This window comes from Streptomyces sp. NPDC027962, from assembly GCF_055566095.1.
Genome location: NZ_JBVHTA010000053.1, coordinates 1 through 56,772, shown reverse-complemented (window position 1 = coordinate 56,772; position 56,772 = coordinate 1). Strand labels below are relative to the sequence as shown.

Below are 56,772 nucleotides of genomic sequence, written 5' to 3'. Positions count from 1 at the left end.
CGACACCCACCCCATACGACAACGTCGGCTCCCAAGACCACAACCAGGTCTTGGGAGCCGACGTCACGCACGGGCCCGAATTAACCAACAGCGTCTGCTCAGCACTCCGGGCCCTTCTCCGACAGTGGGCGACCGCTAGACGGTCTGATGTGCCAGCAGGGCCACCGCAGCCACCAGGACCACCAACAGGGCCAGCAGGGCAGCCGGGCTCAGCCCGGCAAAGGGACCTTCCTGCTGGAGCCGCTGACGATTTGCACGGCACACCGGGCAACGGCCTTCGGCCACGGGGGCCGCGCAGCTGGCGCACACCAATCGGTCGTAGGTCATGCGCTCTCCTCCTCCCGCTCCCGCGCGCCGGGGCCGCAGGCGCGGACCGCAAGCACATTTCTCTCCCGACAACGCCCAGGGAAACGCGACTGTTCCCCTACCACTGTGCCAGCTCGCGCGCTTTTCGGCGCGGCCCGCCGGATTACACCCGATCCGCGAACGGACAAAACGTGCAACTCAGGACGTCGACTGCGCGGCCGCGGCGCAGTCGCGTAAGGTCACGCACACCTACTCCCGGCCGACCGTGGTGCACCCGTGATCCGATTCGACAACGTCTCCAAGACCTATCCCAGGCAGAACCGACCTGCCCTGCGCGATGTCTCCCTCGAAATCGAGAAGGGCGAGTTCGTCTTCCTCGTGGGCTCGTCCGGTTCCGGCAAGTCGACGTTCCTGCGGCTGGTCCTGCGCGAGGAGCGCGCCAGTCAGGGCATGGTCCATGTCCTCGGCAAGGATCTGGCCCGGCTGTCCAACTGGAAGGTGCCGCAGATGCGCCGCCAGCTGGGCACCGTGTTCCAGGACTTCCGCCTGCTGCCCAACAAGACCGTCGCGGAGAACGTGGCGTTCGCCCAGGAGGTCATCGGCAAGCCGCGCGGTGAGATCCGCAAGGCCGTGCCTCAGGTGCTCGACCTCGTGGGCCTCGGTGGCAAGGAGGACCGGATGCCTGGCGAGTTGTCCGGCGGTGAGCAGCAGCGTGTGGCCATCGCCCGTGCCTTCGTCAACCGGCCGATGCTGCTGATCGCGGACGAGCCGACGGGAAACCTCGACCCGCAGACGTCCGTCGGCATCATGAAGCTGCTCGACCGGATCAACCGGACAGGCACCACCGTGATCATGGCGACTCACGACCAGAACATCGTCGACCAGATGCGCAAGCGCGTCATCGAGCTCGAGAAGGGCCGTCTCGTACGCGACCAGGCACGCGGCGTCTACGGCTACCAGCACTGAGCCCGGACAGGAAAGGCTGAAAGCACGCCATGCGCGCCCAGTTCGTCATGTCGGAGATCGGCGTCGGTCTCCGCCGCAATCTCACGATGACCTTCGCGGTCATCGTCTCCGTCGCCCTCTCGCTCGCCCTGTTCGGCGGTGCGCTGCTCATGCGTGAGCAGGTCAGCACGATGAAGGACTTCTGGTACGACAAGGTCAACGTCTCGATCTTCCTCTGCAACAAGAACGACGCGGCGACGTCGCCCCAGTGCTCCAAGGGCGCCGTCACCACGGCCCAGAAGGAGCAGATCGAGTCCGACCTCAATGGCATGGACGTCGTCGACACGGTCCATCACGAGTCGGCCGAACAGGCTTACAAGCACTACCGCGAGCAGTACGGCGACACCCCCATCGCGTCCACGATCACCCCGGACCAGATGCAGGAGTCGTTCCGGGTGAAGCTGGACGACCCGGAGAAGTACAAGGTGGTGGCGACGGCCTTCGCCGGCCGGGACGGGGTCCAGTCGGTCCAGGACCAGCGCAACATCCTGGAGAACCTCTTCTCCTTGATGAACGGCATGAACGTGGCCGCGATCTTCGTGATGGGCCTGATGCTGATCATCGCGTTGATGCTGATCGTCAACACCGTGCGTGTTTCGGCGTTCAGCCGTAGGCGTGAGACGGGGATCATGCGGCTCGTCGGCGCCTCGAGCTTCTACATCCAGATGCCGTTCATCATGGAGGCCGCGTTCGCGGGCCTGTTGGGCGGTGTGGTCGCCTCCGTGATGCTGCTGGCGGGCCGTTACTTCCTGATCGACAACGGCCTGGCGCTCTCGGAGAAGATGCAGCTCGTCAACTTCATCGGCTGGGACGCGGTGATCTCCGTGCTGCCTCTGGTGCTGGTCATCGGTCTGTTGATGCCCGCTGTGGCCGCTTTCATCGCATTGCGCAAGTACCTGAAGGTGTGACAAGCGCCCCGGGCGCCGCGCGCTCAACCTCCGTACGGCGCCGTTTGCTTGTCCTAGACTCAACGCCATGTCGGGCCCCGAGTTCAGTCCCCGGCCCCACGGCATCCGCCGTGGGGCAGCCCTGACTTTGGTCTTCGGAGTCGTTGTCGCCGCCGCCGCGGCCACCAACTGCCTGCCGCACGAAGAGCACAGCTCGCCCCGCCCCCTCTCCGCCCGCGCCGCTGCCGCGACCGTCGACCGCGGGGACGTGGAACGCGCCGCCGCGGAGGCGGCGGCCGAGGGCAAGTCCGGCGCGAAGGCGGCCGAGGAGGTCGTCAGCCGCAGCGGTGACCGCTGGGGCGCGGTGTACGACAAGCAGGAGTACGAGGAGTTCCGCAAGGCCCTCGACGGCGAGTACACCGGCGTCGGCCTCGGCGCCCGACGTGCGGGCGACGGCCGTGTCGAGGTCGCCAGGGTGCAGCCCGGCAGCCCCGCGGCGCGAGCCGGGATCAGGGCCGGCGACCGGCTCCTGACGATCGACGGGCAGAAGGTCACCGGACGGCCGGTCACCGAGGTCGTGACCCTGCTGCGCGGCGGCAACGGCACCGGCGTGGCCCTGGGCCTCGAGCGCGACGGGCACCGCTGGACAGAGACCCTGATCCGGGCCGTGCTGACCACCGAGACGGTCACCGTCGAGCAGCTTCCGCACGGGGCCGTCCTGATCAAGGTCACCTCGTTCACCAAGGGCTCCGGCAAGCGGGTGCGGGACGCGGTGCGCGGCGCCCCCGCGGACGCCGGCGTCCTGCTCGACCTGCGCGGCAACGAAGGCGGCCTGGTCTCGGAAGCCGTCACTGCCGCGTCGGCGTTTCTCGACGGCGGCCTGGTCGCCACGTACGACGTGCGCGGCGAGCAGCGCGCGCTCTACGCGGAACGGGGCGGTGACACCGACCGGCCCGTGGTGACGCTCGTCGACGCCGGCACGATGAGCGCCGCGGAGATAGTCACCGGGGCGCTCAAGGACCGGGGCCGCGCCGTCACGGTCGGTACACGCACCTTCGGCAAGGGCTCGGTGCAGATGCCCAGCCGCCTGCCCGACGGCTCCGTCGCGGAGCTCACCGTCGGCCACTACCGCACTCCGTCGGGTCACGGCGTCGACGACAAGGGCATCACTCCCGACCTGGTGACGGGCGAGGGAGCGGAGAAGCGGGCCCAGACAGTATTGAGTGGCCTCGGGGGCGGGTCGTAGTGCGAAAATGGCCGCACTATGGCAAAGGAAACAGGGCGCAAACTGATCGCGCAGAACAAGAAGGCGCGGCACGACTACCACATCCTCGACACCTACGAGTGCGGTCTCGTGCTGATGGGCACCGAGGTGAAGTCGCTGCGTCAGGGGCGGGCCTCGCTCGCGGACGGCTTCGTCCAGATCGACGGCAACGAGGCCTGGCTGCACAACGTCCACGTGCCCGAGTACAGCCAGGGCACCTGGACCAACCACAGCGCCCGCCGCAAGCGGAAGCTGCTGATGCACCGCGAGGAGATCGACAAGCTCGAGTCGAAGTCGCAGGAGACGGGCCACACCATCGTGCCGCTGGCGCTGTACTTCAAGGACGGCCGGGCGAAGGTCGAGATCGCGCTCGCCAAGGGCAAGAAGGAGTACGACAAGCGTCAGACGCTGCGTGAGAAGCAGGACCGCCGCGAGGCGGACCGCGCGATGTCGGCGGTCCGGCGCAAGCAGCGGTCGTAGGGCCTGATCCGAACGACAGGCCGTGGCCGCGCGGAATACGCTGGCACCTTCGTGCGTTGGTCACGTACGATGGCACCTGCCCCTCAAGGGGGGCGCACCCCTCACGGGGTTTGAAAAAACAACATGGGGATGATCGGTTTCGACAGCGGATGTCGAAGCAGGGGAAGCGTGTCGAGGAAGCGGCAATGATCTCGTAAACCATATGTCGCAACCAATAATCGCCAACACCAAGCGCGATTCCTTCGCCCTCGCTGCCTAAGTAGCGACTTGCGAAGTGTCAGCCCGGGGCTGTTCCCGACCCGGATCCTGGCATCAGCCAGGGAACTAAACCTCTAAGCCCGGTCACGGGGAGTAGAGGGAAATCAAACAGTGGCTGAGCCCGTCGGAGACTTGTCCGCGTGATCTCCGGGGCCGAGAAAAGCGCAGCGGACTGCACACGGAGAAGCCCTGATTCTGCACCGTTGGACGCGGGTTCGATTCCCGCCATCTCCACCGATGGAGCCTCGGGGGCGCAAAGCCCTCGAAGCTCCGTGTCCCATGTACGACTGGGCCCGACAGCTACGGCTGCCGGGCCCTTGTCGTACCCGCGGCCAGTACGAGAGCGAGCGCCGCCGCGCCCGGTGCGGTGGCGGCGAGGCCGGTCGCGGTGACCACCCCGGCGAGGACGTAGGAGCCACGCGCCCCGGCGATCATGGTGACCGCGAACATCCCCATGGGGAGCCGCGCGACGAGATTGCCCGCGGTGAAGGCGCGCGCGCCGGGCGCTGCGAACAACCGGCTGTAAGGCCCGGGCGGCCTGCGCGGCGCCCTCGGCCCGTCGCGCGGTGCGAGCACCAGTGAGTCGGACGTGAGCGCGAGCAGCGGCGGGTGAGCGGTCTCCTCGGACCGGGCGGGATGCGGCATGCGTCCAGCCTCTGCGCCGCCCCCGGGGCCGGTCCAACACCTGCGCGGTGGCCATTCACGCACCGGTGTTGTTGAATGCGCTGTGCCCCAGGACCTGCAACCACGGCTGCTCCGCGCCTTTGCCGCCGTCGCCGACGAGCTGCACTTCACCCGCGCCGCCGCCCGTCTCTACGTCGCCCAGCAGGCCCTGAGCCGTGACGTACGGCGGCTGGAGCGGGAGTTGGGGGCCGAGCTGTTCGTCCGCACGACCCGGCAGGTGACGCTCACGGCCGACGGCGAACGGCTGCTGCCGTACGCGCGCAGGGTTCTCGAGGCGCACGACGAGCTGCTCGCCGCGGCCTCCGGGGTCGCGCGTCCGCTGCTCGTCGACCTCAACAGCGCGGGCATGACCTCGGGCCGGGTCCTGGAGCGCGCCCGTGAACTCGCCCCCGACTGCGAGCTGATGGCCCGGTTCGAGAGCGGTCTGACCGGCGCCGCCGGCGAGATCGCCGCCGGACGGCTCGATGTCTCCTTCGGTCGCTTCGCGGGCCTGGACCCGGCCCTGGGGGCGTTGCTGTCCCAGCAGCCAGTGCGGTACGAGCCGATGGCCGTGCTGCTGCCCGAGGACCATCCACTGGCGGAACTGGACGGTGTACCGCTGAACGCGCTCGCGGGCGAGACCGTATATGCGGGTGCGGGCAATCCGCGGACGCTGGAGTGGACGGAGCTGGCGCGCCTGCTCTTCGCGGGGCGCGGCATCGCCGTCGCGCCGCCGGCGCCCATGGCGGTGGGAGTCGAGGAGTTCCGGCGGGTGATGGCGAAGACCCGCAATCCGGTCCTCGCGGTCGTCGACTTTCCGGCCATGCCGGGTACGGTGTTGCGGCCGATAATCGACCCCGTTCCGCTGTCGCCGCTGTCGATGGTCTGGCGTGCCGGGTTGAGGCATCCAGGTCTGGACGCGCTGCGTGCGGCGGCGGCCGAACTGGCAGGCCGCGAAGGGTGGCTGAAAAGGGCCGCCGAAGAATGGTTGCCGGAACGTGATATGTCGCTGATGTGTGACAACACCTGACCATGGCGCACGGGCCCCTTCCGGTTGCGCTACATTCAGGGACCGGGTGAGTGAGTGGGTTGGAGCGCTCGGACAGGGTGGGGACCCGAGTCCGGATGCGGCCGAGGAGCCGTGCGCACACCCCGATTCCAGTCAGTGGGGGGATGTGCCACCAGCCATGGAAAAATGGCAAGAAAACGTCGGTACCGGTCACACGCACGAGCCGCACGAGGTGACGATTCAGCTCGACGGCATAGGACGGAAACTGCGGGACCTGCCGGTCGAACCGATCGCCGCGACGGACAGCTCCGAGGGGCCGGTCTTCGTCGACGAAAGCGGTCGGCGCAGCAAGAAGCTGCGCCTCATCGGCTGGGTGCTGGCCGCCGCGTGCGCCTGCTACGCGATCACGCTCGTGGCCGCTCTCGCCGGCGGCAACTCCACCGCCCCCTGGCTCCCCGGCCTCGGACAGGCGGGGGAGGGCCAACCCGAGCACGTCGAGATACAGCCGGCCCCCACCGACCACGACTCCTCGGTGGTCACACCGCACGCGTCCCCGGGTGTGCCCGCCCCCGGCGCGTCCGCCGACGAGGTCCTGCCGCAGCCCTCGGGCAACGCGGACGGCAGCAGCCCGCAGCCCTCCGCGCACCCACCCGGCAAGAGCTCCCCCGCCGCCACCCAGCGGCCGGCCGGCGGGCCCTCCAAGGGCCCCGCGACGAGCTCCGCCACCCCCGACGACAGCGCCCCCGAGCCCGACACCGGCAATCCTTCCGACGCCGGCCCCTCGGAGCCCGCCCCCGTCAGCGGATCCCCCGAACCACCCGTGCAAGAGAGCGCAGCGTAGTAGATGACCCTCCCCACCCCAGGGGCTCCGCAGCGGCGGAGCCCCAAGCGCGTCGTACGCCGCAGACTGCCGATGCGCTATCTGCTGCCCGTCCTCTTCCTCGTCGCGCTGCTCGCGATGCTGATGCTGCGCGGCTATGTGCACAGCGAGATCCTCGCCGACCACCGCGTACGCCCCCCGGCCCCCACCGACCAGGTCCCCGAGCACATACTGGCGGGCGGCCCCGTCATCGACGCCCGCGACAAGAAGAACCCGAGGGCGCTGAGCGTCCCCGACCGGCGGCTGGTGCTGACCTTCGACGACGGCCCCGACCCCGTCTGGACCCCGAAGGTCCTCGACAGGCTGAAGCAGTACGACGCGCACGCCGTCTTCTTCGTCACCGGCACGATGGCCTCCCGCCACCCCGAGCTGGTGGAACGGATGGTGCGCGAGGGCCACGAGGTCGGCCTGCACACGTTCAACCACCCCGATCTGTCCTTCCAGTCGACCAGCCGCATCGACTGGGAGCTGTCGCAGAACCAGTTGGCGCTCGCCGGCGCCGCCGGTATCCGCAGCTCCCTGTTCCGGCCGCCGTACTCGTCCTTCTCCGACGCCCTCGACAACGAGGCCTGGCCCGTCACCCAGTACATAGGCACCCGCGGCTACATCACCGCCTTCAACAACACCGACTCGGAGGACTGGAAGCGCCCCGGCGTCGACGCGATCATCAAGCGCGCGACCCCCAAGGGCACCCAGGGCTCCATCGTGCTGATGCACGACTCCGGCGGCGACCGCTCCCAGACGGTCGCGGCACTGGACCGCTTCCTGCCCGACATGAAGGAGCGCGGTTACCGGTTCACCAACCTCACGGAGGCACTGGGCGCACCCAGCGCCCACACCAAGGTCACCGGGCCCGAACTGTGGAAGGGCAAAGCGTTCGTCGGGGCCGTCGCCGTCTCCGAGAACACCACCGAGATCCTTGTCGTGTGCCTGGCGGTCATCGGTGTGCTGGTCTTCGCCCGCTTCGGGCTGATGCTGATCCTCTCCTTCGCGCACGCCCGCAAGGTACGCCGGAAGAACTTCAGCTGGGGACCGCCGATCACCCGCCCGGTGTCCGTGCTGGTCCCCGCCTACAACGAACGCGAGTGCATCGCCAACACGGTCCGCTCGCTGATGGCGAGCGACCACCCCCTCGAAGTCATCGTCATCGACGACGGCTCCAGCGACGGCACCGCCGACATCGTCGAGGCGATGCAGCTGCGCGGCGTCCGCGTCGTGCGACAGCCCAATTCGGGCAAGCCCGCCGCGCTCAACAACGGCATCCGGCACGCCCGGTACGAGATCGTCGTGATGATGGACGGGGACACGGTCTTCGAGCCGTCCACCGTCCGTGAACTCGTCCAGCCCTTCGGTGACCCGCGCGTCGGCGCGGTCGCCGGCAACGCGAAGGTGGGCAACCGCGACACACTCATCGGGGCCTGGCAGCACATCGAGTACGTGATGGGCTTCAACCTCGACCGCCGGATGTACGACCTGCTCGGCTGCATGCCCACCATCCCCGGCGCGATCGGCGCCTTCCGCCGCAGCGCGCTGGAGCAGGTCGGCGGCATGAGCGAGGACACCCTCGCCGAGGACACCGACATCACCATGGCCATGCACCGCGAGGGCTGGCGGGTCGTCTACGCGGAGAAGGCCCGCGCCTGGACCGAGGCCCCCGAGTCCGTGCAGCAGCTGTGGTCGCAGCGCTACCGCTGGAGCTACGGCACCATGCAGGCGATCTGGAAGCACCGCCGGGCGCTCGTCGAACGCGGGCCCTCCGGCCGCTTCGGCCGCGTCGGCCTGCCGCTGGTCTCTCTGTTCATGGTCCTCGCGCCGCTGCTCGCCCCGTTGATCGACGTCTTCCTGCTGTACGGGCTGGTCTTCGGGCCCACGCAGAAGACGATCGCCGCATGGCTCGGCGTTCTCGCCGTCCAGGCCGTCTGCGCCGCCTATGCCTTCCGGCTCGACAAGGAACGCATGGTCCACCTCGTGTCGCTGCCGCTCCAGCAGATCCTGTACCGCCAGCTGATGTACGTGGTGCTCCTGCAGTCCTGGATCACCGCCCTGACCGGCGGCCGGCTGCGCTGGCAGAAACTGCGGCGCACCGGCGCGGTGGAGGCTGCCCCCGGGGCGGTCCAGGGCGCCCGGGAGGCTGCCGGAGACCGGAGGCCCGTCGCATGACCCCGTACACGCCGCAGACGGTCCAGCTGCCGGCTCAGGTCGGCACCGCCCCGGCGTCTGCGGGCACCAGGGACCGCTATTTCGACCTGCTGCGGGCGCTCGCCCTCTTCCGGGTCGTGCTCTACCACCTGGTCGGCTGGGCCTGGCTCCCGCTCGTCTTCCCGTCCATGGGCGTGATGTTCGCGCTCGCGGGCTCCCTGATGGTGCGTTCCCTCGCCCGCCCCGCGCTGCAGGTGATCCGCAGCCGGGTGCGGCGGCTGCTGCCCCCGCTGTGGGTGCTGGGGGCCGTGGCGGTGACCGCCATGCTGATCGACGGGTGGCGCCCCGGTCTTTCCGCGGTCTTCTGGATCCTGCCGCTGAGCGATCCGCCGTTCCTCGCCGCCGAATGGGCCGGCGACATGGCGGAGCCGCTCTGGTACCTGCGCGCCTATCTGTGGTTCGTGCTCCTGTCGCCGATGCTGCTGCGCTGCCTGCGCAAGCTGCCGTGGGCGACCCTCGCGGCACCGGTCGCCCTCTCCTTCGGGCTCGCTGCCGGCTACCTCTCGATGCCCGAGCGGATCGACTCGGCGCTCACCGACTTCAGCACCTTCGGCGCGTGCTGGATCCTCGGCATGGCCCGTCAGGAAGGCGTCCTCGAGCGCCTGCCGCGGTACGTCGTGCCCTCCGTCGCCCCGTTCGTGATGCTCGCCGGGCTGTGGTGGGCCGGGCGCCACGGATTCGGCGGAGGCGGTGAACTGGACGGCATTCCGCCGGCCGACGCCCTGTGGTCGCTGGGCGCGGTCATGCTCCTGCTCCACTTCAGTCCCTCCTGGGAGGTGTGGCCGCCGAAGCTGCGCCAGTGGGACAGCGTGATCACCCTCCTCAACGCACGGGCCGTGACCGTCTACCTGTGGCACAACGTGTGCATCCTTCTCGCCGCCCTCCTGTGGGACCGCATGTGGGACATCGACCTGCTCGCCGAGCGCACCCCCTGGCTGCTGGACAGCTGGGTCCCGGTGCTGCTGGTCGCCTGGGCGCTGATCGCCGTGTGCATCGCGCTCTTCGGCTGGGCCGAGGACCTGGCGGCCCGCCGCCGCCCGCGCCTGTGGCCGAACGGGCGTCCGGCTCCCGCCGCCCGCACCCGGGGCTGAAAGGGCCGTCCGGCCCCCGCCGCTCACACGACGCCTGACGGACAGGTGAGAGCAAGGTTTCGCGCCGGTCACCTGTAGCCACCGGGGTCGAAACGAGCCGTTCCTAACGTCGCCTTCACGAACCGAGGACCGTGGAGGCGCGTGATGGCTGGCCGATGGATCGAGCAGTGGGACCCCGAGGATGAGGTGTTCTGGGAGGCGGAGGGCAAGCAGATCGCCAGGCGGAATCTCGTCTACTCGGTGATCTCCGAGCACATCGGGTTCTCCGTGTGGAGCATGTTCTCGGTGCTGGCGCTCTTCATGAGCCCGGCTTACGGGATCGACCCGGCAGGAAAGTTCTTCCTCGTGGCGGTGGCGTCGATGGTCGGTGCCGCGCTGCGCGTGCCCTACGGCTTCGCCGTCGCCCGCTTCGGCGGCCGCAACTGGACGATCTTCAGCGCGGGCATGCTGCTCGTACCGACCGTCGCCCTGCTGATCGTGATGGAGCCCGGCACCTCCTACTCCACGTTCATGCTGGTGGCGATCCTCACCGGGATCGGCGGAGCGAACTTCGCCTCCTCGATGACCAACATCAACAGCTTCTATCCGCTCCGCCTCAAGGGCTGGGCGCTCGGCATGAACGCCGGCGGCGGCAACATCGGTGTCGCCGTGGTCCAGCTGCTGGGTCTGCTGATCATCGCGGTGGCCGGGGCGGCGCAGCCGCGGTTGCTGCTGGCCATCTACATCCCGCTCATCGTCCTGGCCACGGTCCTGAGCGCGCGCTACATGAACAACCTCGGACCGGTGCGCAACGACGCCGGTGCCGCACGCGAGGCGGCGAAGGACCGGCACACCTGGATCATGTCCTTCCTCTACGTGGGCACCTTCGGCTCCTTCATCGGCTACAGCTTCGCCTTCGGCCTGGTGCTCCAGAACCAGTTCGGCCGCACCCCGCTGCAGGCCGCCTCGCTCACCTTCATCGGCCCGCTGCTCGGCTCGCTGATCCGGCCCGTCGGCGGACGGCTCGCCGACCGGCTCGGCGGCGGCCGGGTGACCTTGTGGAACTTCGCCCTGATGGCGCTCGCGGCCGGCGTGATCGTCGCGGCCTCCGTTCAGGAGTCGCTGGGCCTGTTCATCGCCGGGTTCATCGTCCTGTTCGTGCTCACGGGAATCGGGAACGGTTCCACCTACAAGATGATCCCCGGCATCTTCCGCGCCAAGGCGCAGGCCGAGGGCATGGAGGGGGAGACGGCGGCGGCGTACGCGCGCCGGCTGTCCGGTGCTTCCATGTCCCTGATCGGCGCCGTGGGAGCGTTCGGAGGGCTGGGGATCAACCTTTCCCTCCGGCAGTCGTTCATCAGCTCCGGCACGGGGACGGGCGCGTTCGTGGCCTTCCTGGGCTACTACGTCGTGTGCTTCGCGGTCTGCTGGTTCGTATACCTGCGCAGGACGGCGAAGGTGACTGTGACCGGGACCACCACGGTCGCCGAGCCGAAGGCCCAGCTCAGCTACGCAGAGGTGTGACCGGTCCGGCCGGGAGGTCCCGTTTACGGCAGCGAAATATTGGCGAACCGAGCCTGTCACGCAGTATTGGCAGGCTCGGTTGACCATTCACCGTTTCAATGGCACCCGGCCAGCAGGGCACTCCAGTGGGGACGACCGAGATGCACGACCAAGGCCAACCGCACGGCCCCCTCGCGGGCTTCACCGTAGGCGTGACCGCCGCACGGCGCGCCGACGAACTCGGCGCGCTCCTCCAGCGGCGCGGCGCCGCGGTCCTGCACGCCCCCGCACTGCGCATCGTTCCGCTCGCGGACGACACGGAGCTCCTCGCCGCCACCAAGGGACTCATCGACCACGCGCCCGACGTGGCCGTGGCCACCACCGCCATCGGCTTCCGCGGCTGGGTCGAGGCCGCCGACGGCTGGGGGCTCGGCGAGCAGCTGCTGGACCGGCTGCGCGGCACGGAGCTGCTGGCGCGCGGGCCCAAGGTCAAGGGTGCCATCCGCGCGGCGGGACTCAACGAGGAGTGGTCCCCGGCGTCCGAGTCCATGGCGGAGGTACTCGACCGGCTCCTTGCCCAGGGTGTCGCGGGCCGCCGGGTCGCCCTCCAGTTGCACGGTGAGCCGCTGCCGGGGTTCGTGGAGGCACTGCGGGCGGGGGGTGCCGAGGTCGTCCTCGTGCCCGTCTACCGGTGGATGCCGCCGGAGGACGTCGCCCCGCTCGACCGGCTGCTGGACGCGACGGTCTCCCGCTCGCTGGACGCCGTCAGCTTCACCAGCGCCCCGGCCGCCGTGTCGCTCATGTCCCGGGCGGAGGAACGCGGGCTGCTGCCGGACCTGTTGGCCGCCCTCGACCACGACGTGCTCGCCGCTTGTGTGGGCCCGGTCACCGCGGTGCCGCTGCAGGCCGCGGGCGTCACCACGGTCCAGCCGGAGCGTTTCAGGCTGGGCCCGCTCGTCCAGTTGCTCGGCGTCGAACTGCCCGCCCGCGCCCGCACGTTCCCCGTCGCGGGCCGCCGTGTCGAGATCCGCGGCCATGCCGTCCTCGTCGACGACGAACTGCGCCCGGTGCCGCCTGCCGGGATGGCCCTGCTGCGCGCCCTGTCCGAGCGGCCCGGCTGGGTCGTCGCCCGCTCCGACCTTCTTCGTGCCCTGCCCGGCGCCGGCAGGGACGAGCACGCCGTGGAGACGGCCATGGCGCGGCTGCGTACGGCGCTCGGAGCGCCCAAGCTGATCCAGACCGTCGTCAAACGGGGCTACCGGCTGGCCCTCGACCCGGCGTCCGACGCCAAGTACGCCGACGCCTGACCACCCGTCGCGTGTCGCGCCGCGCGCAGGAGCGACGTGGCGCGCCACAGGCAGACCAGAGCCGCCGTGGTAAGCACCGCCCGCACGATGTTCCAGAGCACCCACGGGTCCTCGAAGCTCTCCCGTACGGCGCCCGGATCGGCGATCTCGTCCGGGGCGCCCGCGGCGGCGAGCTCGTTGTTGAGCGGCACGTTCGCCGCGGACGTGACCAGGAACACCAGGACGTACAGGACCAGCGCGGCCGTCACCCACCGGCCCGTCGGTGTGCGGCGCTGCTGCCAGGCCGAGACGGCTGTGAGGATGAGCGCGCCGAAGAAGCCCGCGAAGAACACGGGGTTCTCGATGACCTCGTTGATGTTCTGCATGACCTCGACATAGGTCCGGTCCTCGCTGCGGCTGAGCGCGGGCATCACCGCGCAGGCGAACGCGTACCAGACGCCCGCGACCAGCCCGGTCGCCACGGTGGCCGACGCGAGAACGGCTCCTGCACCCCTCTTTTGTGTCATGCGCCCAGTCAACAGGCCTGCCCTCGTGCGGAACATGGGCGAGCGTCGCAATCGCATGTCCGTGCGTCCAAGGCTCGATGCGGGCTTCCGGCCGCACCCGCAGGCGGGCACTCTGGTGGGAACACCCGACGGTGATCCCGAGGCGGTGACAGGCGCATGACAGCGGCGGCGGGCATGGGCTCGTACCAGTGGCGGTTCGACTCCGGGCGCATCTGCCTGGACCTGGTGGCGACGGCACCGGACGCCGACGGCCATGCCGACGGCCCCGAACCCCTCGCCGAACCACGGCGGTTGGCGCACTGGCTTGTTGCCGCCGGACTCGTACCCGCCGATTCCCACCTTGCCCGCGTCGACGGCACCTGGGTGGCCGGCTTCGTCGAACTGCGCGACTGCATCGACCGCTTGGTGCGGGGCGGACCAGAGGACGCCCGCGCCGAGCGCGCCCTCGCGATCGTCAACGCCCGCGCGCAGGGCGCCCCGCCGGGCATCAGGGCGGTACGCGACGAGGGCGGCGGGCTCATACGGGCCCTGTGCTCGGCGCCGGAGTGCTCGGCGCTTCTCGCGGTCGTCGCGCGGGACGCCGTGGAACTCCTCACCGATCCCGTCGCGCACTCGCGGCTGCGGCAGTGCGAGGGCGACAACTGCCGCCGCGTCTACCTGGACACCTCCCGGGGCAGGCGCAGACGCTGGTGTTCCAGCGAGGTGTGCGGCAACCGCGAGCGAGTGGCGAGACACCGCCGGAAGACCTCTGTAAAAGATCTTGAAGTTTCCTCGGCCGGCGTTGAATGAATCCTCCGCTGCACCCGTAGTGAAGGGGGACGACAGCCAGCCGACGACAACAGGGTCTCGACCAGGAGGTTCAGGTGCGCAAGGATGCCGCCGTGGCCGATGACCGTCCGCAACGGGCCCGCCATCGAAGCGAGAAGCCACGCGTCGACACCTCCGTCCCCGACGAGGAGTTGATGCGTGCCCTCTACCGTGAACATGCAGGGCCGTTGCTTGCCTATGTACTGCGTCTCGTTGCCGGCGATCGCCAACGCGCCGAGGACGTCGTTCAGGAGACGCTCATCCGTGCCTGGAAGAACGCCGGCCAGCTCAACCGTGCTACCGGCTCTGTCCGACCCTGGCTGGTGACGGTCGCACGGCGCATCGTCATCGACGGTCACCGCAGCCGGCAGGCCCGGCCGCAGGAGGTCGATCCGTCGCCGCTGGAGGTCATGCCCGCGGAGGACGAGATCGACAAGGCGTTGTGGCTGATGACGCTCTCAGATGCACTCGATGATTTGACGCCCGCCCACAGGGAAGTTCTTGTCGAGACGTATTTCAAGGGGCGTACGGTCAATGAAGCGGCCGAAACGCTCGGCATACCCAGCGGGACTGTCCGGTCCCGCGTGTTCTACGCGCTCCGATCCATGAAGCTCGCTCTTGAGGAGAGGGGGGTCTCGGCATGACCATGTACGAGCAAGAGTCCGTACACGACGCCGTCGGTGCGTACGTGCTCGGCGTGCTCGACGAAGCGGACGCCTCCGTCTTCGAGGCGCATCTGGCGGGATGCAACATCTGTGCCGCCCGTCTCGACGAGTTCTCGGGAATGGAGCCGCTGCTGGCGATGCTCGCGCAGGCGCCCGCCCAGGCACCGCCGCAGAGCAACGTCTACAGCCTGCCCGGAATGCCGGGAGAGGCGGATTTCCCTCCGCCCCGACCGGTCCCCGTGGTGCCCACCTCACCGAGCCCCAAGGTGCTCGACGGCCTGCTGAGCGAGGTCGCCGTCAAACGCGCCCACAAGCGCAGGCGCGGCATGTACCTGCTCGCGGCGGCCGCAGCGCTGATCATCGGCGGGCCGGCGGTCGCGGTCGTCGTGACCGCCGACGACACAGGCAGCAACGTGGCGGGCGCAGAGCCGCACCCCACCAGTCCCGCCGAGGATGCCTTCTTCAACCACATGGAGGAGAAGGTGCAGGCCACGGACGCGACCACCAAGGTCAGCGCCGTCGTCGGCATGGAGAAGAAGGGCTGGGGCACCCACGCCGTCCTGGAACTGAAGAACGTCAAGGGCCCCCTGAAGTGCAACCTCATCGCCGTCTCCAAGACCGGCGAGGAGGAGGTCGTGACGTCGTGGGCCGTGCCCAAGTGGGGCTACGGAATCCCCGACAGCCCCAACACGGCCGCCAAGAGCCCGCTGTACGTGCACGGCGGCTCGGCCATGGACCCGGGCGACATCGACCACTTCGAGGTCCGTACGTTCGACGGCCGGCGGCTCGTGGAGGTCGACGCGTAGCGGGCCGAAGCCTTCCGGCCGGGGTGCTGTACGGCCCCCGGCCGCACCGCCATGTCTGCGGGCCCCCGGCCCCCGGCCCCACCGCCATGTCCGCTGGCTCCCGGGCCGGCGGCCCGGACAGGTGCAATAACCTCCCCCCGTGGCGTACGGTTGACGGCTGCCCAGTGCACGTCAGAAGGGGGCCCGGTGGCCGCGCAGGATGCCGCTGTCGAATCCGTGGTCGGCTCCGCCGCCGACTCGGTGCGAGACCGTGAGATCGGTGTCGAACAGGAACACCTGGACCAGGTGTACCGCCGCCTCGAGGAGAAGATCCACGAGGCCGAGTTCCTGATGAACGACGCCGCCAAGAGGGGCCAGGTCGGCACGCCCGGCGCGCTCGCCGAGCGGGACGCCCAGGTCTTCCGCGCGGGCGTCCACCTCAACCGGCTCAACAACGAGTTCGAGGATTTCCTCTTCGGCCGGATCGACCTGCTGTACGGCAAGGACGGCAAGAAGGGCCCGGACGGCGCCTACACCTCCGTCGAGCCCGCCGACGACGCCGTACGCCCCGACAACACGGCCGACATCGGGGAAACCCTGCACATCGGCCGCATCGGCGTCCTCGACTCCGACTACGCACCGCTGGTCATCGACTGGCGCGCCCCCGCCGCCGCACCCTTCTACCGGTCCACTCCCGTCGACCCCGGCCGCGTGGTGCGCCGGCGCGTCATCCGCTCCAAGGGCCGCAAGGTCCTCGGCGTCGAGGACGACCTGATGCGTCCCGAGCTGACCGCCACCCTCGACGGGGAGCCGCTCCCCGTCATCGGTGACGGCGCGCTGATGGCCGCCCTCGGACAGGCCCGCAGCCACACCATGCGGGACATCGTCGCCTCCATCCAGGCCGAACAGGACCTGGTGATCCGCGCCCCCGCTGCCTCCGTCACCTACGTGGAGGGCGGCCCCGGCACCGGCAAGACGGCGGTGGCCCTGCACCGCGCCGCCTACCTGCTCTACCAGGACCGGCGCCGCTACGCGGGCGGCATCCTGATCGTCTCCCCGACCCCCCTGCTCGTCGCCTACACCGAGGGCGTGCTGCCGTCCCTGGGCGAGGAGGGCCAGGTCGCGATCCGTGCCGTCGGCTCGCTGGTGGACGGCGCGGAGGCGACGGTCTACGACGAACCCGCCGTGGCCCGCGTCAAGGGCTCCTCACGGATGCTCAAGGTGCTGCGCAAGGCCGCACGCGGCGCACTGGAGATGCCGGCACAGGCCCCCGCCGAGGGCACGGACGAGCAGCTCGCCTTCGGTGAGGAGCCGGCCGCCCCCGCGGGCACGCCCACCCGCCTGCGCGTCGTCGCCTTCGGGCGGCGGCTCGAGCTGGAGGCCGACGAACTGCAGCGCATCCGGAGCGACGTGCTCGGCGGCACCGCCCCCGTGAACCTCCTGCGCCCGCGGGCCCGGCGGCTGCTGCTCGACGCCCTGTACGCCAAGTCGGGCGCCGCGGGCCGTCACCCCGGCGATCCCGAACTCGCCGCCGAACTCCGCTCCTCTTTCGACGAGGACGTCACGGGCGAGGACAGCTTCACCGCATTCCTGGAGGCCTGGTGGCCCGAGCTGACCCCGCGAGCCGTGCTGGCCGCCATGGCGGACGAGCGGCGCCTCGGCCGCTGGGCGCGCCGCGTGCTCAACCCGGGGGAGGTGCGCAGGCTGGCCCGCTCGCTGCGCCGGGACGGTCTCTCCGTGCACGACGTGGCGCTGCTCGACGAGCTCCACACGCTGCTCGGCACCCCGGCCCGTCCCCGCAGACGGCGCGAGCTCGACCCGCTGGACCAGCTGACCGGGCTCGAGGAGCTGATGCCGCAGCGCGAGGAGTCGCAGCGCGAACGGGCCGAACGGCTGGCGGCGGAGCGCACCGAGTACGCGCACGTCATCGTCGACGAGGCACAGGACCTCACGCCCATGCAGTGGCGGATGGTGGGCCGTCGCGGCAGGCACGCCACATGGACGGTCGTCGGCGACCCGGCCCAGTCGTCCTGGTCCTCGCCGGACGAGGCGGCCGAGGCCCGCGACGAGGCCCTCGGCACCCGTCCGCGCCGCCGCTTCGAGCTGACCGTCAACTACCGCAACCCGGCGGAGATCGCCGAGCTGGCGGCCAAGGTGCTCAGACTCGCCATGCCGGGCATGAAGTCCCCGTCCGCGGTCCGCTCCACGGGAGTGCGCCCGCGGTACGCGGTCCTTCCGGACGGCGCGGACCTGGCCGCCGCCGTACGTACGGAGGCGAAGCGGCTGCTGGAGCAGGTGGACGGCACCGTCGGCGTCGTCGTCGCCATGAACCGTCGAGAACAGGCCGCGCGCTGGCTGGCGGGGCTCGGCGAGAGGGTCGTCGCGCTCGGCTCGCTGGAGGCGAAGGGACTGGAGTACGACGCGACCGTCGTCGTCTCGCCGGCGGAGATCGCCGACGAGTCGCCGGCGGGTCTGCGGGTGCTCTACGTGGCACTGACGAGGGCGACCCAGCAGCTCACGGTGGTCTCCGGCCGCCGGGACCAGCCGGACACGGACGGCGTCCCGGACCTGCTGCGGGACTGAGCGGGCGACCGCCCGAGAAGTCAACACCCGATGGGGGAATCACTTGTCGGAGTGGTGCGTTAGCCTGGTTACGGCACCGGCTCGATCCAAGCCCCCGGGCCCAACCTTCGTCCCTCAGAGGGACCACTTGCCGCGAGGCGAGCATGGCGGGTCGGTGCCACTGAATTCTGCGGAGAGGCCCGCGTCACCTGGTCAGGTGACGCGGGCCTCTTCTGTTCGAGACCGGTTTCTCGTATGGTGGAAAACTGTTTCCGAAAACAATATGACCGCATTACCTGCTACTGGCAGGTAGGTGTCACCATCTTCACAGCGCTGCCGGGCTCAGGCGCGGCGCCGCATGGGAAAGAAGCTAGGGAAAGCAGAGGAACCCGGTCATGGCAACGGCGCCCAGCGTCTCGTACTCGATGACGGTCCGGCTGGAGGTGCCCGCGAGCGGAACCGCGGTCTCCCAGCTCACCACGGCCGTGGAGTCCTCCGGGGGCTCCGTGACCGGCCTGGACGTGACCGCCTCCGGCCACGAGAAGCTGCAGATGGATGTCACGATCGCCGCCAGCTCGACGGCCCACGCGGACGAGATCGTCGAAGAGCTGCGGAAGATCGAGGGCGTCGTCCTCGGCAAGGTCTCGGACCGTACGTTCCTGATGCACCTCGGCGGCAAGATCGAGATGGCGTCCAAGCATCCCATCCGCAACCGTGACGACCTGTCGATGATCTACACCCCGGGCGTTGCCCGTGTGTGCATGGCGATCGCGGAGAACCCGGAGGACGCCCGCCGCCTCACCATCAAGCGCAACTCCGTTGCAGTGGTGACCGACGGCTCCGCCGTGCTCGGCCTCGGCAACATCGGCCCCAAGGCCGCCCTGCCGGTCATGGAGGGCAAGGCCGCGCTCTTCAAGCGCTTCGCCGGTATCGACGCGTGGCCCATCTGCCTGGACACCCAGGACGCCGACGCCATCGTCGAAATCGTCAAGGCCATCGCCCCCGGCTTCGCCGGCATCAATCTCGAGGACATCTCCGCGCCCCGCTGCTTCGAGATCGAGGCACGGCTGCGGGAGGCCCTCGACATCCCCGTCTTCCATGACGACCAGCACGGCACCGCGATCGTCGTCCTCGCCTCGCTGACCAACGCACTGCGCGTGGTGGGCAAGGACATCAGTGACGTACGGGTCGTCATGTCCGGCGCCGGCGCGGCCGGTACGGCCATCCTCAAGCTCCTCATCGCGGCGGGCGTCAAGCACGCCGTCGTCGCAGACATCCACGGCGTCGTGCACGCGGGCCGTGAGGACCTGGTGTCCGCCGCGCCCGAGTCGCCGCTGCGCTGGATCGCCGACAACACCAACCCCGAAGGCGTCACCGGCACGCTCAAGGAAGCCGTCGCCGGTGCGGACGTCTTCATCGGCGTCTCCGCCCCGAACGTGATCGGCGCGGACGATGTCGCGGCAATGGCGGAGGGCGCGATCGTGTTCGCTCTCGCGAATCCCGACCCCGAGATCGACCCGGCAATCGCTCGTCGGACGGCGGCGGTTGTGGCCACCGGCCGCTCCGACTTCCCCAACCAGATCAACAATGTGCTGGTCTTCCCGGGCGTCTTCCGCGGTCTGCTGGACGCTCAGTCCCGCACCGTCAACACCGAGATGATGCTCGCGGCCGCGGCGGCGCTCGCGAACGTCGTCACGGAGGACGAGCTCAACCCGAACTACATCATCCCCTCGGTCTTCAACGACAAGGTCGCCGGAGCCGTCGCGGGAGCGGTCCGCGACGCGGCAAGGGCGGCGGTCGCGGCTGTGACAGGCCCCACGTCCGCCTGACATACGGCGCGTCGCGGGTCGCGGGGCCGCAAACCCCTTTTAGGGTGGCGGACCAGGGAGCACGCGGCCCGGCCCGCCCGCTCCGACGAGTCTCGAGAGAGTCGACGGAACGTCACCACGATGAGGCAGTGGGGGATTCCGTGCGGCTCCGGTGTGACTCCGGAGGGTGCCGGATTGGCTTTCCCGCCGCTGGTGGGGGCAGGATGCTTTCCCGAGGACCTGCGTCCTGGGGGAAGCCCCGAGGGCGCGGAGGGGTCTGACAGCAGACCCGGGTCCGGGGACTGTCCGAGGGCCCTGGCAGCATCGGCTTCGATCCACGCCTCACAGGCAAGAAGAACACGGGAGTAACAAAATGAACCGCAGTGAGCTGGTGGCCGCGCTGGCCGACCGCGCCGAGGTGACCCGCAAGGACGCCGACGCCGTTCTGGCCGCTCTCGCCGAGACCGTCGGCGAGGTCGTCGCCAAGGGCGACGAGAAGGTCACCATCCCCGGCTTCCTGACCTTCGAGCGCACCCACCGTGCCGCTCGCACCGCGCGCAACCCGCAGACCGGCGACCCGATCCAGATCCCGGCCGGCTACAGCGTGAAGGTCTCCGCGGGCTCGAAGCTCAAGGAAGCCGCCAAGGGCAAGTAAGGCCTAGGCAGCGAGAAGGGCGGTCACCCGGTCCGGGCGACCGCCCTTTGGCGTGCGTGGGGCCGCGCGGGCGTTACGGGGCGCCGCCCCGCGCGCCCTGCGCCTCGAGCGCCGGCGAGGCCGGATGTGGCCTCCCGTGGCCACGGCGTCGGCGGGGCGTGGCGCCCCGCGCCTCACGGGTGCTGGGCGTGCCCGTGCGGGCGGGAGGCGCCCGGTGGGGCGTGCCGGCCTCGCCGGGGCGTCGGCGGGCTGGATGTGCCCCTGTGGCCGTGGCCAGGGCGCAGGCAGGGCGTGGCGCCCTGCGCCCCGAGCGCTGGCGGGGGCCGGAGAGGCCCCCGCGTCCTGAGCGGCGAGGGGCCGCTGTGCCTCGGGCGGCGGCTGAGGGGGCCGGGGCGGAGCCGGGCCGGGCAGCGCGATGGCCCCCGCAGTGCATCCCGCGAGGGCCATCCGCACGGCGCAAAACGCGTCGTCAGACGATCGGGCCGCCCGGCAGTTCGACCTTCGCGCCGAGCTTCTCCAGCTTCTCCATGAAGTTCTCGTAGCCCCGGTTGATCAGGTCGATCCCGTGCACCCGGGACGTGCCCTGCGCAGCCAGCGCCGCGATCAGGTACGAGAAGCCGCCGCGCAGGTCCGGGATGACCAGGTCCGCGCCCTGGAGCTTCGTGGGGCCCGAGACCACCGCGGAGTGCAGGAAGTTGCGCTGGCCGAAGCGGCAGTGGGAGCCGCCCAGGCACTCGCGGTACAGCTGGATGTGCGCGCCCATCTGGTTCAGCGCCGACGTGAAGCCGAGCCGCGATTCGTACACCGTCTCGTGGACGATGGACAGGCCGGTCGCCTGGGTCAGGGCCACCACCAGCGGCTGCTGCCAGTCCGTCTGGAAGCCGGGGTGCACGTCCGTCTCCAGTGCGATGGACTTCAGCCGCCCGCCCGGGTGCCAGAAGCGGATGCCCTCGTCGTCGATCTCGAACGCGCCGCCGACCTTCCGGTACGTGTTCAGGAACGTCATCATCGAGCGCTGCTGCGCGCCCCGAACATAGATGTTGCCCTCGGTCGCCAGCGCCGCGGACGCCCAGGAGGCCGCCTCGAGGCGGTCGGGCAGCGCACGGTGGGTGTAGCCGCCGAGTTTGTCGACACCCGTGATCCGGATGGTCCGGTCGGTGTCCATGGAGATGATCGCGCCCATCTTCTGCAGTACGCAGATGAGGTCCTCGATCTCCGGCTCCACCGCCGCGTTGGTCAGCTCGGTGACGCCCTCGGCGAGCACGGCCGTCAGCAGCACCTGCTCGGTCGAGCCGACCGACGGGTACGGCAGGCGGATCTTGGTGCCGCGCAGCCGCTGCGGGGCCTCCAGGTACTGGCCGTCCGCGCGCTTCTCGATCGTCGCGCCGAACTGGCGCAGCACGTCGAAGTGGAAGTCGATGGGCCGGCCGCCGATGTCGCAGCCGCCGAGGCCGGGAATGAAGGCGTGGCCGAGCCGGTGCAGCAGCGGGCCGCAGAAGAGGATCGGGATGCGCGACGAGCCCGCATGGGCATCGATGTCGGCGACGTTCGCGCTCTCGACGTGGGTGGGGTCGAGGACCAGCTCGCCGGGCTCCTCGCCGGGGCGGACCGTCACCCCGTGCAGCTGCAGCAGTCCGCGTACGACTCTCACGTCACGGATGTCCGGCACGTTGCGCAGCCGGCTCGGGCCACTGCCGAGCAGGGCGGCGACCATCGCCTTGGGCACGAGGTTCTTCGCGCCGCGGACGCGGATCTCGCCCTCGAGCGGGGTTCCGCCGTGGACAAGCAGTACATCGTCTGTGCCGGTCATGAATCTCGCGTTCCGGAGGGCTCCCCCCGTCGAGCGAGGGAAGGACGGTCGGGTGGCCAGAGAAAAGGGTAAGGGGGCGGAGCACTGATTCCGTAAGGGTGAGGACCCTTCTCCGACGTAATGAATTGGGCACAACACGCTGTGTCCGCCGGGCCTCGCGCACCGTCACCGTCTCGCCCCTCGGACGCGGACGCGACGCCTCCGCATCCGCCCCGCACGCGGCCCGCTCTGAGCTGCGCCCATCGCGCGTCTGCCCGCGGATGCGGTGGTGCACTCCTGCGCTCGGGCCCCGCGGAGGCCGAAGATGCGGGATCATGTCGGCATGACCGAGGTGTCCTCGCTCACAGGCAGGCTGCTTGTCGCCGCGCCCGCCCTGGCGGACCCGAACTTCGACCGGGCGGTGGTCCTGCTGCTCGATCACGACGACGAGGGCTCCCTCGGGGTGATCCTGAACAGGCCCACCCCGGTGGTCGTGGAGGACATTCTCGAGTCCTGGGCGGCGCTGGCCGGTGAACCCGGCGTCGTGTTCCAGGGCGGCCCCGTCTCCCTCGACTCGGCGCTCGGCGTCGCGGTGATCCCCGGCGACGAGGGCCCGCTCGGCTGGCGGCGGGTGTACAGGGCGATCGGCCTCGTCGATCTGGAGGCCCCGCCGGAGCTGCTCGGAGGGGCGCTCGGCTCCCTGCGGATCTTCGCCGGTTACGCGGGCTGGGGCCCCGGCCAGCTGGAGGACGAGCTCCAGGACGGCGCGTGGTACGTCGTCGAGTCGGAGCCGGGGGACGTGTCCTCGCCCCACCCGGAGAACCTGTGGCGCTCAGTGCTGCGGCGCCAGCGCAACGAGCTGGCCATGTTCGCGACGTATCCGGAGGACCCGAGCCTGAACTGACCGCTGCGACGCTCCTCCGGCGCCGGTTCCCGCATGCGGGCGGGCCCTTGCTCCCGCAGCGGCCGTCTCGTGAGTACCCTTGGAGCCCATGAGCACTCTTGAGCCCGAGCGCGGGACAGGCACGGGGACCCTCGTAGAGCCGACACCCCAGGTGTCGCACGGCGACGGCGACCACGAGCGCTTCGCGCATTACGTCCAGAAGGACAAGATCATGGCGAGTGCCCTCGACGGCACTCCCGTCGTGGCACTGTGCGGGAAGGTCTGGGTGCCGGGGCGCGACCCCAAGAAGTACCCGGTCTGCCCCATGTGCAAGGAGATCTACGAGTCCATGGGCGCGGGTGGCGACAAGGACAAGGGCAAGGGCGGGAAGGACAAGAAGTAACCGCTCCGACCGGTCGGCAACGGCCCCCGGGACGCGCCTTTGCGCTCCCGGGGGCCGTTTGCGTTCCGTCGCGCGGCGGCCGGCGTTGCACGGAGTGCTTCACCCGGTCACAGAGTGGTAGAGACCTCTTGTCCGGCCGTGGGTCCGGCTCTAGCCTCCTGCGTGTTGTGCAGTGCGAAACTCCCGTTGCGTATGCTGCAACGCCAATTCGTAGGGGTCCACGCATGAAGCTCATCTCCCGAACAGCCGCCCCGGTCGCAGCACTTGTGCTGGCGGGGATCACCGCCACCGCCTGCGCCCCCCAGACCTCCGACAACAGCGCACAGCAGGACGACAAGAGCGGCACGCTGCGGGTCTGGCTGTTCCAGGAGGTCAACAACAAGCCCAAGGAGCGGGTCGTCGACGCCGCCGTCGCCGCCTTCGAGAAAGCGAACCAGGGCGCGAAGGTCGAGGTCGAGTACATACCGGTCGAGACGCGCGCCCAGAAGATGAAGGCGGCGTTCAACGACCCGAAGAGCGCGCCCGACGTCATCGAGTACGGGAACACCGACACCGCCGGCTACGTCAAGGACGGCGGGCTCGCCGACGTCAGTGCGGAGTTCAACGCCTGGGGCGAGGCCAAGGACACCGACCCCACGGCCGAGCAGTCCGTCACCGTCGACGGCAGGACCTACGGCGCTCCGCTCTTCGTCGGCGTTCGGGCGCTCTACTACCGCACCGACGTCTTCGAGGACCTGGGCATCGAGGCGCCCAAGACGCAGGACGAGCTCATCGCCACTGCCAAGAAGATCCACAAGCAGAAGCCGGACCTGTACGGACTGGCCGTCGGCGGTGCCTACACCTATGGCGCCATGCCCTTCGTCTGGGCCCACGGCGGCGAACTGGCCGAGGAGAGCAACGGCTCCTACACCTCCGCCATCGACAGCCCCGCCGCGCAGCAGGGCATCAAGGCCTACACCTCCCTCTTCGGCGAGGACAACTGCCCGCCCGGCACGTGCGCGTCCATGGGCGGCAATGCCACCGTCACCGCGTTCGCCTCCGGCAAGGCGGCCATGGCGATCGGCGGCGACTTCAGCCACCAGGCCGTCGAGGCCGGCTCGGTCAGGGGCAAGTACGCGGTCGTGCCGCTGCCTGGCCTGAAGGCCGGCGAGATCGCCCCCGCGTTCGCGGGCGGCAACAACGTCGGTGTGCTCAGGAGCAGTTCGCACCGCACACTGGCGGTCGACCTGATGAAGCAGCTCGCCGGCAAGGAGACGCAGCGCAAGCTCTTCGACGCGATGGGCTTCCTGCCGACGTACACCGACGTGCGCGCCGAAGCGGCGAAGAAGCAGCCGTTCGTCGAGCCCTTCATCGAGACGCTCGGTGCCGGGGCCAAGTTCGTCCCCGCCTCACCCGCCTGGGGGCAGATCGACGCCTCGCTCGTCCTGCCGACGATGTTCCAGGAGATCGTCAGCGGCAAGAAGGACATAGCCACGGCCTCCAAGGACGCTGCCGAGAAGATGGACGCCGCGTTCACCGACGCGGGCTGAGTCCATGGCGTACAAGACATCTGCCGCGGAGCCGGCCGTGGTCCCTGCGGGGACCGCGGCCCCCCGGCCGAGCCCGACCGCCACCAGGACCCGCCGTCGCCAAGGCGCCTGGACACCCTGGCTCTACCTCGCACCCGCCCTCGTGGTGCTTGCCGCGCTGCTGGTCTACCCCATCTACCAGCTCGGCCTGATCTCCTTGCTCGAATACACCCAGGCGCAGGTCAGCGGCGGCGAACCGACCACCTTCCAGGGGCTCGGCAACTACCGGGCGCTGTTCGACGACAGTCAGTTCTGGCAGGTGCTGTGCGCAACGCTGCTCTTCGCCGCGGCGTGCGTGGTCACCACCCTCGCCGTCGGCTGCGCACTGGCCGTCCTGCTGACCCGCGTGCGCGCCCTGCCGCGGCTCGCCCTGATGCTGGCCGCACTTGGCGCCTGGGCGACCCCGGCGATCACCGGCTCCACCGTCTGGGTCTTCCTCTTCGACCCCGACTACGGCCCCGTCAACCGGCTGCTGGGACTGGGCGACTTCTCCTGGACGTACGGCCGCTACAGCGCCTTCGCGCTCGTGATGTGCGAGGTCGTGTGGTGCTCGTTCCCGTTCGTGATGGTGACCGTGTACGCGGGCATCAAGGCGATCCCGGGGGAGGTGCTGGAGGCGGCGTCGCTGGACGGGGCCTCGCAGTGGCGGATCTGGCGGTCCGTCATGGCACCGGTGCTGCGGCCCATCCTGGTGGTCGTCACCATCCAGTCGATCATCTGGGACTTCAAGATCTTCACCCAGATCTATGTGATGACGAACGGCGGAGGCATCGCCGGACAGAATCTGGTGCTCAATGTGTATGCCTATCAGAAGGCCTTCGCGTCATCGAAGTACAGCCTGGGCTCCGCGATCGGCGTCGTCATGTTGCTGATCCTGCTGGCGGTCACGCTCGTCCATCTGCGGCTTCTGCGACGCCAGGGAGAAGAGATATGAGCCTCGAATCGCGCGGCCTTCGCACTTCCCCGCCCGGCCTTCGCACTTCCCCGCGCGCCGGTCGTACGTCCCTGCGCGTCCGGCGCCCCTGGCGGCTCGCAGCGGAGGCATCGGCGCTCGTCATCGCGGTCACCGTCGCCTTTCCGCTGTACTGGATGGTGCTCTCCGCCCTCAAACCGGCCGGTGAGATCCAGTCCACGGATGCGAAGCCGTGGACCCTCGCCCCGTCGCTGGACTCGTTCCGCCGGGTCTTCCAACAGGAGGAATTCGGGGGCTATTTCGTCAACAGCCTGATCGTCGCCGGGACGGTCGTCCTCGCCTCGGCCCTGATCGCGTTCCTGGCGGCCACCGCGGTCACGCGCTTCCGTTTCACGTTCCGTACGACGCTGCTGATCATGTTCCTGGTGGCGCAGATGGTGCCGGTCGAGGCGCTCACCATTCCGCTCTTCTTCCTGATGCGTGACTTCGGGCAGCTGAACACCCTCGGCTCGCTGATCCTGCCGCACATCGCCTTCTCGCTGCCGTTCGCGATCTGGATGCTGCGGGGCTTCGTCAAAGCGGTCCCCGAAGCCCTGGAGGAGGCCGCGTACATCGACGGCGCGAGCCGGACCCGCTTCCTGTGGCAGATCCTCTTCCCGCTGGTCTTCCCCGGGCTCGTGGCGACGAGCGTCTTCTCGTTCATCTCGGCGTGGAACGATTTCCTGTTCGCCAAGTCGTTCATCATCAGCGACACCTCGCAGTCGACCCTGCCGATGGCGCTGCTGGTCTTCTTCAAGCCCGACGAGAACGACTGGGGCGGGATCATGGCGGCCTCCACCGTGATGACCGTGCCGGTGCTCATCTTCTTCGTACTCGTACAGCGACGCCTGGTCTCCGGCCTGGGCGGTGCGGTGAAGGACTGAAAGGCTGACGGCATGACAGACCACGTGACGGACCTGATCCCGGCGCCGGGCAGGGTCGCATGGGCGGCGTCCGCGCCCGCCCTGTGTGTACTGAACGAGCAGACGCAGATCGACGCCCGCCCCGGCACGGAAGGAACGGCGCAGTGGCTGCGCGCCACCCTCGGGGCGGCCACCGGGCTGCCGCTCCACGCCGGCGCCGGCGACCACAGTCCTGAGACCAGCGGCATCGTGCTGGCCCTCGACACCGCCCTCGCCGACGAGGGCTACCGTCTCGTGGCGGACGGCCCCGTGATCCGGATCGACGGTGGCAGCGCCGCAGGGGTGTTCTGGGGCGCGCAGACCCTGCGGCAGCTCCTCGGGCCGGCGGCCCACCGGCGGGCACCGCTGGCGAAGGGCGGGAAGTGGGAGCTGCCCGCGGTCGTGATCGAGGACGCGCCCCGGTTCTCCTGGCGCGGCATGATGCTCGACGTCTCACGGCACTTCATGCCCAAGGACGGTGTCCTGCGCTACCTGGACCTGCTTGCCGCCCACAAGCTCAACGTCTTCCACTTCCACCTCACCGACGACCAGGGCTGGCGCATCGAGATCAAGCGCCACCCCCGGCTCACCGAGGCCGGCGCATGGCGGGCGCGCACCAAATACGGGCACCGGGCCTCACCCCTGTGGGACGACAAGCCCCACGGCGGCTACTACACGCAGGACGACATCCGCGAGATCGTCGCCTACGCCGCCGAGCGGCATATCACCGTCGTCCCCGAGATCGACATCCCCGGGCACTCGCAGGCCGCCATCGCCGCATATCCGGAACTGGGCAACTCCGACGTCATCGACACAACCTCCCTGACGGTCTGGGACAACTGGGGCGTGAGTCCCAACGTACTCGCCCCCACCGACAACACCCTCCGCTTCTACGAGGGCGTGCTCGAGGAGGTCCTCGAACTCTTCCCGTCCACGTTCGTGCACATCGGCGGCGACGAGTGCGCCAAGGACCAGTGGAAGGCCTCCGCGGCCGCGCAGGCGCGCATCAAGGAGCTGGGCCTGGCCGACGAGGACGAACTGCAGTCGTGGTTCATCCGGCACTTCGACCGCTGGCTGACCGACCGGGGCCGTCGGCTCATCGGCTGGGACGAGATCCTCGAAGGAGGCCTCGCCCCCGGCGCGGCCGTCTCCTCATGGCGCGGATACCGGGGCGGCATCGCCGCCGCGGAGGCCGGCCACGACGTCGTCATGTGCCCCGAGCAGCAGGTGTACTTGGACCACCGGCAGGCCGACGGCGACGAACCGATGCCGATCGGCTTCGTACGCACCCTCGAGGACGTCTACCGCTTCGAGCCCGTGCCGCCGGCGCTCCCCCCTGAGGCCGCCGCGCACGTGCTGGGTACGCAGGCGAACGTCTGGACCGAGGTCATGCAGGACAGCGCTCGCGTCGACTACCAGGTCTTCCCGCGCCTCGCCGCCTTCGCCGAGGTCGCCTGGTCCCGGCTGCCCGATCCCGCCGAGCGTGACTTCACGGACTTCGAGCGCCGAATGACCGCCCACTACAGCCGCCTTGACGCGCTCGGTGTCGACTACCGGCCGCCCGGGGGTCCGTTGCCGTGGCAGCGACGCCCCGGTGTCCTCGGACGCCCGATCGAAGGCGTCCCACCGAACGTGTGAGCCCCGGCTCCGGGGGCGGTCCGGCGCCGTACCGGAGGCGATGCGGGCCTGCGACGCCGAAGCACTGGTGTGGCCAGGCGCTTCACAGAGAAGGCGGCAAACCGGACTAATGTGGCGAGCCCCAACTTGTGGGGCGCATGCGCCCTTCGCGGACCCTCTCGTCGGTCGGCCCGGAAGATGTGCCAGAGTTGCCACGTCCGGTCTGTGAGCACGTACGGTACGGCAACACGGGCGGGACAGCCGGGACACCGGAAAGGGGCAGCTGGGTGACCACGCACGCACCGCAGGCGGCACAGTCGGTGACGTTGCCGGCCTCGCTCGACGAGGCCGTGGCGGCGCTCGGTGCCATGCCCGCCGCCGTTCCCGTCGCGGGCGGCACCGACCTCATGGCGGCGGTCAACAAGGGCCAGCTGCGTCCCGCGGGGCTGGTCGGCCTCGGCCGCATCAGCGAGATCCGCGGCTGGCGCTACCAGGACGGTCACGCCCTGCTCGGCGCCGGCCTCACCCACGCCCGGATGGGCCGCCCCGACTTCGCGGCCCTCATCCCCGCGCTCGCGGCGTCCGCGCGTGCGGCCGGCCCGCCCCAGATCCGCAACGCGGGCACGCTCGGCGGCAACATCGCCGGCGCCGCCCCCACCGGCGACACCCTGCCCGTGCTGGCGGCCCTCGAGGCCGACCTGGTGATCGCGGGACCCGGCGGCGCCCGCCGCGAGATCCCCGTCTCCCACCTGCTGGCCGGCCGGGAGATGCTCGGCCCGGCCGAACTGATCGGCTTCGTACGGGTGCCCCTCCTGCACGCCCCGCAGGTTTTCCTGAAGGCCACCGGCCGCACCGGCCCCGGCCGCGCCACCGCCTCGGTGGCCGTCGTCCTCGACCCGGCCCGGCGCGGCGTGCGCTGCGCGGTGGGCGCCATCGCGCCGACGCCGCTGCGGCCTCTGGAGGCCGAGCGGTGGATCGCCTCGCTGATCGACTGGGACGGCGAGCGCGGCCTGGCGGGCGAGGCGCTCGCCGCGTTCGGCGAGTACGTCGCCGCCGCCTGCATCCCCGACCCGGCACCGGTGCCGGCGGGCGAGGAGCAACCGGTACTGTCTCCGGCCGTACTGCATCTGCGGCGCACGGTCGCCGCGCTGGCCCGACGAGCACTGGGGAGGGCGCTGTCGTGAGCAACGAGGACAACCCGCAAGGCCTTCCGCCGGAGCTCCGGGAGCTCCCGGAGGGCTACGAGCCCGAGCGCGGCGGGGAGCACTACGACCAGTACAGCTCCTACGGTTCCTACGGCACGCACGAGACGCATGACGCGCAGGATGCCTACGAATCGCAGGGCGACCACAGCGGCTGGCAGCCCACGCCCCAGGGCGGCGAGTACGACGGCGAGGCCACGGCCTTCTTCCAGCTTCCGCCCGAGTTCACGGCGGACGCCGCACCGCTCGAGGCACCTGGGCACGGCTACGTACCACCGGTGATCACTCCGCTGACGCCCGCGGCGACGGCAGACCCGGCGGCGACGGGCAACTGGGCGCCGCAGTGGCCGGAACCGGCCGCTCAGGAGGCGCACGAGGCACACGAGGCCGCGGAGCAGAGCGGCACAGGCCAGTGGACCTTCCACGAGGCGGAGCCGAGTGCAACACCGCAGCCCGGATCCGCGTCCGCATCCGCGTCCGGGTACGACCTGCGCCCGGACACGCTGCCGGCGCCCGCAGCCGACGCCGAGAGCGACGTGGACCTCGATTCCGACTCGGGCGAGTTCCCGCTGCCGTCGGGGGCCACCGCGCCCTGGGGCGTCACCACTCCGCCCGCGACGCTGCCCGGAGGCGCGCCTGCGCCGTGGGCGACGCTGCCGGGGGGAGCGCCTGCGCCGTGGGCTGAGCAGGCGCATCAGGAACCGGCCTCGGAGGGGCAGGAGGAGCGCGAGCAGGCCGCGGAGCCGGCCGCGGCAGAGGCACCCGAACCGGCGGCGGCAGCGGCAGCGGAGCCGGTGCCCCAGGACGCGGGCACCATCCCGACCGATCCCGCCTACGCCACCGCCGCGGACACGACCGGGACCGCCCCCGAGGAGCCCGCGGCCCCGGCGGCCCCCGAGGCCGTGGACCCGCTCCCGACCGGGAACGAGGAGCACCCGCCGACGTCCTACGTACTGCGGGTCAACGGCACCGACCGCCCCGTCGGCGACGCCTGGATCGGCGAGTCCCTGCTCTACGTGCTGCGCGAGCGCCTCGGCCTCGCCGGCGCCAAGGACGGCTGCTCCCAGGGCGAGTGCGGCGCCTGCAACGTGCAGGTCGACGGCCGGCTCGTCGCCTCCTGCCTGGTTCCCGCGGCGACCGCCGCGGGCTCCGAAGTCCGTACGGTCGAGGGACTGGCCACCGACGGCGAACCCTCCGACGTCCAGCGGGCGCTGGCCGCCTGCGGCGCGGTCCAGTGCGGCTTCTGCATCCCCGGTATGGCCATGACCGTCCACGACCTCCTCGAGGGCAACCACGCCCCCACGGAACTGGAGACCCGCCAGGCCCTGTGCGGCAACCTCTGCCGCTGCTCCGGCTACCGGGGGGTCCTCGACGCCGTACGCGACGTGGTCGCCGAACGAGCGGCGAGCGCCGCCGACCCGGCGGACGCGGAGGCGGCGGCGGATGCGGGCGAGGAACCCCGCATCCCGCACCAGGCGCCCCCCGGCGCAGGTAGTGTGCAGGTTCACCCGCACGACGGAGGCATGGCGTGAGCAACGACGCGGCCACCACTGCGATGCCGCAGCCGGTCGACATCCCTCAGCCGGAAGCTCCTGCCCACGGCCTCGGCGCCTCCCTCCCGGCGGCCGACACCCGCGCGAAGACGGAAGGCACGTTCCCCTACGCCTCCGACCTGTGGGCGGAGGGTCTGCTGTGGGCGGCCCTGCTGCGCTCGCCGCACCCGCACGCCCGCATCGTCTCCGTCGACACCTCCGCCGCGCTCGAGATGCCGGGCGTCCGGGCCGTCGTCACCCACGAGGACATCCCGGGCGACGGCGCGTACGGCAGGCGCATCGCGGACCGGCCCGTCTTCGCCTCCGACATCGTGCGCCACCACGGCGAGGCAATCGCCGCGATCGCCGCCGACCACCCCGACACGGCCCGCCTCGCGGCGGCGGCGATCGCCGTCGAGTACGAGATCCTCGAACCGGTCACCGACCCCGAGAAGGCGTTCGCCGCGGAGCCCCTGCACCCCGACGGCAATCTCATCCGTCACATCCCCCTCAGCTACGGCGACCCGGATGTGACGGGCGAGGTGATCGTCGACGGTCTCTACCGCATCGGCCGCCAGGACCCCGCGCCCATCGGCGCCGAGGCCGGCCTGGCCGTGCCCCGCCCCGACGGCGGCGTCGAGCTCTACGTCGCTTCCACCGACCCGCACACCGACCGCGACCTGGCGGCGGCCTGCTTCGGCCTGGAGACGGAACGCGTCAAGGTCGTCGTCACCGGGGTCCCGGGCGCGACCGGCGACCGCGAGGACCCGGGCTTCCAGCTGCCCCTCGGGTTGCTGGCCCTGCGCACCGGCTGCCCGGTCAAACTCGCGGCCACCCGCGAGGAGTCCTTCCTCGGCCACGCCCACCGCCACCCGACCCTGCTGCGCTACCGCCACCACGCCGACGCCGAGGGCCACCTGGTCAAGGTCGAGGCGCAACTGCTGCTCGACGCGGGCGCGTACGCCGACGCCTCCTCCGAGTCGCTGGCCGCCGCCGTTGCCTTCGCCTGCGGCCCGTACGTCGTCCCGCACGCCCACATCGAAGGCTGGGCGGTCCGTACGAACAACCCGCCGTCCGGCCACGTACGCGGCGAGGGCGCCATGCAGGTCTGCGCCGCGTACGAGGCGCAGATGGACAAGCTCGCCACGAAACTGGGTCTGGACCAGACCGAGATCCGCCTGCGCAACGTCCTGGCCACCGGTGACATCCTCCCCACCGGCCAGACGGTCACCTGCCCGGCCCCCGTGGCCGAACTGCTCCAAGCCGTACGGGACTTCCCCCTGCCGCCCCTTCCCAAGGACTCCCCGGAGGACGACTGGCTCCTCCCCGGCGGCCCCGAGGGCGCCGGAGAACCGGGCGCGGTGCGCCGCGGCGTCGGCTACGCCCTCGGCATGGTCCACATGCTCGGCGCGGAAGGCACCGACGAGGTCTCGACGGCCACGGTCAAGGTCCACGGAGGCGTCGCCACGGTCATCTGCGCGGCCGTGGAGACCGGCTCCGGATTCACCACGCTCGCCCGCCAGATCGTCCAGGAGACGCTCGGCATAGACGACGTCCGCGTGGCCTCCGTCGACACCGACCAGCCCCCGGCAGGCCCGGCCGCCCACGGCCGCCACACCTGGGTCTCGGGCGGAGCGGTGGAACGCGCGGCGAAAATGGTCCGCACCCAGCTCCTCCAGCCGCTGGCCCACAAGTTCGGCATGTCGACGGAGCTCCTCCAGATCACCGACGGCAAGATCACGTCGTACGACGGCGTCCTGTCGACGACGGTCACCGAAGCGATGGACGGCAAGGAACTGTGGGCCACGGCCCAGTGCCGGCCCCACCCCACGGAGCCCCTGGACGAGTCCGGCCAGGGCGACGCCTTCGTGGGCCTGGCGTTCTGCGCGATCCGGGCCGTCGTCGACGTCGACATCGAACTCGGCTCGATCCGCGTGGTCGAGATGGCCGTGGCCCAGGACGTCGGCCGCGTCCTCAACCCCGCCCAACTCGTCACCCGCATCGAGGCCGGCGTCACCCAGGGCGTGGGCGCGGCCCTCACGGAGAACCTCCGCACGGTCCGCGGCCTGATCCGCCACCCGGACCTCACCGGCTACGCCCTCCCGACCTCGCTGGACGCGCCGGACATTCGCATCGTGAAACTCGTCGAAGAACGTGACGTGGTGGCCCCCTTCGGCGCCAAACCCGCCAGCGCGGCTCCGGTGGTAACCTCCCCGGCCGCGGTCGCCTCCGCGGTCCGCGCGGCCACGGGCCGCCCGATCAACCGCCTCCCGATCCGGCCGCAGGCGGCGGTGGCTGTTCCCAGCTGAGGTTGGGCTGGGCGGAGGGCGTAGGTGTTACGGGTCCCGGCGTGGCTCGGACGCCCTTTCTGGGCCTGAGGGCTGCCCGTCACCACTCGATAGAGTGGTGGGCAGTTCAGGGCAGTTCACATGTCCACCGGAGGAGGGGCGGTGCGATGGCGGACAGCTACGGCTGGCCGAGCGCCACGTCCAGGGATGAGCGTCAACTGCGCGCGGTGAACCCGGGCCTGGCCTCGATACTGTCGACGCCGAGTCGATGGTGTCGTTCAAGAAGCGGGTCGATCAGCTGCCGATCGGCCTGGGCGCTTCGCCCGCGGCGCCGCGCGAGGCATCGGGACTGCAGTCCTCCTCAGCGCGGCGATCGTGACTTCCGTGTTCCGGCATCACGGCACCAGCGCCACTCCGGCACACGTTGCCGCGCCGCCCGCGTACGGACCGGGGCGGCCGTGCTGCGCGCAGCAGCCATTGCTGCCGTACACCACAAAGAAAAACCAGAGCTCGACGAAGGGGAGACGCGATGGCCTGGGACGAGTGGGGGCAGATCAAGGCTGAGGTGGCTCAGCGGAATTCAGCGCAGATGCAGCTCAACCAGGCGCCTACCGAGTCCGGCGTCTGCGGTTCCGAGGATCTGGTCGTCCACGACGACCAGTTGGGCAAGCTCGGGAACATGGCGTACGACCTGCGGGAGAGGTTTCGGGTTGTAGCGGACCACGCGCGTCCGAGCACGTTCACGGCCTCCGTGAACCTTTTCAACGACGGCCTGGACATGGGCTCGGCGCTCACCGAGATGCATGATGCGTGGAACACCCAGCAGCAGGCACTGAAGGAAGCCTGTGCCCACATCTCCAATCATCTGGACTTCACCCAGGCTCAACACGCGAAGGACGAGGTCGACATCCAGACGAGCATGCGGGACGCCGTGGGCGACCTGGTGACAGTGTCGCGGCTCAACGAGTTGTTCAAGTAGCGGGAACGGGGACTGACACTGATGGCGACGGACACGATGACCGTGGACGAGCTCAGGGACCTACGTCTGGGCACGCTGAACAGCGCGGTGTCCGACTGGAAGACCATGGTCGGAAACCTGGAGCTACTGGCCACCGGCGGCGACGGCGAGGTCAATGCCACGGACTTGGAGAAGAAGGCCAACGCGGCCGACTGGAATGGCGTCAACGCCACGGTGTCGCGGAGCTTCGTCACCAAGACCGCGGCACAGTTCTCGGACGCAGCGGCCGAGGCGAAGGGTGTGCTGGCGATTCTGAGCGGGGCCCACACCTCGTTCATCCAGCACAAGGCGGACCTGCAGACAGCCGTCGACGATCTGGCGAAGCGCAATATCTACGTCAACGGCAAGGGTGGTGTGATCGCCTCGGTGCCGCCGCCCATGGTCGCGGGGGACGCCGACATCCACAAGCCTTCGGACACGGAGCTGGACGTGGCGCAGAACAGGATCACGAAGATCCTGCGGGAGGCGAGCGAGACCGATCGCATCGCCGCCCGTGCCCTGCGCCAGCTCGCCAAGAACAAGTACGACTTCGCTGGTGAAGGCTCCGGCAGCCTGAAGAACGCCGATCGTGAGCAGGGCAGGGCGGACGCCGAGTACTGGCGCAAGGAGATCGCCAAGGGGAACGTCGACGAGTGGAGCGAAGAGAAGCTCGCCCGCTTCAACGAGGTCCTTGAGTACCAGAGCGACAACCCGGCCTTCACCGAAGCGTTCGCGGTCGGTCTGGGCGCGGACGGCACGCTGCAGTTCTGGCGCGACCTGGCCGACCCCGGGCAGGGGCACACCCCGGAAGGGGACCGCGCCAAGCTCCTCGGCGACGTCCAGCAGAACCTCAGCATGTCGCTGGCCAACGCCACGCACAGCCACTCCCCGGAGATGGAGGCGTGGAAGAAGGACGTCATCGCGGCCGGTGGCAAGCAGTTCGGCCACGACGGCATCATGGTGAAGCCGTACGGCTTCCAGATCATGAGCAACCTCATGGTGAAGGGGAAGTTCGACAGCGGATTCCTCAACGACTACGGCGAGGCCCTGCGCACCTTCGAAACGGAGAAGCACTACGACCCCGCCTCGATCTGGGGCAACCCGCTCATCGCGTCCCAGCTCGACTACACGGCGAAGGGGGAGGGCGACGACTACGGCACCCCGGGCAGCGACCCGATGGCCGGCTACCTCAGGGCCGTCTCCCACAACCCGGAGTTCGCGACCGAGCTGTTCAACCGCGAGGAGATGGCCGACTACCTCCTCACCGAGCGCGAGTACTACGACGAGGACGACCCGTACGGCAAGGGCGACGGGACGGTGCAGTCCCGCGACGCCCTGGGCAAGGCGATGCTGGCGGCCGGCACCGGCCTGAACCCCGACGAGCCGCACGTCCTCGACTCGTACAAGCACACCGACGACCAGCGGGACGCCTTCACCGGGTCGATGAGCCGCCTCGCCAGCAAGGGGGACGACTTCCCGCCCGAGCTGCGGGACGACATGGCGCTGCTCCTCGGGAACTACGGCGAGGACGTCCACCATACGGCGAGCTCGATCAACACGAGCGAAGGCCGTCTGGACTACGAGGAACTCCTCGAAGTGTCCAAGCAGGTGTCCCGGGACCAGAACACGTACGGCATCCTCATGGAGGGCGTGAACCAGGCGATCATCGCCGACATCCACGCCGAGCACGAGGGTGACCCGAAGGAGGAGCTCCTGCGGGCGGGGCAGACCGTCGGCTTCATGGAAACGGTCCGCAGCCAGGCGATCGACACCGACAAGGGGGACGCGTCCTGGCCCGCGAAGTGGGGCTACCACACTCTCGGCGGTGCGGCCAATTTCATTCCGGTGATCGGCGATGCGGTCCAGCGCGGGGTGGACGCGGGTGCCTATGCCTGGCAGCTGGAAGAGCAGGCACGCATCGACGGAGAAATCACCGACAAGAAGGGTGAGAACTTCGATCTTCGACAGAAGTATCTGACGGCGCTCGGTGAAGAGTGGATGAAGGTCAATCCGGACCACGAGCTGTCGCGGGGAGGGGAGGGCGACAAGTACCTCGTCCAACACGAGATCGGAACGGCGGCCTTCAACGGTAACGACACCGCCAACGGAGTTGCAGGGGCGTGAAATCGATGTTCAGTGGGACGTGTGGTCGGACGTACGCGTGGGTGGGGGTGCTGCTGGCCTCGCTTCTCGGGGCTTCCGGCTGCGTTGGATCACCTTCCTACGAGATCCCCGAGACGCTGTGCGGGCGATCGATCGAGCCGACATCCCTGCGGCCGCTCCTGCCGGACGGAAAGGAGGTCACGGGGAAGGAGCAGGACAGCGACGAGAAGTTCGTCAGGTGCGCGATCTTCGTTGACGATGATGCCGTTCTGATGATCTCGGAGTATCGAGATCATCATCGGTTCGACATAGTGGAGCACACAAAGGAGAGGCAGTCCACTGACGATCCCGTGGATTCCAAGGTGCCGGGGGAATCGGTCATCTATGACGGTGGCTTCGTCTCGATGAACCCTTGTCCGGCCCGCGGGGAGAAGAGCAACTACATTCTCGACATCTCCCTGGCGAGGTCGCCAGAGGACGGCAAGAAGCTCCGCAAGGAGCTTGAGGCGTTCGCCGCCTCCTACCTTCCGGAGGGGCTCAAGGAGATGGGCTGCGTGAAGTGAGTTCGAGTCACTGCCCGCTTGTATGTAGCGGCTTCGGTAGAGGCTTCCAGCCCGTGTGAGTCTCTGCGCTTCAGTGCAGGACGACGTCGGCGTGTACTGGAGCGCAACCGCTGTGCGTCAACAGGCGTGGGCGCTCCTTGCGCTGAGGTGCCCGGGCCACCGTTACAGGAGAGCGGCCCTCGGCCGTAGGGGCCTTACCTCCCTGGCGAGCGCGACAGTGAGGACCTGAACGTCGCTGTGACCGTGAAACTGTAGGGCATCGGTGGGCGCCGGCTGTCGGTGGCCGTACGGGGGCGGGCGCTTCCGGCTGACATCGTGTTGGCCACCCATTTCGCCGGGGTCGGCCAGAGCGCGAACTCAAAGGGGGTGGAGTTGTCATCCGCGCGGGCATCTTGAGGCGGTTCCACGCAGTGGCTGATTCGGCCACGGTCTGGCTCTGCCGTCCGTTCGTCCGCCGGCCGTCGCCTCTCCCTGCAGGCTTGCTCCACCTACTGTCGCCACGACTGCTCAGGTCTTGACCACGTGGTGAGCCACCCGCATCGAGGCCGGCGTCACCCAGGGCGTGGGCGCGGCCCTCACGGAGAACCTCCGCACGGTCCGCGGCCTGATCCGCCACCCGGACCTCACCGGCTACGCCCTCCCGAGCTCACTGGACGCGCCGGGCATTCGCATCGTGAAACTCGTCGAAGAACGCGACGTGGTGGCCCCCTTCGGCGCCAAACCCGCCAGCGCGGCTCCGGTGGTAACCTCCCCGGCCGCAGTCGCCTCCGCGGTCGGCCCGGCCACGGGCCGCCCGATCAACCGCCTCCCGATCCGGCCGCAGGCGGCGGTGGCTGTTCCAAACTCGTGACGCAGTCGGCGGGTTGCTCGTGCAATCCAGGGATGCGTTGTGTCATGCCCACTCGGTACAGTGATCCCTGAAGACGTGTGTAAACGGGGAGGCATTCGTGGCGGAGGACGACGGAACGGGGCGGCCGGTGTACGGCCCGCCGGTACCGCTTGGGGCGTTCGGGCTGATTCCCTTCGCGGGTGTGGCAATGGGGGCTGCCGCTGCTGCCCAGCTGGTGACCGAGGCCGAGTCCATGTCCTCCTTCAAGAAGGAGATCGACAGGCTGCTCGTCGAGCTGGAGGGCTCCGAGGCGGCACCGGACAAGGTCACGGCCGATCGCTTGGAGCAAAGTCACCTGGGCAACGACTCCTTCAGGGAGAGCGCGTACCTGTACGCCATCTACTCGATGGTCCATGACGAGCTCGAGAAGCTGTCCAAGATCCTCGCGCTGCAGGTGGATGGTTTGAGCATTGCCGTGGCCGCATCCCAGGTCGGCTACGAGAACATCGACTACGACATCAAGCAGCGCATGTTGAAACTGGCCGATCAGACAACTGTGCCCAGTGAGCAGACTCAGACGGGCGCACGCCAGCCGGCCGAGCAGCAGCCCGGCGACGCCGACTTCGAGATGTGACCAGCAGGGGGATTGCAGGAATGGTGACGAACCATGGCTGACGAGGCGAAGACCAGGCGTCGGGCGGCACCGGCGCTTCAGGAGACGGACTTCGAGTCGAAGTCCCACGACGAGTTGCTCGCCATGATCGAAGGGACCAACGCCGAGTCCGCTTCGCAGCTGGCCAAGAAGCTGTCAAAGGCCGCGACCGCGATCACCAAGGTCGGCGAGGGCATGAAAGCCCATATGACGCGGGTCGTTTGGGAGGGCGAGGGCGCTAAGGCATTCAAGGACTGGGGCCATCAGGCCGCCATGGCCACGCTGGAGCTGGGAAAGTACAGCGAGAGTGCGGCCTCTGTGCTCGAGCAGGTAGCGACGGGCATCGCCCAGGCGAAGGCCGCCGTGCCCAAGAAGGACGGGACGCTCGAAACACAGGAACAGAGCGCTCGGGAACTTCTGAGGGCTGCCATGAAGGACCCGGGCGCGGGCCCGAATGCTGAGATCCAGGCCCAGAAGCAGCTCTCCTCGGCCCAGGTGGCACAGGAGAAGCGTCGACTCGAAGCTGCGGACCAGCTCAGGAAACTGGGGCAGACGTACGCGCACTCCGGCCAGCAGATCGCGAGCATGCCGGCGCCCCAATTCCCGCCGCCGCCGGGGCAGTTCGTGCCGCCGGCTACCTCGCAGGTCGGCTCACGGGAAGGGGTTTCCTCGGCGTCGACCGGCAGGCCCCCCGTCTCGTCGGCTGAAGTGGCTGCGCAGTCCGACAGAGCACAGAGCCAGACCGTGCAACCGAACGACTCGATTCGACCTAGCACCACTGTTTCCCCTTCTGTCGATACGCCGACTCGTCCGGTCGAGATGGAGATCGACAGTGTGAGCACGCTCCCGCCGCCGGTGCCCACGGCGCCTCAAACGCCGACAGGTCCAGTGCCTCCGACCGCCAGGCCTGACGGGCTGGGGCCCTACCCTGTTGGGACGATCCCTCCCACCTTTTCCAGGGGACCGGTGAACACTCCCGGCCCGGTGGGTGGGCGTCCTCCTGTGAGCGGGCGGAGTACCGTGATGCCCGGTCAAGCTCCGCTCGGTGCGCCGCCTGCAGGAAGGATGCCGAACAGCAACGGCATCGTCGGGGGGCGGCCGGTGACGCCGACCGCAGGGCGCCCTATGGGAGGGATTCCCCGCGGCACAGTCATCGGCGGGGAGCCGATGGGGCGTGGCACGGCGGGCATGCCTCACGGCGGAGGTACGAGCGGTGGCGGACAAAATGGGTTCGCGGCGGGTCGGCGACTTGCTTCGGAGTCCGGGGGCGTGGTCGGCGGCAGGGCGCAGCAGCCCGGAGCGGTTTCCGGGCGGGCATTCACACCGGGCGGTACGGGACTCGTGCGCAACGCGCCTGGGGGGACCAACTCTGGCGGGAGCCTGACAGGGCGTGCCAGTGGTGCAGCCACGGCGAAATCGCCGGATGAAGCCCGTCGTGAACGTCAGGGCGAACGTCCGGATTATCTCACCGAAGATGAAGAGACATGGCAGGGCGGCCGACGTATCGTGCCGCCGGTCATCGACTGATCCTTGCGACGTAAGAGGGAATCGATGCTCACCAGCAGTCGTTCTGCAGTAAAGTCATGCCGCGTCTTGTCGGCGGTTGTCGGAGCACTGCTGGTGGGCATCGCTGCAACCCCAGCCCACGCGGAGACCATTCGTGAGCGTCAGTGGCATTTGGACGCCATGCATGCGGAAGAAATGTGGAAGAGCAGCACGGGCAAGGGCGTTACGGTTGCCGTCATTGATTCCGGTGTCAACGACAAGATCGCTGACTTGCAAGGTCAGGTCCTACCAGATGGTTTGGACCTTTCCTCGAAGCCCGGCGACGCGAACACGGATTATGCGAACCATGGCACCGGAATAGCGGCCCTCATCGCTGGCGCAGGTAAGCGCCCGGGCGGGAACGGATCCTTCGGGTTGGCACCTGGAGCGAAGATCCTTCCGATCAGGATGCCCGAGGTCAATGAGGGAACCAAGCTGGCGTGGAACCCGGAGCTGTGGAACAGGTCGCTCAGCAAGGCGATTCGCCATGCAGTGGACTCAGGCGCGCGCGTGCTCAATATTTCGCTTGTTGCCGGCGAGACGACGGCAGAAGTGGAGGCGACTGTCAAATACGCTCTGAACAAGGGCTCCTTGATCTTCGCGGGTGTAGGCAACGAAGGAGACAAGAGGAATCCCGTCATGTACCCCGCAGCGACACCTGGAGTGGTGGGTGTCGCGGCAGTGGACAAGAACGGGACTGTGACCAAGGAGTCTCAACACGGCCCCCAAGTAGACCTGGCAGCGCCAGGCGACGAGATGTTCGCCGCCTGCACGTCGGGGACCCAGATCTGCAAGAGCCACGGCACCAGTGACGCCACCGCCCTCGCATCCGCCTCGGCCGCGCTGATCTGGTCCAAGCATCCGGATTGGACCAACAATCAGGTCCTCCGGGTGATGATCAACACGGCTGGCAAGGCGGAGAGCGGCAAGGTACGCACGGATTTCGGCGGTTACGGCGTTGTACGCCCCCGTATTGCCCTCAAGACGCCCGGTGATCCCGGCCCCGCCGATGAGTACCCCCTCCCGGACTTGGCGGCCGCCAACCCCGAGCCGTCTCCAGGGGCATCTACGACGCCTGCCGGCGGCGGCGAGGAGAGCGCGCCTGCGCCGTCGGAGCAACCGGCCAAGGCGGCGCCCGCATCCGACGAGGGCAGCAAGGCCGGCCTGTGGGTCGCCCTTGGCCTGGGCGCGGCGGTGCTTGTGGGTGGTGCCGTCACCGCCGTGGTCGTCCGGTCCCGGCGTCGGAGCGTTCAGCCTTCTGCAGTGCCCGTGATGGGCGCGGGGCAGCAGGCCCCCTATCCGCAACCACTGCAGCAGCCCTGGCAGCAGCCCTCCGGGCCGGCGCAGGCCAGCCCTCCTCCTCCGTCCGAGCGGCCGCAGTCCCGTCCGTAGCTGTTGCCGTTTGAGTGCGCATGACACTAGCCCCGGATTGATGCAGCACCGACGGGCCGCAGCTGACAGCCGTTCGTGGCGACGTACACCGCTTCATCGTCCTCGGTAAGGAGCGATGAAGCTTGGCCGTCCACTTGGCCTCGCCGGTGGAGGGTACGTAGGCGCGGAGCGTGCCCTCGTTGTCGATCCGGGACCACCAGGCGGTCGGACAGGGAGACAGCGGGTCGGCGACTTGCTTCGGAGCCCGGTGGTCGTAGGCGGCAGGGTCAGCCCGGATCTGCTTCCGGCGGACGTTCACGCCGGGCGGTACGGGGCTGGTTCGCAATGCGCCTGGAGGGACCAACTCGGGCGGGGCCTGGGGGCGCGCTAGCGGTGCGGGCGCGGCGCGACGGGACGGCGTCCGGGGCGCGGCGGCGCGAGTGGAGGTACGAGCGGCGGACAAAGCGGGTTCGCGGCTGGGTACGGCGAAATCGCCAGATGGAGCCTGTCGTGAAAGTCAGGGCGACCGGCCGGATTACCTCACCGAAGATGAAGAGACATGGCAGGGCGGCCGACGTATCGTGCCGCCGGTCATCGACTGATCCTTACGACGCAAGAGGGAATCGATGCTCACCAGCAGTCGTTCGGCAGCAAGGTCATGCCGCGCCGTGTCGGCGGTTGTCGGAGCACTGCTGGTGGCCATCGCTGCAACCCCAGCCACCGCGGAGACCATTCGTGAGCGGCAGTGGCACCTGGACGCCATGCATGCCGAAGAAATGTGGAAGAGCAGCACGGGCAAGGGCGTGACCGTTGCTGTCATTGATTCGGGCGTCGATGACCGCTTGGCTGATCTGAGGGGCCAGGTCCTACCAGGTCTGGACCTTTCCATAAAGCCCGGCGATGAGAACGCGGACTATGCCAGCCATGGCTCCGGAATGGCAGCGCTCATTGCCGGAACGGGCAAACGTCCAGGCGGGAACGGCTCGTTCGGATTGGCACCCGGAGCGAAGATTCTCCCGATCAGGATGCCTAAGGTCAATGAAGGAACCAAACTGGCGTGGAACCCTGCGCTGTGGAACAAGTCGCTCAGTAAGGCGATTCGCCATGCGACCGACTCCGGCGCGCGTGTAATCAACATTTCGCTTGCCGTTACCGAGACGACACCCGAAGCGGAGGCGGCTGTTGAATACGCTTTGGGTAAGGGATCCTTGATCTTCGCGGGAGTAGGGAACGATGGTGACAAGGGGAACGCTGTCTTGTATCCCGCAGCGACACCGGGAGTTGTCGGAGTCGCGGCAGTGGACAAGAACGGGTCTGTGACGAAAGAGTCCCAGCACGGGCCGCAGGTGGACCTGGCAGCGCCGGGCGAGGGCATGGTCGCCGCCTGCACGGGAGGAAGCCAGCTCTGCGAGAGCCACGGCACCAGTGATGCCACCGCCCTCACATCCGCCTCGGCCGCGCTGATCTGGTCCAAGCATCCGGACTGGACCAACAATCAGGTTCTTCGCGTTCTGATGAACACCGCAGGCAAGGCTAAGAGCGGCAAGGAGCGCACTGACCTGATCGGCTACGGCGTCGTGCGTCCCCGTATCGCGCTGAAGACCCCTGGTGATCCCGGGCCGGCCGGCGAGTATCCCCTCCCGGACTTCAAGGCTGAGGCGACCGCCTCCCCCTCACCTGAAGCATCCAACCCTGCCGATGTCGACGAGCCCAAGACCGAGCCGTCCGGCCAGGCTGCACCTGCTTCTGACAACGGAGACAGCGGCGTGGGGCTGTGGCTCGCGCTAGGTGTCGGGGCGGCCTTGCTGCTCGGTGCTGCCATCGTCGGCGCAGTGATCCGCTCCCGTCGACAGCGTGCCCTGGTCCCGCCAGCCCCTCCACTTGCCCCGAACAGCTACGGGCACCAGCATCCTGCGTATCCCCAGCACTCGCCTGGGCCCGGCGGCCCTCAGCAGAATCCGCCTTCCGGTGCACCGGGAGGGACCTGGCAATAGTGAGCGATGGGCCGGCCGAAGCGGGCGGTACGAGCGAGACGTCTGCCAGCCGGGGAACTCTGCGGCGGCGCTATGTCGCCCGCTGCTCAGAAGGCGCTGGCCCGCCTGAGGGCGGCACGGACCTTCGTTCGACGGATGACGACGACGCCCGGAGTGCCGCGGAGGCGCTTGTCGCCGGTTGGGAACCTTGGAGCACGCCGTCAGGGCCGGCCGTCGACGCGGATCTCTGTGCGGTCGCGTCGAAAGAGAACTGGGGCAACGGCCCTGCTGATGTGCGCATCAAGTTCGCTCTCTCCGACGCCGACACGGCGAAGGGAGGTCACGAGATCGCGGAGAAACTGACGCCGTACGAGATGGGGGAGCGCGCGTCGGCGGGCACGCAGTACGCGTTCTTGTGGTTCTCGTGCAAGAGCGAGCAGCTGGCGGGCTCCAACGAGAGCGCGGCATACATCCAGACCGAGGTGCGAAATATGCTGTCGCCGGGCGGGGATGCGGGGCAGCTACGGGACGCCAAACGCGAAGGTCGTTCACTCGGCGTCTGTGGCACTCGCGCGGCAGTTGAAGTGCGACGGCGGTGGGGATTTGGAGTCCGAGCCCGCACTCAAGTAGTCGGGCTAGGTGTTCTGTCCGGCGGATCATGTGCTCATCCTGCCGTCGACCAGTTCGCTCTTGGCCCACAGCTCCGTGCCGTCCGTCAGGCTGCGGGCGGTCAGCGTGGCGCCGTTGAAGAGGACTGTGTCGCCGGACGGCACCGCGTAGATCGGAGCCAGGTCGATGGACGCCTGGTCGGCGAACTCCCACAGCTGACGGCCGCTGCCGGCCTCGACAGCGACGACGTGGCCCATGCCCGAGGCCACGATCAAACGGCCCTGTGCCGCCATGCCCGAGGGCCGGCGCTTCTTGGTGAGGTCGGCCTTGGGCCGCACCGTCCACTGGATCTTGCCGTTCGAACGGCTGATGCTGCGCAGCCGGCCGTCCTTGGTGCTGACGTACACGGCGGAGTCGTCCGTGGTGATGACCTTGTGAGCGGCTGCCGGGGCCGTCCACATCGGCTCGCCGGTGGAGGCTACGTACGTCACCAGCCGGCCCTTTCTGTCGACGGCCGCGACGAGAGCGTCCGACAGGGAGACGAGCCCCGCCTCCTGGTCGATGTCCGGCGCCGTCCAGCGGCGCCTTCCGTCCACTACGTCATGCGCGGCCAGGCCTCCGCCCCGGGCGCTCACGATGACGACGTCACGCACCGGCAGTACTGTGGCCTGCTTGACGAGCGCCCGTACCGGACCCCAGAGCGGTGCCGGCTTCCCCTCGGTCAGCGCAGCAGGACGCGCTCGGGGTGTCTCGGCAGCGGGCGGGAGCGCGAAAGGATCCGGGTCCTCGCCGCCCAGGAGCCACCAGGCCACGGAGCCGCCGCCGGCGGCGAGGGCGGCGCCGCCCACCGCGAGAGAGGTGACCATGCGGCGCCGCGACACGCCCTTCGGTGCCTGGCCTCCCGGGGCCGGCGTGGTCACCTCCCCGGCCGCGGTCGCCTCCGCGGTCCGCGCGGCCACGGGCCGCCCGATCAACCGCCTCCCGATCCGGCCGCAGGCGGCGGTGGCTGTTCCAAACTCGTGAGGGCGCGACCGCAGAAGAGTCCGGCGTCGCCTACTTGAGCTCGTAGCCGGCGATGAAGTCCCCACCCACGGCGATGATCCTCGGGGGCGAACCGCGGAAGGGAAAGAACCGGCTGACCGGCGCCTTGGCCGTCCGGCCTGCCTTGCCTGTGTCCCTGCCGACCCGGTGGAGTCCGCCACGCCTGTCGCTGTGATACCAGGTGGACTCGAGGCCGGGAAGGGGAGGCTGGCGCAGGTCGGCGTCGGTGGCTCGGCCGTCCTTCTCACGCCACATCGGTTCGCCGTTGAGGGCGCTGACTGCCACCAGTCCCTTTCCCTCCTCCACAGCGTAGACAACGATGCTGTCGAGGGCCGGTGGCCCTGTACGACGGGTACCTTCGCCCCCGAACCTCCACTCCTCCTTGCCCATGCTCAGGTTCAATGCACGTAGCGGTCCGGCGGGCGGATAGACGTTCACCGGGTCGACCTCGAGCATGCCCCGCACGTCGTCAGGCGCGGACACCGTGAGCGGTTGTTCCCATCTGATCTTGCCTGTCCGAGAATCCCGCACGCTGAGGACGACTTTGCCGCCCGATGTTTCCTGAAGAAGCACCAGGTGGTCACCGGTGGTCCGGGCTGCGAGGAAGTGAAGCCTGCGCGAGGTCGCCGGACGCTTGGGGAGTTCCTGGCGCCACACGATCTCGGCTGTGAGCGTGTCCACGGCCAGCAGGAACCAGTTCTGTGCCCTGTCGAAGCCGATTCCTGTGCCCGAGTGATTGCCTTGGCCCGCGGCCAGGAAGGCGAGGTCGGCGGAAGCGCAGAGCATCTGTGTGCCGGGCAGCCCTCCGTTGAACTCCTTGTACTCGACCGGTTCCGGGGACAGGTCCTGCGAAATGGTGTCGACCGTCTTGATGCTGAGCGGCCCGGCGTCGGCGGATGGCGTTTCACAGGTGTGCAACACGAAGTTGCCGTCGGTGACGCACTGGTGAGGAGACGCGTTGCTCGTCACGGGAATGCCGATTCCGCCCTCTTCCACATCGATCACGCGAAGGCCGTCGTCGTCCACCACAGCTACGTAGCCGCCGAGGCTGTGCGGGACGGGCGGTACGAGGGCCTTCGACGTACGGATGGGGAGGCGCCAAAGCCAGTCCCCCTTCGGGGGGGTCGACGTTTTCGGCGGCGCCGCCGTGTCCGGCTTTGTGCTCCCGCCGCCGTCGCCGCTGCGCCCGCGCCATGCCCAGAGGCCGGTGCCGATCACGGCTGTGCCGAGGAGGCCTGCGGCGCCGCTTGTCAGGAGCTTGCGGCGGTCGACAACGGGGGCGGACGGGACTGTCTCCGCTGTGTGTTCCGGGGGCGCCGGGAGGCGGTGGGGCGGGAGTTGCCACACTTCGGTGGCTCTGCGGGCGATGTCCGCCAGTATCGCCGCCACAAGGTGGTCCGCGAACTGGCCTCGGCCGTCGTGGAGTTGAACGGCGAGTTCGTGGGTGGTGGGGCGCTGGGCGGGGTCCTTGGAGAAGCAGGGCTGGAGGATCGAGGTGAGTGAGGCAGGGAGGCCGGTGAGGTCCGGGTCGGAGTATCGGACGCGGTAGAGGAGATCGGCTGCTTGTCCGATGCCGAACGGGCCGTGGCCGGTTGCGGCGAAGACCAGCACGCCGGCGAGGGCGAAGACGTCGCCGACCGGTGTCTGCTCCTGGCCGGTGGCCTGCTCCGGGGACATGAACGCGGGGGTGCCGGCAGCAGAGCCGGTGCGGGTGAGGTGGTCGTCGCCGACGGCGCGGGCGATGCCGAAGTCGATGATCTTTGGGCCGTACGCGGTGATCATGACGTTCGACGGCTTCAGATCTCGGTGGACGACGTCGGAGGCATGGAGCTGGGTCAGGGCGCCGGCGAGAGCGGCGCCGAGAGCCCGAACCGACGGTTCGGGGAGCGGGCCGCAGAGGGCAACGGCGTCATCGAGAGGCGGGCCCAGGACGTACTCGGTGGCGAGCCAGGGCGTCTCGGCGTGGGGGTCGGCGTCGACGACGGTGGCGCCGTGGTGGCCACCGATGATGCGGGCGGCATCTGTCTCGAGGTGGAAGCGGGTGCGCGCGGCGGGATCGGTGGCGATGGAGGCGTGCATGGTCTTGAGCGCGACGGTACGGCCGCCTGCCGTCCGGGCGAGGTAGACGGTGCCCATGCCGCCGTGGCCGAGCCGCGCGAGCAGGCGGAAACGGGCGATCTCGACCGGGTCGTCGTGCGTGAGAGGCAAGAGCATCGTCAGGTCCTGGAGGTCTAGAGGATGGATTCAGCGGCGAGGAAGGCGTACTCGGACGGCAGAGTGCTTCCTCTCCGGTCGGTTGTCCGGACGCTTGCCTCAGCTGAAGACCGGCAACGCCAGCAGTGATGCGCCGTCCCTGATGAAGACTCGGTTGCCGCTGCCCAGGATCGACCAGGGGCCGGTGTTCCCGGCGAGGAAGTAGGTCAGAACCTGCTTATTGCGGCTGAGCCCCATCGCCCACACGGCGGCGCGATCGCCGGACATCCTGCTGTTGATGGCGAACGCTGCACCCCCCTGCACGGCGACAGGGCTGTGGATGAAGTAGCCCTTGGGGGACTTCCATTCCTCCGAGCCGTCTTCGATGCTGTAGCTCATGGCATGGGGGCCCTGGGACGTGTGGACGGTCTCCCCGTGCACCAGCGGCGGGCCTGAGGGCTGCATCTTGCCTTCGACCACTTCGCTCTTCGCCCACCGTTCTGTGCCGTCGGCGAGGCTACGGGCCGTGAGAGTTCTCCCATTGACGAGAGCCGTGTCGCCGGAGACTGCCGGGACGATGGCCGCCCGATCGAAACTCGCCTGGTTCTCGAGTTGCCATGCCAATCGGCCGTTGCCGGTGTCGACGGCGAGCACCTTGCCGACGTCGGTGGCGATCACCAGTCGACCTTGCGCAGCCACGCCGTACGGCGGCAGCTTGGTGAGGAGATCCGCATCGATCCGGGCCGTCCAGCGGATCTTGCCGTCAGAGCGGCTGATGCTGCGCAGGCGACCGTCTTTGGTGATGACGTAGACGGACCACTCGTCCGCGGCGAGGACCCTTCTGGCTGCGGCAGGCGCCGTCCATCGCGGTTCACCGCTGGAGGCGACGTAGGTGACCAGACGGCCCTGCTTGTCGACGGCGGCGATCAGCGCGTCCGACAGGGAGAGCATCCCGCCTGCTTCGATCACATCCGGTGCCGTCCAGCGTCGCTTGCCGTCCACGACATCGTGGGCGGCAAGACCGCCGTCCGGGGCGCCGACGACGAGCACGTCACGTACCGGGAGCGGAGTGTCGGAGTTCTTGCCCACCGCCCGGATCGGCCCCCACAACGGCGTGAGCGGCCCCTCGTTCGACGCCGCCGACAAGGGGGCGTTGGGTGTCTTGGCTGCCGGAGGGAGGGCGTACAAGTCGGGTTCTTCACGCTGTGTCAGCAACCATGCTGCCGTCCCGCCTCCGGCCGCGAGGACAGAGCCGCCGACTGCCAGGGTGGTGATCAAGCGACGTCGCGAAATGCCTTGGGCGGATGAGCCCGTCCCCCCAGCGACGGTGGTCATCTTGTGAACCGTGCGTGCCCGCTGCTTGATCTCGTCGGCCAACGCGCCGTGCCGCCAGATGCGTTCTGCACCTCGCGGCGGTGCGGCCACGGACGCGATCTGGGCAGGAGTGGGCCGGTGGGCGGGGTCCTTGCCGAGACACTGGCCGATCAGCGGTGTGAGCCGTGCCGGTACGCGGTCGAGCCGAGCGACGCCGTGCACCACCTCGTACTGCACGGCCGCGACATGCCCACCGCTGAACGCCTGCGATCCGGTCGACGCGTAGACCAGGACGGAACCGAGGGAGAACACGTCCGCGGCAGGGCCGACGCGGTGCCCCATGACCTGCTCGGGTGCGCCGTAGCCGGGAGTCGCCGGTACCTGGCCGGTGGTCGTGAGCGTGAGGCCGTGCTCGGGGCGGGCGATACCGAAGTCGATGACGCGGGGGCCGGTCGATGTGAGGACGATGTTGGCGGGCTTGAGGTCGCGGTGGATCAGGCCTGCGGCGTGGATGTCCGCGAGGGTCCTGGCGAGGCCGGCGGCCAGCACGCGCACCGCCTGTTCGTCGAGCGGGCCATGGGCGCGGACGGCCTGGTCGAGCGTCGGCCCGGTCAGGAACTCGGTCGCTATCCAGGGCCGCCCGCCCTCGGTCTGCGCGCCCAGTACGCGTGCCACGCCCCTGCTCGTGACGGCCTGCGCCATCAGGGCTTCCCGGACGAAGCGCTGGGCGAGGCCTTGGTCGTAGGCGAGTTCGGGCCGCAGGACCTTTACGGCGGCGGTTGCGCCGGTGGAGTCCTGGCCGAAGTAGACCTTGCCCATGCCGCCTTCGCCGAGCACACCGAGCAGACGGTACGGGCCGAGCCTCAGCGGATCGCCGGTGCCCAGGGGGTCCATATGAAGCTCTCTTTCGATCGCTCGCATCGGTGTCAGGTCCTGGAAGCGGTCTGCGGGGCACGGACGTCGGCGGCCAGCACTTCCGACGACTGACGGGCGATGGCCGCCACCACCCGACCGGGCAGCCAGCCGGGTGCCAGGAGGGCGCCGGCAGAGTCCAGGACCGTGGCCGCGGGCGCGGCCGACGACGGAGGCAGAGCATGCAGGAGCTCGGTCGCGATCGGCCGGGCCGCCGCGTCGCGGGTCAGGCAGCGGGCGATCAAGGGCCATAGAGAGTCCGGGAGTTCGTCGCTGTCGGGGACCGTGTGGCCGGTGGCCGCGTAGGCGAGGACCGCGCCCAGGCCGTGGATGTCGCCCGGCGGGCGCGGACGCCCGCCCGCCGCCGCCTCGGGGGCGAGGCTGCCGGGCTCGAGGCCGGCGAGGCCGGTACGGCGTTCGCCGTCCGGTGCTGCCGCGCGCGCCGCGCCGAAACAGGTCAGGCGAGGCCCGTCCCAGGCCAGCAGTACGGAGGCGGGGGAGACGCCCGCGTGGGTGAGGCCGGCTGCGTGCGCTGCCGCGAGGGTCTCGGCGAGGGCCGTGCCCAGGGCCCGTACGGTGAGTTCGGGCAACGGGCCGCCGTGTACGGCCAGGGCCACGGGCAGGGGCAGTACCGGGAGGTAGGGGGAGGCGTACCAGGGTGCTTCGGACGTCGGCGAGAGCTCGGCGACAGGGAGGGTCCACGGGACGGCGAGGCGGCGGGCCGCGTCCGCCTCGACGAGGAAGCGCCCGGGGTCGGCGCCCTCGAGCGGTGCGCTGACCAGGACCGTGTGCTGTCCGTCCGCGCTGCGTGCGATGAAGCGCTGCTCGGCGACCGCGGGGAGGCCGGGGCCGGTCGGGTCGAGCCGGGTGAGGAGGTGGTACGGGCCGAACCGGCGCGGCCCGCCCTGCCGTGGCCGTTCCGTCTGCGCTCGTTCCATCTGCGAATCCCCCTAGACATGACAACGGCACAGGAGCCTACCGGTGTGCCCGCCCCGCCCTGGTGGATGGCCCGGCAGCGTTACGTATGCCCGTTTGTCGCTGATTCGCGCTGGTGCTGCGAGGTGCGCCGCTCGGCAAGGAGCCGCAGGGCCGGAGGCGTCAGCCGCAGGAAACACGGGCCGCTCGCGGTAACGGGTGGGCACGCGGGTGCGGGTGCTGCGGGCCGGCGCCGCGTGCGCACGTGTATCGGCCGCCCCCTCGCCACGAGGGGGCGGCCGTCGTCGCGGATGGAGCGGTCAGCCCCGCAGAGGCCGTGACCGGATTCGAACCGGTGTAACTCGAGTTGCAGTCGAGCTAGCCCCTGAGCCACTCGGGCCCACGACCGTGTGTTCCAACTCCTCGACGGTAAGGGGGGATCGCCCCTCAGGGGACGGGTCGGTGCCGCAATGCGACTGCCACACGCCGTTCATGGTCGTACGACCAAGGGACCAGTCCGATCCCCGCCCAACGACAGGGCCCATCCAGCGTCTTGCCCCTTACTCTTTGGGTCATGACCGCCCTCGAACCGCGTGACACCGAGGTCACCGCCAACGCCGCCCCAGCCCCGGCCGCACCCGTCGCCGACGGCCCGCAGGGCGGCGTACTCGGACGGGACTACCGAGCGCTCAGCATCGGCATCGTCGCCGTCGTCTTCCTGATCGCCTTCGAGGCCACCGCCGTCGGTACCGCCATGCCGGTCGCCGCCCGCGAACTGCACGGCATCCCGCTCTACGCGTTCGCCTTCTCCGCCTACTTCACCACCAGTCTCTTCGGCATGGTCGTCGCCGGGCAGTGGGCCGACCGCAACGGACCGCTCGGCGCGCTCGCGGGCGGGATGAGCGCGTTCGCCGCGGGGCTGATGCTGTCCGGGACCGCGAGTGCCATGTGGGTGTTCGTGCTCGGGCGAGCGGTCCAGGGCCTGGGCGGCGGACTGGTCATCGTCGCGCTCTACGTGGTCGTCAGCCGTGCCTATCCGCGGCACCTCCAGCCCGCGATCATGGCCGCCTTCGCGGCGAGTTGGGTGATCCCGTCCGTCGTCGGGCCGCTCGCGTCCGGCACCGTCACCGAGCACCTCGGATGGCGCTGGGTGTTCATCGGCATCCCCGCGCTCGTCGTCCTGCCGCTCGCGCTCGCGCTGCCGGCGATCCGGCGTACGGCCTCGGGCCCCGCGGACGCGTCAGCCCCCGTGCCGCGCTTCGACCGGCGCCGCATCCGGCTGGCCCTCGGTATCTCGCTCGGCGCCGGTCTCCTCCAGTACGCGGGCCAGGACCTGCGCTGGCTCTCGCTGCTGCCCGCCGCCGCCGGAGCGGCGCTGCTCGTGCCGTCCGCGCTCGGCCTGCTGCCGCGCGGCACGTACCGCGCGGCGCGCGGACTGCCGTCCGTCGTCCTGCTGCGGGGCATCGCGGCCGGGTCGTTCATCGCGGCCGAGTCCTTCGTGCCGCTGATGCTGGTCACCCAGCGGGGGCTGTCCCCGACGATGGCCGGCCTGTCGCTGGCGGTCGGCGGCGCGACATGGGCGCTGGGCTCGTACGTACAGTCACGGCCGGCGGCCGAGCCGTACCGCGAACGCCTGGTCGTCCTCGGCATGCTCCTGGTCGCGGCGGCGATCCTGACCGCGCCGAGCGTGCTGATCGAGGCGGTCCCGGTGTGGATCGTCGGGGTCGCCTGGGGCTTCGGCTGCTTCGGCATGGGACTGGTGATCGGCTCGACCAGCGTGCTGCTGCTGAAGCTGTCGGCTCCGGAGGAGGCCGGCGCGAACTCGGCTGCGCTGCAGATCTCGGACGCCTTGTCGAACGTCGTGCTGCTGGCCGGCGGCGGCGCGGCGTTCGCCACGCTGGGCGGGGGCTCGGTGGGGGCCGGCCACGTGGTGGCGGACGGGACGTCCGGCTCGCACCCAGTCGCGTTCGCGGCGGTGTTCCTGCCGATGGCGGCGGTGGCGCTCGTGGGGGCGTGGGTGGGGACGCGGCTGCGGGCCACCGAAAAGTAGTACCACTATGACCCCATGAGTGGTTCCTTTCTGGTATGGCCATGAACTTGCGTCTTCGTGACGATCAGACCGAGGCACTCAAGCAGCGCGCCGAAGAGGAGGGCACCAGCATGCACGCCATACTCCTCAAAGCCGTCGACGACTACCTGGCCCGGACCGCACATCAGGCGATGGTCCGGAAGACCGCCAAGGAGCAGGTCGCCAAGTGGTCCGAGCTGCTGGAGCGGCTCAAGTGACGTACGTCTACCTGGACTCCGAGGATGTCCTGGCCGTCGCGGCAGCAGCCGTCGATGACCAGGACATCGTGGTTCGAGACCTGGGGCTGCTCGAGTCGGCCGTTCATCGCCCGTCGGCCGCAATGTTCGGGCAGGAGGCATACACCGACCTTTTCGACAAGGCGGCGGCGCTGCTCCAGTCGCTGGCCGTCAACCATCCGTTCATCGACGGGAACAAGCCCACGGCGTGGATCTCCTGCATGGTCTTCCTCGCCATGAACCAGGTGCAGCTCCGCCCCGATATCGATGAGGGTGAGCGTCTGGTGATCGCGGTGGCGACAGGCCGGATGGAGGAAGTGAAGGCGATCTCGGAGGCGCTGCGGGAGCTGGTCGACCCCGGTGTGTGACATGGACCGCAATGCCGTCGTCCCCGGCGCCACCCGGCCGGGACGACAAGCGGCCCGATAGGGTGGCCCGGTTGTCGTACGTAACGACCTGTACGCAAGGCCCCGTACGCAACGACCCGCGCCACCCCACCCGAGAGCCAGCGAACCGGAGACCGTGACTACTACCGCCTCCCACCACCTCTCACCCGCCTTCCCCGGCCGTGCCCCCTGGGGCACGGCCGGCAAGCTGCGCGCCTGGCAGCAGGGCGCCATGGAGCGGTACCTCCAGGAGCAGCCGCGCGACTTCCTCGCCGTCGCCACGCCCGGCGCCGGCAAGACGACCTTCGCGCTCACGCTCGCCTCCTGGCTGCTGCACCACCATGTCGTTCAGCAGGTGACCGTCGTCGCGCCGACCGAGCATCTGAAGAAGCAGTGGGCGGCCGCGGCGGCGCGGATAGGGATCAAGCTGGACCCGGAGTACAGCGCCGGTCCGCTGAGCAAGGAGTACCACGGGGTCGCGGTGACCTACGCCGGAGTCGGCGTACGACCCATGCTGCACCGCAACCGCTGCGAGCAGCGCAAGACGCTTGTCATCCTCGACGAGATCCACCACGCCGGTGACTCCAAGTCGTGGGGCGAGGCATGCCTCGAGGCGTTCGAGCCGGCGACCCGCCGCCTCGCCCTCACCGGCACGCCGTTCCGTTCGGACACCAACCCGATCCCCTTCGTCGCCTACGAGGAGGGCAACGACGGCATCCGCCGGTCCGCCGCCGACTACACCTACGGCTACGGCCACGCGCTCGGCGACGGCGTCGTCCGGCCCGTCATCTTCCTCTCCTACAGCGGCAACATGCGCTGGCGCACCAAGGCCGGCGACGAGATCGCCGCCCGCCTCGGCGAGCCGATGACCAAGGACGCGATCTCACAGGCGTGGCGCACCGCGCTCGACCCGCGCGGCGACTGGATGCCGAACGTGCTGCGCGCCGCCGACCAGCGGCTCACCGAAGTACGCAAGGGCATCCCGGACGCGGGCGGCCTCGTCATCGCCTCCGACCAGGACTCCGCCCGCTCGTACGCCAAACTGATCCGCGAGATCACCGGTACCAAAGCCACCGTCGTGCTCTCCGACGAGGCGGCGGCGTCCAAGCGCATCGAGGAGTTCAGCGAGGACGGGTCCCGCTGGATGGTCGCGGTCCGCATGGTGTCGGAAGGCGTCGACGTGCCGCGCCTCGCGGTCGGCGTCTACGCGACGACCATCTCGACGCCGCTGTTCTTCGCGCAGGCCGTGGGCCGTTTCGTCCGGTCCCGCCGGCGCGGCGAGACGGCCTCCGTCTTCCTGCCCACCATCCCGGGCCTGCTCGGCTTCGCCTCCGAGATGGAGGTCGAGCGCGACCACGTCCTCGACAAGCCGAAGAAGGACGGCGAGGAGGACCCGTACGCCGAGTCCGAGAAGGAGATGGCGGAGGCCGAGAAGCAACAGGACGAGGACACCGGCGAGCAGGACATGCTGCCCTTCGAGGCCCTCGAGTCCGATGCCGTCTTCGACCGAGTCCTCTACGACGGGGCCGAGTTCGGCATGCAGGCGCACCCGGGCAGCGAGGAGGAACAGGACTACCTCGGCATCCCCGGCCTGCTCGAACCCGACCAGGTGCAGCTGCTGCTGCAAAAACGCCAGGCCCGTCAGATCGCGCACAGCCGCAAGAAGCCCGACGAGGAGGCCGACCTGCTGGAGCTGCCGGCCGAACGGCGGCCGGTGGTCTCCCACAAGGAGCTGCTCGAACTGCGCAAGCAGCTGAACACCATGGTCGGCGCCTACGTACACCAGAGCGGCAAACCGCACGGCGTCATCCACACCGAGCTGCGCAGGGTGTGCGGCGGGCCGCCGAGCGCCGAGGCGACCGCCGGACAGATCCGCGAGCGGATCAAGAAGGTCCAGGAGTGGGCCACGCGCATGCGTTGACCGGTCCGACCCGCTCGGCCTGCCGCTTCCCCGGTCACGAACAGGGATCAATAACCCGTCGTCGGCGGCAGAGCGCCCGGATTCTGGACGAGGCCTTCCGCTGAGCGGTGCCGCTCGCTACTGTCCCCGCAATGCAAACGCCCCGTGGCAGCGCCGCCGCGGAGCGCAGTCGGTGTGCCATGGCCTGCCGGCGGCCTCTGGGTGCGTCGCCGATGGGACCGGTGCCGCGACAGCCCGTCGGAGGACCGCCGTCACTCACTCCGAAGGAGAGGGGCGTCGTGACCGCGGAGACCTCCCAGACGCTCGACAGGGGACTACGTGTCCTCAAGCTGCTCGCCGATACCGACCACGGGCTGACCGTCACCGAGTTGTCCAACAAACTCGGAGTCAACCGCACCGTCGTCTACCGTCTGCTCGCCACCCTCGAGCAGCACGCCCTCGTCCGCCGCGACCTGGGCGGCCGCGCCAGGGTCGGCCTCGGCGTGCTGCGCCTCGGCCGCCAAGTCCACCCGCTCGTGCGGGAGGCGGCGATGCCCGCCCTGCGCTCGCTCGCCGAGGACATAGGGGCGACTGCCCACCTCACCCTCGTCGACGGGGCGGAGGCCCTCGCGGTCGCCGTCGTCGAGCCGACCTGGACGGACTACCACGTCGCTTACCGTGCCGGATTCCGGCACCCGCTGGACCGGGGCGCGGCCGGCAAGGCCATCCTTGCCGCCCGCCAGACCAAAAGCACGGAGCCCAGCTACACCCTCACCCACGGCGAACTCGAAGCGGGTGCGTGTGGCGCTGCTGCGGCGCTCGTCGGGGTGACGGGAATAGAGGGCAGCGTCGGCGTGGTGATGCTCGCGGACTCCGTCCCCGAACGGGTGGGCCCACGCGTGGTCGACGCGGCCCGCGAGGTCGCGGACGCGCTCCGCTGAGCCGGTCCCCGCACCGGGTGGCCCGCTCGGGCGCGGCCCGGTCCGGGGGGCCGGGCTCGGGCCCGGTCCGGGGGCAGGGCTTGGGCCTGGCCCGGTCCTGGGTCCCGGGCGCGGCCGGGTCCGTGTTGTGGGGTGTCCGGGTGCGCTGCCGGGCGTGGCCGCGGGGGTGTCGGGCACGGCCCTGTCCGTATCCGGTGGTGTCGGGGTGCGCTTCCGGGCGTGGCCGCGGGGGTGTCGGGCACGGCCCTGTCCGTATCCGGTGGTGTCCGGGTGCGCTGCCGGGCGTGGCCCGGCGCTTCGGGCCGGGCGTCTGGGGCGTGGCCTGGTCCGTATCCGGTGGTGTCGGGGTGCGCGGCCGGTCGTGGCCCGGCGCTTCGGGCCTGGCGTCTGGGGCGTGGCCGGGTCCGTATCCGGTGGTGTCCGGGTGCCGCTCCGGTGGGCGTGTCCGGGACTGCTTTCCTCACCGCGC

General features: G+C 69.8%; 44 protein-coding genes, 1 tRNA gene, 1 other RNA gene and 2 pseudogenes. 39 read left to right on the top strand and 9 right to left on the bottom strand.

The annotated features are described in order from the left end of the window. Positions 1 to 135: 135 nt before the first annotated feature. Positions 136 to 327 (bottom strand): hypothetical protein, encoded by a 192-nt coding sequence (locus ACZ4SA_RS32965; RefSeq protein WP_356631783.1) that lies wholly within the window; start codon positions 325 to 327, stop codon positions 136 to 138. A 255-nt stretch (positions 328 to 582) separates the two neighbouring features. Between ACZ4SA_RS32965 and ftsE the strand changes: the two genes are divergently transcribed. From ftsE to ssrA, 5 genes are all read left to right on the top strand, one after another. Further along, complete coding sequence (gene ftsE / locus ACZ4SA_RS32960; RefSeq protein WP_005316903.1) at positions 583 to 1,272, top strand: cell division ATP-binding protein FtsE; 690 nt, start codon at positions 583 to 585, stop codon at positions 1,270 to 1,272. Positions 1,273 to 1,301: 29 nt separating this feature from the next. Further along, positions 1,302 to 2,219: a permease-like cell division protein FtsX gene (ftsX, locus tag ACZ4SA_RS32955; protein WP_468281581.1), complete on the top strand. Its 918-nt coding sequence runs from the start codon at positions 1,302 to 1,304 to the stop codon at positions 2,217 to 2,219. Positions 2,220 to 2,286: 67 nt separating this feature from the next. Continuing rightward, on the top strand, positions 2,287 to 3,444 hold the full coding sequence (locus ACZ4SA_RS32950; RefSeq protein WP_468281580.1) for a S41 family peptidase: 1,158 nt from the start codon (positions 2,287 to 2,289) through the stop codon (positions 3,442 to 3,444). A gap of 18 nt (positions 3,445 to 3,462) precedes the next feature. Further along, positions 3,463 to 3,942: an SsrA-binding protein SmpB gene (gene smpB / locus ACZ4SA_RS32945; protein WP_356631789.1), complete on the top strand. Its 480-nt coding sequence runs from the start codon at positions 3,463 to 3,465 to the stop codon at positions 3,940 to 3,942. A 125-nt stretch (positions 3,943 to 4,067) separates the two neighbouring features. Then, positions 4,068 to 4,437: a transfer-messenger RNA gene (gene ssrA, locus ACZ4SA_RS32940) on the top strand. 126 nt (positions 4,438 to 4,563) lie between these two features. On the opposite strand, the pseudogene ACZ4SA_RS32935 reads toward ssrA, so the two are convergent. Beyond that, positions 4,564 to 4,845: pseudogene (locus tag ACZ4SA_RS32935) on the bottom strand (MFS transporter); the annotation flags it as partial. Positions 4,846 to 4,927: 82 nt separating this feature from the next. On the opposite strand from ACZ4SA_RS32935, the gene ACZ4SA_RS32930 reads away from it, so the two are divergent. From ACZ4SA_RS32930 to ACZ4SA_RS32905, 6 genes are all read left to right on the top strand, one after another. Next, positions 4,928 to 5,893 carry a LysR family transcriptional regulator gene (locus ACZ4SA_RS32930; protein ID WP_468281579.1) on the top strand — a complete coding sequence of 322 codons (966 nt, stop codon included), beginning with the start codon at positions 4,928 to 4,930 and terminating at the stop codon, positions 5,891 to 5,893. Between the two features lie 157 nt (positions 5,894 to 6,050). Beyond that, positions 6,051 to 6,713 carry a hypothetical protein gene (locus tag ACZ4SA_RS32925; protein WP_468281578.1) on the top strand — a complete coding sequence of 221 codons (663 nt, stop codon included), beginning with the start codon at positions 6,051 to 6,053 and terminating at the stop codon, positions 6,711 to 6,713. 72 nt (positions 6,714 to 6,785) lie between these two features. Then, positions 6,786 to 8,912 (top strand): glycosyltransferase, encoded by a 2,127-nt coding sequence (locus ACZ4SA_RS32920; protein WP_468281582.1) that lies wholly within the window; start codon positions 6,786 to 6,788, stop codon positions 8,910 to 8,912. Further along, complete coding sequence (locus tag ACZ4SA_RS32915; RefSeq protein ID WP_468281577.1) at positions 8,909 to 10,042, top strand: acyltransferase family protein; 1,134 nt, start codon at positions 8,909 to 8,911, stop codon at positions 10,040 to 10,042. The genes ACZ4SA_RS32920 and ACZ4SA_RS32915 overlap by 4 nt, the downstream gene beginning before the upstream one ends. 144 nt (positions 10,043 to 10,186) lie before the next feature. After that, entirely contained in the window at positions 10,187 to 11,545 is a 1,359-nt protein-coding gene (locus tag ACZ4SA_RS32910) for a nitrate/nitrite transporter (RefSeq protein ID WP_468281576.1), read from the top strand. A gap of 140 nt (positions 11,546 to 11,685) precedes the next feature. Continuing rightward, positions 11,686 to 12,831: a uroporphyrinogen-III synthase gene (locus ACZ4SA_RS32905; RefSeq protein ID WP_468281575.1), complete on the top strand. Its 1,146-nt coding sequence runs from the start codon at positions 11,686 to 11,688 to the stop codon at positions 12,829 to 12,831. On the opposite strand, the gene ACZ4SA_RS32900 is transcribed toward ACZ4SA_RS32905, so the two are convergent. Next, positions 12,780 to 13,337: an anthrone oxygenase family protein gene (locus ACZ4SA_RS32900; protein WP_468281574.1), complete on the bottom strand. Its 558-nt coding sequence runs from the start codon at positions 13,335 to 13,337 to the stop codon at positions 12,780 to 12,782. The genes ACZ4SA_RS32905 and ACZ4SA_RS32900 overlap by 52 nt on opposite strands. Before the next feature lie 156 nt (positions 13,338 to 13,493). Between ACZ4SA_RS32900 and ACZ4SA_RS32895 the strand changes: the two genes are divergently transcribed. The 6 genes from ACZ4SA_RS32895 to ACZ4SA_RS32870 all read left to right on the top strand — a co-directional run bounded on the left by ACZ4SA_RS32895 (position 13,494) and on the right by ACZ4SA_RS32870 (position 20,619). Beyond that, the gene (locus ACZ4SA_RS32895; protein ID WP_468281573.1) at positions 13,494 to 14,126 is read left to right on the top strand and encodes a CGNR zinc finger domain-containing protein; all 633 of its coding nucleotides are present in this window, start codon (positions 13,494 to 13,496) and stop codon (positions 14,124 to 14,126) included. A 74-nt stretch (positions 14,127 to 14,200) separates the two neighbouring features. Continuing rightward, complete coding sequence (locus ACZ4SA_RS32890) at positions 14,201 to 14,788, top strand: sigma-70 family RNA polymerase sigma factor (protein WP_468281572.1); 588 nt, start codon at positions 14,201 to 14,203, stop codon at positions 14,786 to 14,788. Further along, on the top strand, positions 14,785 to 15,615 hold the full coding sequence (locus ACZ4SA_RS32885) for a zf-HC2 domain-containing protein (protein ID WP_468281571.1): 831 nt from the start codon (positions 14,785 to 14,787) through the stop codon (positions 15,613 to 15,615). Before ACZ4SA_RS32890 ends, ACZ4SA_RS32885 begins: the two co-directional genes overlap by 4 nt. Positions 15,616 to 15,801: 186 nt before the next feature. Further along, a complete protein-coding gene (locus tag ACZ4SA_RS32880; RefSeq protein WP_468281570.1) occupies positions 15,802 to 18,177 on the top strand; it encodes a HelD family protein in 2,376 nt (791 codons plus the stop codon). Between the two features lie 374 nt (positions 18,178 to 18,551). Beyond that, positions 18,552 to 19,985 carry an NAD-dependent malic enzyme gene (locus ACZ4SA_RS32875; protein ID WP_468281569.1) on the top strand — a complete coding sequence of 478 codons (1,434 nt, stop codon included), beginning with the start codon at positions 18,552 to 18,554 and terminating at the stop codon, positions 19,983 to 19,985. Positions 19,986 to 20,337: 352 nt separating this feature from the next. Beyond that, complete coding sequence (locus ACZ4SA_RS32870) at positions 20,338 to 20,619, top strand: HU family DNA-binding protein (protein WP_004571953.1); 282 nt, start codon at positions 20,338 to 20,340, stop codon at positions 20,617 to 20,619. 469 nt (positions 20,620 to 21,088) lie between these two features. Here ACZ4SA_RS32870 and murA read toward each other — a convergent pair whose 3' ends face one another. Then, the gene (gene murA / locus ACZ4SA_RS32865) at positions 21,089 to 22,429 is read right to left on the bottom strand and encodes a UDP-N-acetylglucosamine 1-carboxyvinyltransferase (protein WP_356633178.1); all 1,341 of its coding nucleotides are present in this window, start codon (positions 22,427 to 22,429) and stop codon (positions 21,089 to 21,091) included. A gap of 322 nt (positions 22,430 to 22,751) precedes the next feature. Between murA and ACZ4SA_RS32860 the strand changes: the two genes are divergently transcribed. The 17 genes and pseudogenes from ACZ4SA_RS32860 to mycP (ACZ4SA_RS32780) all read left to right on the top strand — a co-directional run bounded on the left by ACZ4SA_RS32860 (position 22,752) and on the right by mycP (ACZ4SA_RS32780) (position 43,809). Continuing rightward, the gene (locus ACZ4SA_RS32860) at positions 22,752 to 23,312 is read left to right on the top strand and encodes a YqgE/AlgH family protein (RefSeq protein ID WP_468281568.1); all 561 of its coding nucleotides are present in this window, start codon (positions 22,752 to 22,754) and stop codon (positions 23,310 to 23,312) included. A gap of 88 nt (positions 23,313 to 23,400) precedes the next feature. Beyond that, the gene (locus ACZ4SA_RS32855) at positions 23,401 to 23,694 is read left to right on the top strand and encodes a DUF3039 domain-containing protein (protein WP_356633182.1); all 294 of its coding nucleotides are present in this window, start codon (positions 23,401 to 23,403) and stop codon (positions 23,692 to 23,694) included. Between the two features lie 224 nt (positions 23,695 to 23,918). Then, complete coding sequence (locus ACZ4SA_RS32850) at positions 23,919 to 25,223, top strand: extracellular solute-binding protein (protein ID WP_468281567.1); 1,305 nt, start codon at positions 23,919 to 23,921, stop codon at positions 25,221 to 25,223. A gap of 4 nt (positions 25,224 to 25,227) precedes the next feature. Next, entirely contained in the window at positions 25,228 to 26,196 is a 969-nt protein-coding gene (locus ACZ4SA_RS32845; protein WP_468281566.1) for a carbohydrate ABC transporter permease, read from the top strand. Further along, a complete protein-coding gene (locus ACZ4SA_RS32840) occupies positions 26,193 to 27,098 on the top strand; it encodes a carbohydrate ABC transporter permease (RefSeq protein ID WP_468281565.1) in 906 nt (301 codons plus the stop codon). The genes ACZ4SA_RS32845 and ACZ4SA_RS32840 overlap by 4 nt, the downstream gene beginning before the upstream one ends. A 12-nt stretch (positions 27,099 to 27,110) precedes the next feature. Next, a complete protein-coding gene (locus ACZ4SA_RS32835; RefSeq protein ID WP_468281564.1) occupies positions 27,111 to 28,754 on the top strand; it encodes a beta-N-acetylhexosaminidase in 1,644 nt (547 codons plus the stop codon). 266 nt (positions 28,755 to 29,020) lie between these two features. Next, positions 29,021 to 29,917, top strand: coding sequence for an FAD binding domain-containing protein (locus tag ACZ4SA_RS32830; RefSeq protein WP_468281563.1), 897 nt, complete (start codon positions 29,021 to 29,023; stop codon positions 29,915 to 29,917). Beyond that, the gene (locus tag ACZ4SA_RS32825) at positions 29,914 to 31,467 is read left to right on the top strand and encodes a (2Fe-2S)-binding protein (protein WP_468281562.1); all 1,554 of its coding nucleotides are present in this window, start codon (positions 29,914 to 29,916) and stop codon (positions 31,465 to 31,467) included. The genes ACZ4SA_RS32830 and ACZ4SA_RS32825 overlap by 4 nt, the downstream gene beginning before the upstream one ends. Then, positions 31,464 to 33,776: a xanthine dehydrogenase family protein molybdopterin-binding subunit gene (locus ACZ4SA_RS32820; protein ID WP_468281561.1), complete on the top strand. Its 2,313-nt coding sequence runs from the start codon at positions 31,464 to 31,466 to the stop codon at positions 33,774 to 33,776. The genes ACZ4SA_RS32825 and ACZ4SA_RS32820 overlap by 4 nt, the downstream gene beginning before the upstream one ends. A 508-nt stretch (positions 33,777 to 34,284) precedes the next feature. Further along, a complete protein-coding gene (locus ACZ4SA_RS32815; protein WP_468281560.1) occupies positions 34,285 to 34,734 on the top strand; it encodes a hypothetical protein in 450 nt (149 codons plus the stop codon). 21 nt (positions 34,735 to 34,755) lie between these two features. Continuing rightward, positions 34,756 to 36,876: a hypothetical protein gene (locus ACZ4SA_RS32810; RefSeq protein WP_468281559.1), complete on the top strand. Its 2,121-nt coding sequence runs from the start codon at positions 34,756 to 34,758 to the stop codon at positions 36,874 to 36,876. Continuing rightward, positions 36,873 to 37,418 carry a hypothetical protein gene (locus ACZ4SA_RS32805; protein WP_468281558.1) on the top strand — a complete coding sequence of 182 codons (546 nt, stop codon included), beginning with the start codon at positions 36,873 to 36,875 and terminating at the stop codon, positions 37,416 to 37,418. The genes ACZ4SA_RS32810 and ACZ4SA_RS32805 overlap by 4 nt, the downstream gene beginning before the upstream one ends. A 529-nt stretch (positions 37,419 to 37,947) precedes the next feature. After that, positions 37,948 to 38,268, top strand: a pseudogene (locus ACZ4SA_RS32800) (oxidoreductase); the annotation flags it as partial. Positions 38,269 to 38,365: 97 nt separating this feature from the next. Beyond that, complete coding sequence (locus ACZ4SA_RS32795) at positions 38,366 to 38,881, top strand: hypothetical protein (RefSeq protein WP_468281557.1); 516 nt, start codon at positions 38,366 to 38,368, stop codon at positions 38,879 to 38,881. Between the two features lie 33 nt (positions 38,882 to 38,914). Next, a complete protein-coding gene (locus ACZ4SA_RS32790) occupies positions 38,915 to 40,426 on the top strand; it encodes a WXG100 family type VII secretion target (protein ID WP_468281556.1) in 1,512 nt (503 codons plus the stop codon). 24 nt (positions 40,427 to 40,450) lie between these two features. Then, on the top strand, positions 40,451 to 41,836 hold the full coding sequence (gene mycP, locus ACZ4SA_RS32785) for a type VII secretion-associated serine protease mycosin (RefSeq protein ID WP_468281555.1): 1,386 nt from the start codon (positions 40,451 to 40,453) through the stop codon (positions 41,834 to 41,836). Between the two features lie 605 nt (positions 41,837 to 42,441). After that, on the top strand, positions 42,442 to 43,809 hold the full coding sequence (mycP, locus tag ACZ4SA_RS32780) for a type VII secretion-associated serine protease mycosin (protein WP_468281554.1): 1,368 nt from the start codon (positions 42,442 to 42,444) through the stop codon (positions 43,807 to 43,809). 635 nt (positions 43,810 to 44,444) lie between these two features. Here mycP (ACZ4SA_RS32780) and ACZ4SA_RS32775 read toward each other — a convergent pair. The 5 genes from ACZ4SA_RS32775 to ACZ4SA_RS32755 all read right to left on the bottom strand — a co-directional run bounded on the left by ACZ4SA_RS32775 (position 44,445) and on the right by ACZ4SA_RS32755 (position 51,180). Further along, on the bottom strand, positions 44,445 to 45,263 hold the full coding sequence (locus ACZ4SA_RS32775) for an outer membrane protein assembly factor BamB family protein (RefSeq protein WP_468281553.1): 819 nt from the start codon (positions 45,261 to 45,263) through the stop codon (positions 44,445 to 44,447). Positions 45,264 to 45,450: 187 nt separating this feature from the next. Then, positions 45,451 to 47,652, bottom strand: a complete 2,202-nt coding sequence (locus tag ACZ4SA_RS32770; protein WP_468281552.1) for a protein kinase domain-containing protein — start codon at positions 47,650 to 47,652, stop codon at positions 45,451 to 45,453. Positions 47,653 to 47,751: 99 nt separating this feature from the next. Then, entirely contained in the window at positions 47,752 to 49,866 is a 2,115-nt protein-coding gene (locus ACZ4SA_RS32765; protein WP_468281551.1) for a serine/threonine-protein kinase, read from the bottom strand. A gap of 5 nt (positions 49,867 to 49,871) precedes the next feature. Next, the gene (locus ACZ4SA_RS32760) at positions 49,872 to 50,795 is read right to left on the bottom strand and encodes a protein kinase family protein (RefSeq protein WP_468281550.1); all 924 of its coding nucleotides are present in this window, start codon (positions 50,793 to 50,795) and stop codon (positions 49,872 to 49,874) included. A 309-nt stretch (positions 50,796 to 51,104) separates the two neighbouring features. After that, positions 51,105 to 51,180 (bottom strand) — tRNA-Cys (locus ACZ4SA_RS32755). Positions 51,181 to 51,346: 166 nt separating this feature from the next. Here ACZ4SA_RS32755 and ACZ4SA_RS32750 point away from each other — a divergent pair. From ACZ4SA_RS32750 to ACZ4SA_RS32730, 5 genes are all read left to right on the top strand, one after another. Next, on the top strand, positions 51,347 to 52,822 hold the full coding sequence (locus tag ACZ4SA_RS32750) for an MFS transporter (RefSeq protein WP_468281549.1): 1,476 nt from the start codon (positions 51,347 to 51,349) through the stop codon (positions 52,820 to 52,822). Between the two features lie 35 nt (positions 52,823 to 52,857). Next, a complete protein-coding gene (locus ACZ4SA_RS32745) occupies positions 52,858 to 53,058 on the top strand; it encodes a CopG family transcriptional regulator (RefSeq protein WP_307706668.1) in 201 nt (66 codons plus the stop codon). Beyond that, positions 53,055 to 53,444 carry a type II toxin-antitoxin system death-on-curing family toxin gene (locus ACZ4SA_RS32740; protein WP_468281548.1) on the top strand — a complete coding sequence of 130 codons (390 nt, stop codon included), beginning with the start codon at positions 53,055 to 53,057 and terminating at the stop codon, positions 53,442 to 53,444. Before ACZ4SA_RS32745 ends, ACZ4SA_RS32740 begins: the two co-directional genes overlap by 4 nt. A 154-nt stretch (positions 53,445 to 53,598) precedes the next feature. Beyond that, positions 53,599 to 55,383, top strand: coding sequence for a DEAD/DEAH box helicase (locus tag ACZ4SA_RS32735; protein ID WP_468281547.1), 1,785 nt, complete (start codon positions 53,599 to 53,601; stop codon positions 55,381 to 55,383). 278 nt (positions 55,384 to 55,661) lie between these two features. Beyond that, positions 55,662 to 56,303, top strand: coding sequence for an IclR family transcriptional regulator (locus tag ACZ4SA_RS32730; RefSeq protein ID WP_468281546.1), 642 nt, complete (start codon positions 55,662 to 55,664; stop codon positions 56,301 to 56,303). Positions 56,304 to 56,772: the final 469 nt, after the last annotated feature.

What these genes read in the sequence shown, in the direction of transcription:
- ACZ4SA_RS32965 (WP_356631783.1), bottom strand. Translation starts at nt 327, where the DNA reads ATGACCTACGACCGATTGGTGTGCGCCAGCTGCGCGGCCCCCGTGGCC.
- ftsX (WP_468281581.1), top strand. Translation starts at nt 1,302, where the DNA reads ATGCGCGCCCAGTTCGTCATGTCGGAGATCGGCGTCGGTCTCCGCCGC.
- ACZ4SA_RS32950 (WP_468281580.1), top strand. Translation starts at nt 2,287, where the DNA reads ATGTCGGGCCCCGAGTTCAGTCCCCGGCCCCACGGCATCCGCCGTGGG.
- smpB (WP_356631789.1), top strand. Translation starts at nt 3,463, where the DNA reads ATGGCAAAGGAAACAGGGCGCAAACTGATCGCGCAGAACAAGAAGGCG.
- ACZ4SA_RS32925 (WP_468281578.1), top strand. Translation starts at nt 6,051, where the DNA reads ATGGAAAAATGGCAAGAAAACGTCGGTACCGGTCACACGCACGAGCCG.
- ACZ4SA_RS32920 (WP_468281582.1), top strand. Translation starts at nt 6,786, where the DNA reads ATGCGCTATCTGCTGCCCGTCCTCTTCCTCGTCGCGCTGCTCGCGATG.
- ACZ4SA_RS32915 (WP_468281577.1), top strand. Translation starts at nt 8,909, where the DNA reads ATGACCCCGTACACGCCGCAGACGGTCCAGCTGCCGGCTCAGGTCGGC.
- ACZ4SA_RS32910 (WP_468281576.1), top strand. Translation starts at nt 10,187, where the DNA reads ATGGCTGGCCGATGGATCGAGCAGTGGGACCCCGAGGATGAGGTGTTC.
- ACZ4SA_RS32905 (WP_468281575.1), top strand. Translation starts at nt 11,686, where the DNA reads ATGCACGACCAAGGCCAACCGCACGGCCCCCTCGCGGGCTTCACCGTA.
- ACZ4SA_RS32900 (WP_468281574.1), bottom strand. Translation starts at nt 13,337, where the DNA reads ATGACACAAAAGAGGGGTGCAGGAGCCGTTCTCGCGTCGGCCACCGTG.
- ACZ4SA_RS32895 (WP_468281573.1), top strand. Translation starts at nt 13,494, where the DNA reads ATGACAGCGGCGGCGGGCATGGGCTCGTACCAGTGGCGGTTCGACTCC.
- ACZ4SA_RS32885 (WP_468281571.1), top strand. Translation starts at nt 14,785, where the DNA reads ATGACCATGTACGAGCAAGAGTCCGTACACGACGCCGTCGGTGCGTAC.
- ACZ4SA_RS32875 (WP_468281569.1), top strand. Translation starts at nt 18,552, where the DNA reads ATGGCAACGGCGCCCAGCGTCTCGTACTCGATGACGGTCCGGCTGGAG.
- ACZ4SA_RS32870 (WP_004571953.1), top strand. Translation starts at nt 20,338, where the DNA reads ATGAACCGCAGTGAGCTGGTGGCCGCGCTGGCCGACCGCGCCGAGGTG.
- murA (WP_356633178.1), bottom strand. Translation starts at nt 22,429, where the DNA reads ATGACCGGCACAGACGATGTACTGCTTGTCCACGGCGGAACCCCGCTC.
- ACZ4SA_RS32860 (WP_468281568.1), top strand. Translation starts at nt 22,752, where the DNA reads ATGACCGAGGTGTCCTCGCTCACAGGCAGGCTGCTTGTCGCCGCGCCC.
- ACZ4SA_RS32855 (WP_356633182.1), top strand. Translation starts at nt 23,401, where the DNA reads ATGAGCACTCTTGAGCCCGAGCGCGGGACAGGCACGGGGACCCTCGTA.
- ACZ4SA_RS32850 (WP_468281567.1), top strand. Translation starts at nt 23,919, where the DNA reads ATGAAGCTCATCTCCCGAACAGCCGCCCCGGTCGCAGCACTTGTGCTG.
- ACZ4SA_RS32845 (WP_468281566.1), top strand. Translation starts at nt 25,228, where the DNA reads ATGGCGTACAAGACATCTGCCGCGGAGCCGGCCGTGGTCCCTGCGGGG.
- ACZ4SA_RS32840 (WP_468281565.1), top strand. Translation starts at nt 26,193, where the DNA reads ATGAGCCTCGAATCGCGCGGCCTTCGCACTTCCCCGCCCGGCCTTCGC.
- ACZ4SA_RS32835 (WP_468281564.1), top strand. Translation starts at nt 27,111, where the DNA reads ATGACAGACCACGTGACGGACCTGATCCCGGCGCCGGGCAGGGTCGCA.
- ACZ4SA_RS32815 (WP_468281560.1), top strand. Translation starts at nt 34,285, where the DNA reads ATGGCCTGGGACGAGTGGGGGCAGATCAAGGCTGAGGTGGCTCAGCGG.
- ACZ4SA_RS32810 (WP_468281559.1), top strand. Translation starts at nt 34,756, where the DNA reads ATGGCGACGGACACGATGACCGTGGACGAGCTCAGGGACCTACGTCTG.
- ACZ4SA_RS32790 (WP_468281556.1), top strand. Translation starts at nt 38,915, where the DNA reads ATGGCTGACGAGGCGAAGACCAGGCGTCGGGCGGCACCGGCGCTTCAG.
- mycP (WP_468281555.1), top strand. Translation starts at nt 40,451, where the DNA reads ATGCTCACCAGCAGTCGTTCTGCAGTAAAGTCATGCCGCGTCTTGTCG.
- mycP (WP_468281554.1), top strand. Translation starts at nt 42,442, where the DNA reads ATGCTCACCAGCAGTCGTTCGGCAGCAAGGTCATGCCGCGCCGTGTCG.
- ACZ4SA_RS32775 (WP_468281553.1), bottom strand. Translation starts at nt 45,263, where the DNA reads ATGGTCACCTCTCTCGCGGTGGGCGGCGCCGCCCTCGCCGCCGGCGGC.
- ACZ4SA_RS32770 (WP_468281552.1), bottom strand. Translation starts at nt 47,652, where the DNA reads ATGCTCTTGCCTCTCACGCACGACGACCCGGTCGAGATCGCCCGTTTC.
- ACZ4SA_RS32765 (WP_468281551.1), bottom strand. Translation starts at nt 49,866, where the DNA reads ATGCGAGCGATCGAAAGAGAGCTTCATATGGACCCCCTGGGCACCGGC.
- ACZ4SA_RS32760 (WP_468281550.1), bottom strand. Translation starts at nt 50,795, where the DNA reads ATGGAACGAGCGCAGACGGAACGGCCACGGCAGGGCGGGCCGCGCCGG.
- ACZ4SA_RS32750 (WP_468281549.1), top strand. Translation starts at nt 51,347, where the DNA reads ATGACCGCCCTCGAACCGCGTGACACCGAGGTCACCGCCAACGCCGCC.
- ACZ4SA_RS32745 (WP_307706668.1), top strand. Translation starts at nt 52,858, where the DNA reads ATGGCCATGAACTTGCGTCTTCGTGACGATCAGACCGAGGCACTCAAG.